Annotated in this window: 53 protein-coding genes (2 of these 53 cut by a window edge); 26 read left to right on the top strand and 27 right to left on the bottom strand. The window is 71.4% G+C overall.

Annotation, left to right across the window (positions count from 1 at the left end):
- The 5 genes from glgB to ACFQ6S_RS08830 all read right to left on the bottom strand — a co-directional run.
- On the bottom strand, positions 1-1,022 hold the 5' portion of the coding sequence (gene glgB, locus ACFQ6S_RS08850) for a 1,4-alpha-glucan branching enzyme (protein WP_383405253.1). 1,195 nt of this gene lie to the left of the window's left edge; only the first 1,022 of its 2,217 coding nucleotides appear in the window; the start codon lies at positions 1,020-1,022; the stop codon falls past the left edge of the window.
- A 4-nt stretch (positions 1,023-1,026) separates the two neighbouring features.
- Positions 1,027-2,388: a maltokinase gene (locus ACFQ6S_RS08845; RefSeq protein ID WP_383405251.1), complete on the bottom strand. Its 1,362-nt coding sequence runs from the start codon at positions 2,386-2,388 to the stop codon at positions 1,027-1,029.
- Between the two features lie 41 nt (positions 2,389-2,429).
- The gene (gene treS / locus ACFQ6S_RS08840) at positions 2,430-4,148 is read right to left on the bottom strand and encodes a maltose alpha-D-glucosyltransferase (RefSeq protein WP_383405249.1); all 1,719 of its coding nucleotides are present in this window, start codon (positions 4,146-4,148) and stop codon (positions 2,430-2,432) included.
- A 5-nt stretch (positions 4,149-4,153) separates the two neighbouring features.
- Complete coding sequence (locus ACFQ6S_RS08835) at positions 4,154-6,160, bottom strand: alpha-1,4-glucan--maltose-1-phosphate maltosyltransferase (protein ID WP_383405247.1); 2,007 nt, start codon at positions 6,158-6,160, stop codon at positions 4,154-4,156.
- A gap of 70 nt (positions 6,161-6,230) precedes the next feature.
- A complete protein-coding gene (locus ACFQ6S_RS08830) occupies positions 6,231-6,536 on the bottom strand; it encodes a DUF5133 domain-containing protein (RefSeq protein ID WP_383405245.1) in 306 nt (101 codons plus the stop codon).
- Between the two features lie 296 nt (positions 6,537-6,832).
- On the opposite strand from ACFQ6S_RS08830, the gene ACFQ6S_RS08825 reads away from it, so the two are divergent.
- Together ACFQ6S_RS08825 and glgX are read left to right on the top strand one after the other, a co-directional pair.
- On the top strand, positions 6,833-7,345 hold the full coding sequence (locus ACFQ6S_RS08825) for a pep a2 (protein WP_383405243.1): 513 nt from the start codon (positions 6,833-6,835) through the stop codon (positions 7,343-7,345).
- Positions 7,342-9,486, top strand: a complete 2,145-nt coding sequence (glgX, locus tag ACFQ6S_RS08820) for a glycogen debranching protein GlgX (RefSeq protein WP_383405241.1) — start codon at positions 7,342-7,344, stop codon at positions 9,484-9,486. The genes ACFQ6S_RS08825 and glgX overlap by 4 nt, the downstream gene beginning before the upstream one ends.
- A gap of 6 nt (positions 9,487-9,492) precedes the next feature.
- On the opposite strand, the gene ACFQ6S_RS08815 is transcribed toward glgX, so the two are convergent.
- Entirely contained in the window at positions 9,493-10,293 is an 801-nt protein-coding gene (locus ACFQ6S_RS08815; protein WP_383405239.1) for a VOC family protein, read from the bottom strand.
- A gap of 159 nt (positions 10,294-10,452) precedes the next feature.
- Here ACFQ6S_RS08815 and ACFQ6S_RS08810 point away from each other — a divergent pair, with 159 nt between their 5' ends.
- On the top strand, positions 10,453-10,794 hold the full coding sequence (locus tag ACFQ6S_RS08810; protein WP_383405237.1) for an ANTAR domain-containing protein: 342 nt from the start codon (positions 10,453-10,455) through the stop codon (positions 10,792-10,794).
- Between the two features lie 16 nt (positions 10,795-10,810).
- Here the strand turns inward: ACFQ6S_RS08810 and ACFQ6S_RS08805 are convergent, their stop codons facing one another.
- The gene (locus ACFQ6S_RS08805) at positions 10,811-11,602 is read right to left on the bottom strand and encodes a SigB/SigF/SigG family RNA polymerase sigma factor (protein WP_383405235.1); all 792 of its coding nucleotides are present in this window, start codon (positions 11,600-11,602) and stop codon (positions 10,811-10,813) included.
- 285 nt (positions 11,603-11,887) lie between these two features.
- On the opposite strand from ACFQ6S_RS08805, the gene ACFQ6S_RS08800 reads away from it, so the two are divergent.
- The 4 genes from ACFQ6S_RS08800 to ACFQ6S_RS08785 all read left to right on the top strand — a co-directional run bounded on the left by ACFQ6S_RS08800 (position 11,888) and on the right by ACFQ6S_RS08785 (position 14,718).
- On the top strand, positions 11,888-12,343 hold the full coding sequence (locus ACFQ6S_RS08800; protein ID WP_383405233.1) for a MarR family winged helix-turn-helix transcriptional regulator: 456 nt from the start codon (positions 11,888-11,890) through the stop codon (positions 12,341-12,343).
- Positions 12,340-13,188 (top strand): ABC transporter ATP-binding protein, encoded by an 849-nt coding sequence (locus ACFQ6S_RS08795; protein WP_383405231.1) that lies wholly within the window; start codon positions 12,340-12,342, stop codon positions 13,186-13,188. The genes ACFQ6S_RS08800 and ACFQ6S_RS08795 overlap by 4 nt, the downstream gene beginning before the upstream one ends.
- Positions 13,148-14,008 (top strand): ABC transporter permease, encoded by an 861-nt coding sequence (locus tag ACFQ6S_RS08790; RefSeq protein ID WP_383405229.1) that lies wholly within the window; start codon positions 13,148-13,150, stop codon positions 14,006-14,008. The genes ACFQ6S_RS08795 and ACFQ6S_RS08790 overlap by 41 nt, the downstream gene beginning before the upstream one ends.
- A gap of 188 nt (positions 14,009-14,196) precedes the next feature.
- Entirely contained in the window at positions 14,197-14,718 is a 522-nt protein-coding gene (locus tag ACFQ6S_RS08785) for a hypothetical protein (RefSeq protein WP_383405227.1), read from the top strand.
- A 22-nt stretch (positions 14,719-14,740) separates the two neighbouring features.
- On the opposite strand, the gene hemC is transcribed toward ACFQ6S_RS08785, so the two are convergent.
- The gene (gene hemC, locus ACFQ6S_RS08780) at positions 14,741-15,676 is read right to left on the bottom strand and encodes a hydroxymethylbilane synthase (RefSeq protein ID WP_383405225.1); all 936 of its coding nucleotides are present in this window, start codon (positions 15,674-15,676) and stop codon (positions 14,741-14,743) included.
- A 17-nt stretch (positions 15,677-15,693) separates the two neighbouring features.
- Positions 15,694-16,896, bottom strand: a complete 1,203-nt coding sequence (locus tag ACFQ6S_RS08775; protein WP_383405223.1) for an MFS transporter — start codon at positions 16,894-16,896, stop codon at positions 15,694-15,696.
- 107 nt (positions 16,897-17,003) lie between these two features.
- On the opposite strand from ACFQ6S_RS08775, the gene ACFQ6S_RS08770 reads away from it, so the two are divergent.
- The gene (locus tag ACFQ6S_RS08770) at positions 17,004-18,011 is read left to right on the top strand and encodes a DUF5937 family protein (RefSeq protein WP_383405221.1); all 1,008 of its coding nucleotides are present in this window, start codon (positions 17,004-17,006) and stop codon (positions 18,009-18,011) included.
- Positions 18,012-18,028: 17 nt separating this feature from the next.
- Here ACFQ6S_RS08770 and ACFQ6S_RS08765 read toward each other — a convergent pair whose 3' ends face one another.
- The 4 genes from ACFQ6S_RS08765 to ACFQ6S_RS08750 form a co-directional block, all read right to left on the bottom strand.
- A complete protein-coding gene (locus ACFQ6S_RS08765) occupies positions 18,029-18,805 on the bottom strand; it encodes an NPP1 family protein (RefSeq protein ID WP_383405219.1) in 777 nt (258 codons plus the stop codon).
- 142 nt (positions 18,806-18,947) lie between these two features.
- Positions 18,948-19,928 carry an ATP-dependent DNA ligase gene (locus ACFQ6S_RS08760; protein WP_383405217.1) on the bottom strand — a complete coding sequence of 327 codons (981 nt, stop codon included), beginning with the start codon at positions 19,926-19,928 and terminating at the stop codon, positions 18,948-18,950.
- Between the two features lie 74 nt (positions 19,929-20,002).
- Complete coding sequence (locus tag ACFQ6S_RS08755; RefSeq protein WP_383405215.1) at positions 20,003-20,689, bottom strand: response regulator; 687 nt, start codon at positions 20,687-20,689, stop codon at positions 20,003-20,005.
- 147 nt (positions 20,690-20,836) lie between these two features.
- A complete protein-coding gene (locus ACFQ6S_RS08750; protein WP_383405213.1) occupies positions 20,837-22,027 on the bottom strand; it encodes a histidine kinase in 1,191 nt (396 codons plus the stop codon).
- 186 nt (positions 22,028-22,213) lie between these two features.
- Between ACFQ6S_RS08750 and ACFQ6S_RS08745 the strand changes: the two genes are divergently transcribed.
- From ACFQ6S_RS08745 to ACFQ6S_RS08720, 6 genes are all read left to right on the top strand, one after another.
- Positions 22,214-22,864, top strand: coding sequence for a TetR/AcrR family transcriptional regulator (locus tag ACFQ6S_RS08745; protein ID WP_383405211.1), 651 nt, complete (start codon positions 22,214-22,216; stop codon positions 22,862-22,864).
- A 57-nt stretch (positions 22,865-22,921) separates the two neighbouring features.
- Positions 22,922-23,692: a response regulator transcription factor gene (locus ACFQ6S_RS08740; RefSeq protein WP_383405209.1), complete on the top strand. Its 771-nt coding sequence runs from the start codon at positions 22,922-22,924 to the stop codon at positions 23,690-23,692.
- Between the two features lie 116 nt (positions 23,693-23,808).
- On the top strand, positions 23,809-25,041 hold the full coding sequence (locus tag ACFQ6S_RS08735) for a cytochrome P450 (protein ID WP_383405207.1): 1,233 nt from the start codon (positions 23,809-23,811) through the stop codon (positions 25,039-25,041).
- 50 nt (positions 25,042-25,091) lie between these two features.
- The gene (locus ACFQ6S_RS08730; RefSeq protein ID WP_274248851.1) at positions 25,092-25,286 is read left to right on the top strand and encodes a ferredoxin; all 195 of its coding nucleotides are present in this window, start codon (positions 25,092-25,094) and stop codon (positions 25,284-25,286) included.
- Positions 25,283-26,461: an NAD(P)/FAD-dependent oxidoreductase gene (locus ACFQ6S_RS08725; RefSeq protein ID WP_383405205.1), complete on the top strand. Its 1,179-nt coding sequence runs from the start codon at positions 25,283-25,285 to the stop codon at positions 26,459-26,461. The genes ACFQ6S_RS08730 and ACFQ6S_RS08725 overlap by 4 nt, the downstream gene beginning before the upstream one ends.
- 33 nt (positions 26,462-26,494) lie before the next feature.
- On the top strand, positions 26,495-27,025 hold the full coding sequence (locus ACFQ6S_RS08720) for a MarR family winged helix-turn-helix transcriptional regulator (RefSeq protein WP_383405203.1): 531 nt from the start codon (positions 26,495-26,497) through the stop codon (positions 27,023-27,025).
- A gap of 9 nt (positions 27,026-27,034) precedes the next feature.
- On the opposite strand, the gene ACFQ6S_RS08715 is transcribed toward ACFQ6S_RS08720, so the two are convergent.
- A complete protein-coding gene (locus ACFQ6S_RS08715) occupies positions 27,035-28,201 on the bottom strand; it encodes an MFS transporter (RefSeq protein WP_383406506.1) in 1,167 nt (388 codons plus the stop codon).
- Positions 28,202-28,288: 87 nt separating this feature from the next.
- On the opposite strand from ACFQ6S_RS08715, the gene ACFQ6S_RS08710 reads away from it, so the two are divergent.
- The 4 genes from ACFQ6S_RS08710 (at position 28,289) to ACFQ6S_RS08695 (ending at position 32,442) form a co-directional block, all read left to right on the top strand.
- A complete protein-coding gene (locus ACFQ6S_RS08710; protein ID WP_383405201.1) occupies positions 28,289-29,086 on the top strand; it encodes a helix-turn-helix domain-containing protein in 798 nt (265 codons plus the stop codon).
- A 74-nt stretch (positions 29,087-29,160) separates the two neighbouring features.
- Complete coding sequence (locus tag ACFQ6S_RS08705) at positions 29,161-29,541, top strand: MauE/DoxX family redox-associated membrane protein (RefSeq protein ID WP_383405199.1); 381 nt, start codon at positions 29,161-29,163, stop codon at positions 29,539-29,541.
- Entirely contained in the window at positions 29,538-29,996 is a 459-nt protein-coding gene (locus ACFQ6S_RS08700; protein WP_383405197.1) for a peroxiredoxin, read from the top strand. Before ACFQ6S_RS08705 ends, ACFQ6S_RS08700 begins: the two co-directional genes overlap by 4 nt.
- A 109-nt stretch (positions 29,997-30,105) precedes the next feature.
- Positions 30,106-32,442: a SpoIIE family protein phosphatase gene (locus ACFQ6S_RS08695; RefSeq protein WP_383406503.1), complete on the top strand. Its 2,337-nt coding sequence runs from the start codon at positions 30,106-30,108 to the stop codon at positions 32,440-32,442.
- Here ACFQ6S_RS08695 and ACFQ6S_RS08690 read toward each other — a convergent pair whose 3' ends face one another.
- The 4 genes from ACFQ6S_RS08690 to ACFQ6S_RS08675 all read right to left on the bottom strand — a co-directional run bounded on the left by ACFQ6S_RS08690 (position 32,443) and on the right by ACFQ6S_RS08675 (position 35,516).
- Positions 32,443-32,877 carry a cupin domain-containing protein gene (locus ACFQ6S_RS08690; protein WP_383405195.1) on the bottom strand — a complete coding sequence of 145 codons (435 nt, stop codon included), beginning with the start codon at positions 32,875-32,877 and terminating at the stop codon, positions 32,443-32,445.
- A gap of 117 nt (positions 32,878-32,994) precedes the next feature.
- Positions 32,995-34,017 (bottom strand): non-homologous end-joining DNA ligase, encoded by a 1,023-nt coding sequence (ligD, locus tag ACFQ6S_RS08685; RefSeq protein ID WP_383405193.1) that lies wholly within the window; start codon positions 34,015-34,017, stop codon positions 32,995-32,997.
- Between the two features lie 3 nt (positions 34,018-34,020).
- Positions 34,021-34,629, bottom strand: a complete 609-nt coding sequence (locus tag ACFQ6S_RS08680) for a DNA polymerase ligase N-terminal domain-containing protein (protein ID WP_383405191.1) — start codon at positions 34,627-34,629, stop codon at positions 34,021-34,023.
- 56 nt (positions 34,630-34,685) lie between these two features.
- On the bottom strand, positions 34,686-35,516 hold the full coding sequence (locus tag ACFQ6S_RS08675; protein ID WP_383405189.1) for an aldo/keto reductase: 831 nt from the start codon (positions 35,514-35,516) through the stop codon (positions 34,686-34,688).
- A gap of 95 nt (positions 35,517-35,611) precedes the next feature.
- Between ACFQ6S_RS08675 and ACFQ6S_RS08670 the strand changes: the two genes are divergently transcribed.
- Positions 35,612-36,676 (top strand): LacI family DNA-binding transcriptional regulator, encoded by a 1,065-nt coding sequence (locus ACFQ6S_RS08670; protein ID WP_383406498.1) that lies wholly within the window; start codon positions 35,612-35,614, stop codon positions 36,674-36,676.
- On the opposite strand, the gene ACFQ6S_RS08665 is transcribed toward ACFQ6S_RS08670, so the two are convergent.
- Genes ACFQ6S_RS08665 through ACFQ6S_RS08650 form a run of 4 tightly spaced genes read right to left on the bottom strand, consistent with a single transcriptional unit; the run spans position 36,639 to position 41,265 of the window.
- Entirely contained in the window at positions 36,639-38,039 is a 1,401-nt protein-coding gene (locus tag ACFQ6S_RS08665; protein WP_383405188.1) for a glycoside hydrolase family 32 protein, read from the bottom strand. The two genes, ACFQ6S_RS08670 and ACFQ6S_RS08665, sit on opposite strands and share 38 nt — an antisense overlap.
- Positions 38,036-38,890, bottom strand: a complete 855-nt coding sequence (locus ACFQ6S_RS08660; protein ID WP_383405186.1) for a carbohydrate ABC transporter permease — start codon at positions 38,888-38,890, stop codon at positions 38,036-38,038. Before ACFQ6S_RS08660 ends, ACFQ6S_RS08665 begins: the two co-directional genes overlap by 4 nt.
- Positions 38,891-38,905: 15 nt before the next feature.
- On the bottom strand, positions 38,906-39,859 hold the full coding sequence (locus tag ACFQ6S_RS08655) for a carbohydrate ABC transporter permease (protein WP_383405184.1): 954 nt from the start codon (positions 39,857-39,859) through the stop codon (positions 38,906-38,908).
- Positions 39,856-41,265 (bottom strand): extracellular solute-binding protein, encoded by a 1,410-nt coding sequence (locus ACFQ6S_RS08650; RefSeq protein WP_383405182.1) that lies wholly within the window; start codon positions 41,263-41,265, stop codon positions 39,856-39,858. Before ACFQ6S_RS08650 ends, ACFQ6S_RS08655 begins: the two co-directional genes overlap by 4 nt.
- Positions 41,266-41,441: 176 nt before the next feature.
- Here ACFQ6S_RS08650 and ACFQ6S_RS08645 point away from each other — a divergent pair, with 176 nt between their 5' ends.
- Positions 41,442-42,992, top strand: a complete 1,551-nt coding sequence (locus ACFQ6S_RS08645) for a glycoside hydrolase family 32 protein (RefSeq protein ID WP_383405180.1) — start codon at positions 41,442-41,444, stop codon at positions 42,990-42,992.
- 129 nt (positions 42,993-43,121) lie between these two features.
- Complete coding sequence (locus ACFQ6S_RS08640; RefSeq protein ID WP_383405178.1) at positions 43,122-44,096, top strand: TauD/TfdA dioxygenase family protein; 975 nt, start codon at positions 43,122-43,124, stop codon at positions 44,094-44,096.
- Positions 44,097-44,128: 32 nt separating this feature from the next.
- Here the strand turns inward: ACFQ6S_RS08640 and ACFQ6S_RS08635 are convergent, their stop codons facing one another.
- The 3 genes from ACFQ6S_RS08635 to ACFQ6S_RS08625 form a co-directional block, all read right to left on the bottom strand.
- A complete protein-coding gene (locus ACFQ6S_RS08635; protein WP_383405176.1) occupies positions 44,129-45,007 on the bottom strand; it encodes an alpha/beta fold hydrolase in 879 nt (292 codons plus the stop codon).
- 132 nt (positions 45,008-45,139) lie between these two features.
- Complete coding sequence (locus tag ACFQ6S_RS08630; RefSeq protein ID WP_383405174.1) at positions 45,140-45,643, bottom strand: hypothetical protein; 504 nt, start codon at positions 45,641-45,643, stop codon at positions 45,140-45,142.
- Positions 45,643-46,938, bottom strand: coding sequence for a tyrosinase family protein (locus ACFQ6S_RS08625; RefSeq protein ID WP_383405172.1), 1,296 nt, complete (start codon positions 46,936-46,938; stop codon positions 45,643-45,645). Before ACFQ6S_RS08625 ends, ACFQ6S_RS08630 begins: the two co-directional genes overlap by 1 nt.
- A gap of 865 nt (positions 46,939-47,803) precedes the next feature.
- Between ACFQ6S_RS08625 and ACFQ6S_RS08620 the strand changes: the two genes are divergently transcribed.
- The 3 genes from ACFQ6S_RS08620 to ACFQ6S_RS08610 all read left to right on the top strand — a co-directional run bounded on the left by ACFQ6S_RS08620 (position 47,804) and on the right by ACFQ6S_RS08610 (position 50,772).
- Positions 47,804-48,235 (top strand): hypothetical protein, encoded by a 432-nt coding sequence (locus ACFQ6S_RS08620; protein ID WP_383405170.1) that lies wholly within the window; start codon positions 47,804-47,806, stop codon positions 48,233-48,235.
- Between the two features lie 138 nt (positions 48,236-48,373).
- Entirely contained in the window at positions 48,374-49,474 is a 1,101-nt protein-coding gene (locus ACFQ6S_RS08615) for a PLP-dependent cysteine synthase family protein (protein ID WP_383405168.1), read from the top strand.
- A complete protein-coding gene (locus ACFQ6S_RS08610) occupies positions 49,471-50,772 on the top strand; it encodes an MFS transporter (protein WP_383405166.1) in 1,302 nt (433 codons plus the stop codon). The genes ACFQ6S_RS08615 and ACFQ6S_RS08610 overlap by 4 nt, the downstream gene beginning before the upstream one ends.
- Positions 50,773-50,978: 206 nt before the next feature.
- Here ACFQ6S_RS08610 and ACFQ6S_RS08605 read toward each other — a convergent pair whose 3' ends face one another.
- Positions 50,979-51,185, bottom strand: coding sequence for a hypothetical protein (locus ACFQ6S_RS08605; RefSeq protein ID WP_383405164.1), 207 nt, complete (start codon positions 51,183-51,185; stop codon positions 50,979-50,981).
- A 179-nt stretch (positions 51,186-51,364) separates the two neighbouring features.
- The gene (locus ACFQ6S_RS08600; RefSeq protein ID WP_383405162.1) at positions 51,365-51,655 is read right to left on the bottom strand and encodes a hypothetical protein; all 291 of its coding nucleotides are present in this window, start codon (positions 51,653-51,655) and stop codon (positions 51,365-51,367) included.
- Positions 51,656-51,865: 210 nt separating this feature from the next.
- Here ACFQ6S_RS08600 and ACFQ6S_RS08595 point away from each other — a divergent pair, with 210 nt between their 5' ends.
- Both ACFQ6S_RS08595 and ACFQ6S_RS08590 read left to right on the top strand, forming a co-directional pair.
- Positions 51,866-53,860 carry a BTAD domain-containing putative transcriptional regulator gene (locus ACFQ6S_RS08595; RefSeq protein WP_383406495.1) on the top strand — a complete coding sequence of 665 codons (1,995 nt, stop codon included), beginning with the start codon at positions 51,866-51,868 and terminating at the stop codon, positions 53,858-53,860.
- A gap of 119 nt (positions 53,861-53,979) precedes the next feature.
- On the top strand, positions 53,980-56,374 hold the start of the coding sequence (locus ACFQ6S_RS08590) for an amino acid adenylation domain-containing protein (RefSeq protein ID WP_383405160.1). The gene runs 9,590 nt beyond the window's last position; only the first 2,395 of its 11,985 coding nucleotides appear in the window; its start codon is at positions 53,980-53,982; the stop codon falls past the right edge of the window.

Below are 56,374 nucleotides of genomic sequence, written 5' to 3'. Positions count from 1 at the left end.
GCCCGGTGCAGGGCGTCGATCAGATACTTGAGGTCGTCGGGTGTACCGAGCCGGGAGGCGGGCGCGTAGAAGCCGGTGACCTGGTAGCCCCAGGAACCGGCGAAGGGGTGGTGCGCGACCGGCATGAACTCGACATGGGTGAAGCCGAGCTCGTTGACGTACGCGGGCAGCTCGTCGGCGAGTTGGCGGTACGTCAGTCCCGGCCGCCAGGACGGGAGGTGAACCTCGTACACCGAGAAGGGGGCCTGGTGCACGGGCACGTCACCGCGGTGCGCCATCCACTGCTCGTCGCCCCACTCGTGGTGCGAGGCGTGCACGATCGACGCGGTGTCCGGCGGGATCTCGGCACGACGCGCCATCGGGTCGGCCTTGAGGAAGCGATGGCCGTACCGGGAGGTGATCTCGAACTTGTACCGGGTGCCCTCGCCGATGCCCGGCAGGAACAGCTCCCATACCCCGGACGCCCCGAGCGATCGCATCGGGAACGCCGTCCCGTCCCAGCAGGTGAAGTCCCCGGCGACCCGCACGCCCCGCGCGTTCGGCGCCCACACGGTGAACCGGGTGCCGGCCACGCCCTGATGGTTCATCGGCTCGGCGCCGAGCGCCTTCCACAGTTGCTCGTGCCGGCCCTCCCGGACCAGGTGCAGGTCGAACTCGCCGAGGGCGGGCAGAAAGCGGTACGGGTCATGTACCTCGCGCTCGTCGGACCCGTCCTCGGCGTACGACACCAGCAGCGTGTACGCGGGGATCGTGACCAGCGGCAGTACGGCGGAGAACAGGCCGTCGCCCTCCGAGACCAGCGCGGTGCGCTCGCCGTCGACCACCACGCTCACCGCACTCGCGAACGGGCGCAGCGCCCGCAAGGCGACCCCGCCCGGCACCGGATGGGCGCCGAGCAGCGCGTGCGGATCGTGGTGGGCGCCCGTCAGCAGGCGATCACGCTCGCCCGGATCGAGGGCGGGCGCGGCGGCCGACCCGGCGGGGCCGGCCGGCTCGGGGCGCGAGGTCTCGTGCAGGGCCATGGGGTCAGACTCCTCTCACGGCGAGGCGTTCGATCGCCGCCATAGGTACGGGCAACCAGTCGGGGCGGTGCCGGGCCTCGTACAGCACCTCGTACACGGCACGGTCGGTCTCGTAGGCACGGAGCAGCCCGTGCTTCTTGCGGGGGTCCCACCCGGCGCGGGCGGCATAGCCGGCGCAGTAGGCCTCCCGGCAGCGGCGCGCCCACTCCGGACGCCACGGGCGGCGCTGCCGGGCGGCGTAGTCGAAGGAGCGCAGCATGCCGGCGATGTCCCGAACGGGGGAGTGGACGCCGCGTCGCTCGGCGAGCGGGCGGGACGGCTCGCCCTCGAAGTCGATGACGAACCACTCCCGGCCGGCCCGCAGCACCTGACCCAGGTGCAGGTCGCCGTGGATGCGCTGGGCGGCCGGCCCGGGATCGCAGCCGGCGAGGGCGCCGAAGGCGGTGCGCAGGCCGGGGACATGGGGCTGGAGCGCGGGGACGAAGTGCGCGGCGAGTTCCAGGCGCTCGGTCATCGCCGCCGCGGTACGGGCGTTCTCGGCGTGCGCCCCGGAGGGAAACGCCGAGGCCAGGGCCAGGTGCACCTCCGCCGTGGCCTGTCCCAGCTGACGGGCCTCCGCGGTGAAGTCGTGACCCGAGGCCAGAGCGTCCAGCGCCAGCGTCCAGCCGTCCGAGGCGTCCCGAAGGAACGGTTGCAGCACCCCGAGCGTCGCCTCCCAGGGATGCGTCGTGCGGAACCACGCCACCGGAGCCGGTACGCGGCCGCAGCCCTGCTGGGCCAGCGCACCGGACAGCTCCAGGTCGGGATTGACGCCGGGCTGGATGCGCCGGAACAGCTTCAGGATGTACGAGTCGCCGTACACCAGCGAGGAGTTGGACTGCTCGGCGTCCAGGAGCCGGGGCACGAGCCCGGCCGGCAGCGACACGGACGGGTCCGCCTCGAAGCGCAGCGGTCCGGCCGTGCCGGGGTGCCGCAGCCGGTCCAGGAGCAGCTGGGCCGAGCGGGGGTCCTGAAGCGCGTCGAAGACCGTCAGACCGGCGAGCGGCCCTTCTTCCGCACGGCCGATGAGGGCCTTCCCCAGGCGTGGCGAGAGATGCTGCCGTACGCCGAGCAGCAGCTGGTAGCAGTCGCCGGCCGGGGGAGCGCCGCCGGGCGAGGGCACCGCCGAGTGACCGGCGTGCACCAGCAGATGCAGACAGCCCGGGAACAGCTCCGTCATCGACAGCAGCGCGAGGTCCGTGACGGGCCGGTCCTTGCCCGCGAACCAGCGCTGCCGTGGCAGCCACTCGCGCAGCAGCCCGGCCAGTGAGGCCATCGGGCTGGCGTCGACGGTACGGGTGAATCGGGGAGATGCGGTCTTCTGCATGGTGACGCGTCCTTTCCTCGGCACACGCTCGAAGCTCACGCTCAAAGTCGTCTGCCGATGCGGGATGCGACTCGGGTGAGCCGGAACCAGTAGAAGCCGTGGCCCCCGAGGGTCAGCAGATACGGCAGTTCGCCGATGGCCGGGAAACGCACGCCGCCGAACAGCTCGACCGGGTGGCGCCCGTTGAACTCGCGCAGGTCGAGCTCGGTGGGCTGCGCGAAGCGCGCGAAGTTGTGCACACACAGCACCAGGTCGTCCTCGTACTCGCGCAGGAAGGCGAGGACCGCCGGATTCGACGACTGCAGTTCGGTGTACGAGCCGAGTCCGAACGCCGGGTTCTGCTTGCGGATCTCGATCATTCGGCGGGTCCAGTGCAGGAGAGAGGACGGCGAGGCCATCGACGCCTCGACGTTCGTCACCTGGTAGCCGTAGACCGGGTCCATGATGGTCGGCAGACAGAGCCGCCCGGGGTCGCAGGTGGAGAATCCGGCGTTGCGGTCCGGGGTCCACTGCATCGGGGTGCGGACGGCGTCGCGGTCGCCGAGCCAGATGTTGTCGCCCATGCCGATCTCGTCGCCGTAATAGAGAATCGGCGAGCCGGGGAGCGACAGCAGCAGGGCGGTGAAGAGTTCGATCGAGTGGCGGTCGTTGTCGAGGAGCGGTGCGAGGCGCCTGCGGATACCGATGTTGGCGCGCATGCGGGGGTCCTTGGCGTATTCCGCCCACATGTAGTCGCGTTCCTCGTCGGTGACCATCTCCAGGGTCAGCTCGTCGTGGTTGCGCAGGAAGATGCCCCACTGGCAGCCGGAGGGAATGGCCGGGGTCTTCGCGAGGATTTCGGAGACGGGATAGCGGGATTCCCGCCGTACGGCCATGAAGATGCGCGGCATGACGGGGAAGTGGAACGCCATGTGGCACTCGTCGCCGCCATCGGAGTAGTCGCCGAAGTAGTCGACCACGTCTTCGGGCCATTGGTTCGCTTCGGCCAGCAGCACCGTGTCCGGATACATCGCGTCGATGTCGCGGCGGACCCGCCTCAGAAACTCGTGCGTCGCGGGGAGGTTCTCGCAGTTCGTGCCCTCCTCGGCATAGAGATAGGGCACGGCGTCGAGCCGGAAGCCGTCGATGCCGAGGTCGAGCCAGAAGCGGAGGGCGGCCAGGATCTCCTCCTGCACGGCCGGGTTCTCGTAGTTCAGATCCGGCTGGTGGGAGAAGAAGCGGTGGAAGAAGTACTGTCCGCGGACCGGGTCGTACGTCCAGTTGGAAGGCTCGGTGTCGACGAAGATGATGCGGGCGTCGGCGTAGGCCTTGTCGTCGTCGGCCCACATGTAGTAGTCGCCGTAGGGGCCGTCGGGGTCCTTTCTGGACTCCTGGAACCACGGGTGCTGGTCGCTGGTGTGGTTCATGACGAAGTCGATGATGACCCGCATGCCCCGCTGGTGGGCGGCGTCGACGAATTCGACGAAGTCGGCGAGGTCCCCGAATTCGGGCAGCACGGAGGTGTAGTCGGAGACGTCGTAGCCGCCGTCGCGGAGGGGCGATTTGAAGAAGGGCGGCAGCCACAGGCAGTCGACGCCGAGCCATTGCAGGTAGTCGAGTTTGGCGGTGAGGCCTTTGAGGTCGCCGACGCCGTCGCCGTTGCTGTCCTGGAAGGAGCGGACCAGGACCTCGTAGAAGACGGCGCGTTTGAACCAGTCGGGATCACGATCCTTGGCAGGAGTGTCCTCGAACGTGTCCTGAACGGGCTCGTTGACGGTCATGGCGCTCAAGACCCTCCGATCTGCGGTGGCGATGCCTGGACGTGGAACACGTGCGCGGGCGCGCTCCCGGGCTCGAGGCGTACGTAGTTGCTCCTGCCCCAGCGGTAGGCCTCACCCGTCAGTTCGTCGTGCACGGAAAGGGAGGCGTCCCAGTCCAGGCCGAGTTGCGGCATGTCCAACGAGACCGTGGCTTCCTGGGTGTGGTGCGGATCAAGGTTGGCGACCACCAGAACCGTGTCCGGGCCCGTGCGCTTGCTGTACGCGATGACGGCGTCGTTGTCGGTGTGGTGGAAGCGGAGGTTCCGCAGCCGGTGGAGGGCGGGGTGGCACCTTCGGATCGCGTTGAGGCGGGTGAGCAGGGGTGTGATGGTGCGTTTTTGGCGTTCGGCGGTTTCCCAGTCGCGGGGGCGGATCTGGTATTTCTCCGAGTCGAGGTATTCCTCGCTGCCGGGGCGCAGGGGGGTGTTCTCGCAGAGTTCGTAGCCGCTGTAGATGCCCCAGGTGGGGGAGAGGGTGGCGGCGAGTACGGCGCGGACCTCGAAGGCGGGGCGGCCGCCGGTCTGCAGGTAGGCGTGCAGGATGTCGGGGGTGTTGGCGAAGAAGTTGGGGCGCATGTAGGAGGCGGCCTCGCCGGAGAGTTCGGTGAGGTATTCGGTGAGTTCCTGTTTGGTGTTGCGCCAGGTGAAGTAGGTGTAGGACTGCTGGAAGCCGGTCTGGGCCAGGGTGTGCATCATCGCGGGGCGGGTGAAGGCCTCGGCGAGGAAGATCACGTCGGGGTCGGTGCGGTTGATGCCGTCGATGACGTGCTGCCAGAACAGGACGGGTTTGGTGTGCGGGTTGTCGACCCGGAAGATCCGCACGCCGTGGTCCATCCAGTGCCGCAGGACGCGGCTGGTTTCGGTGATCAGGCCGTCGAGGTCGGCGTCGAAGGCGATGGGGTAGATGTCCTGGTACTTCTTCGGCGGGTTCTCGGCGTGGGCGATGGTGCCGTCGGGGCGGTGGTGGAACCACTCGGGGTGTTTGTCGACCCAGGGGTGGTCGGGGGAGCACTGCAGGGCGAAGTCCAGGGCGATCTCCAGGCCGAGTTCGCCGGCCCTGGTCACGAAGCGGTCGAAGTCGTCGAGGGTGCCCAGGTCGGGGTGGACGGCGTCGTGGCCGCCCTCGGGGGAGCCGATGGCCCAGGGCACGCCGACGTCGTCGGGGCCGGCGGAGAGGGTGTTGTTGCGGCCCTTGCGGAAGGTGGTGCCGATGGGGTGGATCGGGGGGAGGTAGACGACGTCGAAGCCCATCGCGGCGATGGCGGGCAGCCGCCGGGCGGCCGTCTCGAAGGTTCCGTGCGGGCGGGCGGGGGTGCCCTCGGAACGGGGGAAGAACTCGTACCAGGAGCCGTACAGGGCGCGTTCACGCTCGACCAGCAGCGGCAGCGGATCCGACGCCGTGACCAGATCCCGCACCGGATAACGCCCCAGCACCGCGTCCACGTTCGCCGCGAACGCCGCCGCGAGCCGTGACACGGGCGGCAGCGAGTCGTCCCGCAACGCCTCCGAGGCGGCCAGCAGGGCCGCCCGCTCCGTCTTGTCGGGCACACCGGCGGCGGCGCGCTCGTACAGGTCGCCGCCCGCCTCCAGGACCAGCCCGACGTCGATCCCGGCGGGGACCTTGATCCGGGCGGCGTGGCGCCAGGTGGCCACCGGATCGCTCCAGGCCTCCACATGGAACGTCCAGCGGCCCACCGCGGACGGTGTGACCTTGGCGCCCCAGCGGTCGCTGCCGGGGGCCAGTTCGTGCATCGGCGTCCACGGGCCGGGACGGCCGGCGGGGTCGGTCAGCACGACATTGGCGGCCACGGCGTCATGGCCTTCGCGGAACACGGTGGCGGTGACCTCGAAGGTCTCACCCACGACCGACTTCGCCGGATGCCTGCCCCATTCCACGGCCGGTCGTACATCCCGTACCGGGATACGGCCGACGGTTCCGGTGCCGGCACCGGTCCTGCTCTTGGTCCTGCCCATGGTTCACCTCCACCGTGCTCGAGGCCGGGCACAAGGCCCGGCCGGTGATGCGATCTGTGCCGGAAGCCGGCTACCTGCCGGCAGGAAAACGCCGCCGCCGCGATCTCGGCGGTCCCCGCCGTGCGGAGACGCTGGCCGTGCGGGGCCGTTCGTCCTGCTCCCGGAGATAGGCGGCCGGAGTGATGCGCAGATAACGCTCGGCGGCGTCCGCGGCCTCACGGGCGCAGCGCTTTCCCATCAGCACACAGAGGGTGTAGCCGGTGTCCTCGAAGGTGGCGCGCACCGTGAGGTCGGCCGGGGCCGCGAGCATGGCTCGTTCCCAGGCCCGGTATCGCCGCAGCTGGCGTGCGACTTCGGCTTTGGCGGGCAGCAGCATGGCCCCGTCCACCTTCCGGGCTCGATGGCGCGTTTCCCGACCGTCGGGCGGAAACCCGTGCGCGCACACGCACGGGTTCCGTTACGGGCATCGAGGTCTTCACACATGGTGCACGCTTGACCACTCAACGTCCTGTTGGATCTTCAACCATCTTGTTCGTGTCTCGTGTTGCACGAATGGCGTACCGCCCTCACCCTGAAGTGACTCAGAAGCGATCAGCGCTCACGCTCCGTGTTCGGGGCCCGTCCCGCAGGGGCGAGGAGAGCGGGAGCTTTCGCGGTGAGGAGGTAACGACGGTGAAGACCGCAGTGCCCTGCTACTACCACCTCGACGTGGAAGTGAGCCCCGAACGGGTGGGTCAGGTCAGCCGAATTCTGGCCGCTCACCTCCGGTACTGGGACCTGGAGACACTTGTCGAGCCCGTCCGCCGAGGCGCGGAGATGCTGTTGCGGGCCATCGACGAGCACGCGACGGACAAGAACACCTCGATCGAGATGTGGTGGAACGGCCAGCACCTCATCACCGCCGTCGGCGACAACGACCGCGCCCTGCGCCCGGACCACGAGCTGCGTACCTGCCTTCAGCATCTCGCCGCGATGAGCGACGGCTGGGGCTGCTGCGCCACCGAGTCCGGCAGCAAGGTCATCTGGTTCTCGCAGCGTGTCCGCGCCGCCGAACGCGCCCCGCTCGTCCCTGCGGCGCCCGCGCCCAGCCTGCGCGAGGCGCGAGGGGTACCCCGCGAGATGCCGGTGACGGCCGTCGCCGACGCGGCGGGCATCCGGGACGGCGTCCTGGAGGAGGCCCGGTGACCGGCCGCCGCAGCCGCAAAGGGGTGTCCGCGTGGAGCGGGCACCCCTACCCGCTGGGAGCCGCGCACGACGGACAGGGCACCAACTTCGCCCTTTTCAGCGAGGTCGCCGAACGCGTCGAACTGGTTCTGGTCGACGACAAGGGCCGGCCCGGTGTCGTACCGCTGACCGAGGTCGACGGCTTCGTTTGGCACGGCTATCTGCCCGGAGTGGGCCCGGGACAGCGCTACGGCTACCGGGTGCACGGCCCCTGGGACCCCGGCCTCGGCCACCGGTGCAATCCGGCGAAGCTGCTGCTCGACCCGTACAGCCGGGCGGTGGACGGGCAGGTGGACAACCACGCCTCCCTGTTCGAGCGCACGCCGGGCGGCCCCTCGCCGGCGGACAGCGCCGGGCACACCATGCTCGGCGTGGTGACCGAGCCGTACTTCGACTGGGGTGACGACCGCCCGCCGAGGCGGCCGTACGCCGACACCGTCATCTACGAGGCTCACGTACGCGGCCTGACCCGCAATCACCCCGACATCCCGTCCGAACTGCGCGGCACCTACGCCGGACTGGCGCACCCCGCGATCGTCGAGCACCTCACCTCGCTCGGTGTGACCGCCGTCGAGCTGATGCCGGTGCACCAGTACGTCCAGGACGGCGTGCTGCTCGACCGGGGCCTGTCCAACCACTGGGGCTACAACACGATCGGCTTCTTCGCGCCGCACAACGCCTACGCCGCCCGCGGCACCCGCGGCCAGCAGGTCGACGAGTTCAAGTCGATGGTGAAGGCGCTGCACGCGGCCGGCCTCGAAGTGATCCTGGACGTGGTGTACAACCACACCGCCGAGGGCAACGAGCGCGGCCCGACCCTCTCCTTCCGGGGCATCGACAACGCCTCGTACTACCGCCTGGTGGACGGCGACTGGGCGCACTACTACGACACCACCGGCACGGGCAACAGCCTACTGATGCGCCACCCCTACGTGCTCCAGCTGATCATGGACTCGCTGCGGTACTGGGTCACCGAGATGCACGTCGACGGTTTCCGCTTCGACCTCGCGGCCACGCTGGCCCGCCAGTTCCACGAGGTGGACCGGCTCTCGGCGTTCTTCGACCTGATCCAGCAGGACCCGGTGATCAGCCGCGTCAAGCTCATCGCGGAGCCGTGGGACGTGGGGGAAGGCGGCTACCAGGTGGGCAACTTCCCGCCGCTGTGGTCGGAGTGGAACGGCAAGTACCGCGACGCCGTACGGGACTTCTGGCGGGCCGAGCCCGGTTCGCTCGGCGAGTTCGCCTCCCGGCTGACCGGCTCCGCGGACCTGTACGCACACAGCCGGCGGCGCCCGCGCGCCAGCGTCAACTTCGTCACCGCGCACGACGGCTTCACCCTGCGCGACCTCGTCTCGTACAACGACAAGCACAACGAGGCCAACGGCGAGGGCAACCGGGACGGCGAGAGCCACAACCGGTCCTGGAACTGCGGGGCCGAGGGCGACACCGGGGACCCCGCCGTGCTCGCACTGCGCGCCCGGCAGCAGCGCAACTTCCTCGTCACACTCCTGCTGTCGCAGGGCATCCCGATGCTCTGCCACGGCGACGAACTCGGCCGTACCCAGGGCGGCAACAACAACGCCTACTGCCAGGACAACGAGGTCTCCTGGATCGACTGGCGGCTCACCGACGACCAGCGCGCACTCAGCGACTTCACCCGCTATGTCATCGCCCTGCGCGCCGCCCACCCCGTCCTGCGCCGCCGCCGCTTCTTCCAGGGCGAGACACCGACCCATCCCGAGCAGCCGCTGCCCGACCTGGTGTGGTTCCTCCCCGACGGCCGTGAGATGACGGCCGACGACTGGGACCGCTCCGACGCCCACGCCGTCGCCGCCTTCCTCAACGGCGACGCCATCGCCGAACCCGACTGGTGCGGGCGGCCCGTCGTGGACGACTCCTTCCTCCTGCTGTTCAACGGCTACTGGGAACCGGTGGAGTTCCGGCTCCCGGACGTCACGTACGGCGTCCGCTGGACGACCCTGATCGACACCGCCGACCCACAGGGCCCCCCGGACGAGACGGAACACAAGGCGAACACCGGCGTCCTGGTGGAACGCCGCAGCCTGCTGCTCCTCTCGAGACCCTCCCGGACGACTCAGTAGCGCCCTCTACCGCTCCCGACGCGAAGTCACCGTGAACTGCGCCCCGTCCTGGTCCCGCAGCACCGCCTCGTCGCTCCCCTTGGACAGCACGCTCCCGCCGTGCAGCTCCGCGGTCCGCGCGCACTCCGCCACATCCGCGACCGCGAAGTGCACCTGCCAGTGCGGCCGGATCGTGGGATCGGGCGCGGCCTCGAGGGCCCCCGACTCGATACGCGCCACGATGTCACCGCCGCTGCGCAGCACGACCTCCCCGCCCTCGTAGCGGACCTCGCAGCAGCCCCCCTCGCCCGACGCCCAGTCGAAGACCTCGCCGTAGAACAGGGCGGCGTCGAAGGCGTCACGGGTGTGCAGGCGGATGAAGGTGGGAGCGGCGCGGCGCCAGGTCTCCCAGTTGGAGATGAGCTCGCCCTCCCAGATGCCGAACGTCGCACCGTCCCGGTCGGCGAGCAGTGCCGCCCGGCCGGGCGGCAGGGAGAGCGGTCCGACGGCCGCGGTGCCGCCGCGTTCCTGTACTCGGGCCACGGCGTCGTCCGCGCTGGGCACGGCGAAGTACGGCGTCCAGGCGACGGCCATCTGCCACATCGTGGCGACCGCGGCGATGCCGGCCACCGGCACGTTGTGCGCCAGCGCGACCCGGAAGCGATCTCCCAGCTTGGCCGGCCGCCAGCGCCACCCCAGTACGGCCGAGTAGAACGCCTGGGTGGCCTCGAGATCACGGCTGGTCAGGCTCACCCAGCAGGGTGCGCCGAACACGGAGTGTGTGGACACGACATCGGCCGTGCTCCCGGGGGTTCTCGCATTGTTCATGGCAGTCGCGTCCTGGTCTCGCCCGACCGGCGGCCACCGGTCTGCTCCCAGTGTCCGGCCCGACGGGCTCATAGGCCTGTCGAGTACCCCCGGCAGTGCACCGAAACGGTGGATGTCCGGCCCCGCACTCACTGGCACCCGACCCGTGAAGGGACGAGGATGGGTGCCGTGGCACCGGTACCGAGCGAGCCCGCCGACGAGACCGAACGCATCGTTGAGCTGGAGGCGGAAGTCGACCAGCTCAAGAGGGCGGTGTACTCGCACGCCGTGGTGGACCAGGCGATCGGAATGATCGTCGCCCTCGGCCGGGTCGCCCCGGACCAGGGGTGGGCGGTGCTGAAGGAGGTCTCCCAGCACACCAACATCAAGCTCCGCCATGTGGCGGAACTGATTCTCATCTGGGGCCGGGAGGGGGAGATGCCGGCCGAGATCCGCGTCGAACTCGAAGAGGCCCTCGAACGCTACGGCCCGACGCAGATTCCGGGATCGGCCAAGGAGTGACTCACCCTTCCGGGGGTCAGCGTGCTTCGGCGAGCAGTTCCTCGCGCAACTGGGCGAAACAGCCGCTCAGCAAGCGGGAGACATGCATCTGCGAGATGCCGAGCTGCCGCGCGATGCGGCTCTGGGTCATCCCGACGAAGAAGCGGAGGTAGAGGATCGTCCGCTCACGTTCCGGGAGCCGTTGCAGACACGGCGAGGCGGACACACGGTCGACGACCACCTCGTACCCCGGGTCCGGACCGCCGATCGCGTCCCCCAGCGCATAACCGTCGGTGCCGGGCATCTCCGCCTCCAGCGACAGCGCGGAGAAGCACTCCAGGGCCTCCATGCCGGTGCGCACCTCGTCCTCGGTCAGCTGCGCGTTTTCGGCGATCTCGGCAACGGTGGGGGCCCGCCCCGGAGTCTGCTGCGACAGCTCCTTGACCGAGTTCCGCACCCGGTTGCGCAGGTCCTGCACCCGGCGCGGCACGTGTAGCGTCCACATGTGGTCGCGGAAGTGCCGCTTGATCTCGCCGGTGATGGTGGGGACCCCGTACGCCTCGAAGGCGTATCCGCGCGCCGGGTCGTAGTGGTCGACGGCCTTCACCAGGCCCAGGGCGGCCACCTGGTACAGATCCTCCAGGGACTCGCCACGGCCCTTGAACCGTACGGCTATCCGCTCGGCCATGGGGAGCCAGGCCTCGACCACTTCGTCCCTCAGCGCCTTGCGGTCCGGCCCGTCGGGCAGATCCACGAGCCGGTCGAATGCCGCGGCGGTGTCAGGGGCGTCGTCGTGGGGATGCTGCTTCGTTCTGGTGGTGGCACTCATCCGAGCGCACCTCCTCAAGCAGGTGCTGACTGGACAGACACCATGGGAGGCGCGGACTCGGACCTCACGGAGGACACCCAGGGGGCGGGCCGGCTCCCACGGACGTGCCTCCTGTCCGAAGCACATAGGAATAAATTCCCACCCCTATGGTACATGAAACGCATTTCGTGAATGCGACTACGTGTTGTCGAGGAATGACTGTCGGTCCGTGTCCGTGCCGCCGGGCGTGTGACCTTGACCTTTCCTTTGGTTCATTACCTCTGCTACAGAGGTAATGTCGTCGGTGTGGAAGAGGAGACCTTTCCCGAAGAGCTGGCAGACGCACTCGTCGGCGTCCAGCGGCTGATCCGGCGCAGACTGCGGCGGGAGATGCCCGCGCCGCCGCTGCGCAGCGCCGAGGTGGAGCTGTTGCGGCTGGTCGCTGAGCGGCCCGGCATCCGGATCTCGGAGGCCGCCAAGGAGCTGTACCTGGCGGGCAATTCGGTGTCCACGCTGGTCAACCAGCTGGCCCGGCAGGGCTATCTGGTCCGCGAGACGGACCCGGCCGACCGGCGCGCCGCCCGGCTGCTGCCCACCCCTGCGGCCGATGCCCGGCTCGGTGAGTGGCGCAAACGGCGCGCGGATCTCGTACGGCGTCAGATGTCCCGCCTGGACGAGGCGGACCGCGAGACGCTGCTCGCGGCGGTTCCGGCGCTGCGCAGACTGGCCGGCACCCTGCGCGAGGAGACGGAGCGACCATGACACGACACACCGCCGAGGCCGTGGCCTGCACCGGGCTCGCCTACGCCTTCGGCGAGACCAACGCGGTGGACGGACTCGATCTGACGGTGCGGGAGGGCGAGGTCTTCGGGCTGCTCGGTCCCAACGGCGCCGGAAAGACCACCGCGATCCGCTGCATCACCACCCTCCTGCCGGTGCCCGCCGGCATGGTCCGCGTCTTCGGGCGCGACGCCGCCGACGACCGGATGGCCGTACGCCGCCTGCTCGGCTACGTCCCGCAGCAGCTGTCCGCCGACGCGAGCCTCACCGGACGCGAGAACGTCGCCCTGTTCGCCCGCGTCTTCGACGTGCCCCGCCGCGAACGCGCCGCACGGGTCGGCCAGGCCCTCGGCGCGGTCGGCCTCACCGGCGCCGCCGACCGGCTCGCCGGCACCTACTCCGGCGGCATGGTCCGCCGCCTCGAACTCGCCCAGGCCCTGGTCAGCGCGCCCCGGCTGCTGATCCTCGACGAACCGACCATCGGCCTCGACCCGATCGCCCGCACCGGCGTGTGGGAGCACATCGGCGCCGTGCGCGCCGCCACCGGCATGACCGTCCTGGTCACCACCCACTACATGGACGAGGCCGACCAGTACTGCGACCGGGTCGGCCTCATGCACCACGGCCGCATCCGCGCCCTCGGCACCCCGGCCGAGCTCAGGGAGGGGCTCGGTGCCCGCAGGCGCGCCGAGGGGGCCGACGCCACCGACCCGCTGCCCACACTGGAGGACGTCTTCCGGGACATCGCCGGCAGCGGACTCGACGAGAGCTCAGGAGACTTCCGCGATGTCCGAAGCACCCGCCGCACCGCCCGCCGTGTCGGCTGACGGGGCCCACCCCGAAGGCATCGACCTGCTGCTGCGGCCACCCGAGCCGCGCGCCGGCTGGCGACTGCTGCCCGCCCGCGTCGTGGCCATGTGCGCCGTCGAACTCCAGAAGCTGCGCCACGACCGCACCGAGCTCTACACCCGCGCGGTCCAACCCGCGCTCTGGCTGCTGATCTTCGGCCAGACCTTCACCCGCATCAAGGCGATCCCCACAGACGGCATCCCCTACATCGACTATCTGGCGCCCGGCATCATCGCCCAGTCCGCGATGTTCATCGCCATCTTCTACGGCATCCAGATCATCTGGGAGCGCGACGCCGGCATCCTCAACAAGCTGCTCGTCACACCCACCCCGCGCTCGGCGCTCATCACCGGCAAGGCGTTCGCGGCCGGGGTGAAGTCCCTGATCCAGGCGGTCGTCGTGATCCTCATCGCCGCGGTGCTCGGCGTCGCGCTGACCTGGAACCCGCTGAAGCTGCTCGGGGTGGCCGCCGTCGTCGTGCTCGGCTCCGCGTTCTTCGCCTGTCTGTCGATGACCATCGCCGGCATCGTCCTCAGCCGCGACCGGCTGATGGGATTCGGGCAGGCCATCACGATGCCGCTGTTCTTCGGCTCCAACGCCCTCTACCCGTTGTCCGTGATGCCGGGCTGGCTCCAGGCGGTCAGCAAGGCCAACCCGCTCAGCTACCAGGTCGACGCCCTGCGCGGGCTCCTCCTCGGCACCCCCGCCCACCTCGCGCTCGACTTCGCCGTCCTGCTCGTGGCCGCCGCGCTCGGTATCACCGCGGCCTCCTCGCTGCTCGGCCGGCTGGCCCGCTGATCTTGGCGCGGAACGTGATGTGCGGCACGTGGGTGAACGCCCCCGGGCGGCCCGGAAGCGGATTCTTCCTGCCCACGGCTTGATCGGTGATCAAGGGGGCGAATGGGCAGGCCACAGCGCATTCTGCTCATTTGACAGTGCACTGAGCACAAAGATAGGAAGCAGCTCTCTGGGTCGAGAGGTGGATTGTGTACGAGCCGAACGTGGTCGGGGACTGGCACGAGTACGACGAGCATGCCGGTCTGCGTGTCCGCGTCCACCGCCTGGAAGCCGCCGAGCCGCCGCGTGGACGGGACGACGCCGCCGAGGGTCTGACCTACTTCAGGGTCCGCGTCACCGTCGAGAACCGCGGTGAGCGGCATCTCGGCATCCACCTCGAGGACGGCCAGATGGACGTGCGGATCGGCCGCGAAGGCGAGGCGGCGTTCATCGACTGGCGCAACTCGCAGTTCATCGAGGGCTTCGACGTCTACCCGCTGCGCCGGGCCACGGCCGTGCTCTACGCCGCCGGTCCGGAGGCGAGCCTGAGCCAGGTCGACATCCAGATCCAGCTGCGGGTCGAGGAGGAGTGGTCCGACCGCCGGCTGTGGAGCGGCGGTCTCGGTCTCCAGGAGAACTGCGTGGGCACCCACTCGGCGACCCTGCGCGACGGCCTCGCGCACCAGGTCAGCAACTTCCTGCGGGAGCAGGCCGAAGAGGGCACCGCCTGACGGGTGAGCGCCCTCGGGCGGCTCAGTGCGGGATGCCGTCGATGATCTCGCGGGCGCCCTGGCGCAGCAGCGCGACCGCTACCGACGTACCCAGGGTCGCGGGGTCGAGCCGGCCCGCCCACTCGTGGGCGTTCAGGCGCGTCTTGCCGTCCGGGGTGAACACACACGCCCGCAGCGACAGTTCGCCGCTGCGGTCGACGCGTCCGTAGCCGGCGATGGGGCTGTTGCAGTGCCCTTGCAGGACGTGCAGGAACATGCGCTCGGCGGTGGCCTCCCGATGGGTGTCCGGGTCCCCGAGGCCGCTGACGCCGTCGATCAGCTCGGTGTCGCCCTCCCGGCACTGGAGCGCGAGGATGCCCGCGCCGATCGGCGGCATCATCACCTCGGGGGAGAGAACCTCGCTGATCACGTCAGTGCGGTCGATGCGCTCCAGACCGGCCACCGCCAGCAGCAGCGCGTCCGCCTCACCGGCCGCGAGCTTCTGCAGCCGCCGGTTGGCGTTGCCGCGGAACGGCACGCACTCCAGCTGCGGGTGTGTGGCGGCCAGCTGGGCCACCCGGCGTACCGAGGAGGTGCCGATGCGCGTCCCGGCGGGCAGCTGGTCCAGCGTGAGCCCGTCCGGGTGCACCAGCGCGTCCCTGATGTCGTCCCGCTTCAGGAACGCGGCGAACGTCGTCCCCGCGGGCAGCGGCCGGTCGGCGGGGATGTCCTTGACGCAGTGCACGGCGAGATCGGCCTCGCCCGCCAGCAGGGCGGCGTCGACCTCCTTGGTGAACGCGCCCTTGCCCTCGACCTGGGAGAGATCGCCCATCCATTTGTCACCGGTCGTCTTCACCGGCACGACCTCGGTGCGCACACCGGGGTGCAGGACCGCCAACTCGGCGCGGACGCGCTCCACTTGGGCGAGTGCCATCGGCGAGTCGCGGGAGACGATACGGATCAGTTCAGGCGCGGACATGCGGACACGATAGACCGTCACAACCCCGCGTTCGCACGCCACCGCCCGATTCCCGTACTGCCCCGCACCCGTGGCGGCGAGGTGAGTACCATCAGCGCGGCCACCGTGAACAGCCCTCCGGCCAGCAAGGTGCCGCGCACACCGACGGCGGGCAGCAACGCGCCCCCGAGCAGCGCACCTGCGGCGATGCCCAGGTTGTAGGCGGCCGAGTTGGCCGCGAGGGCGGTCTCGGTGCGGCCCGGCGCCACCTGGAGCACCCGGCTCTGCGTCGCCATGAACGCGGTCGCGACCGAGGCGCCCAGCACCATGATCAGCGCAATCGTCGCCGCCGGGACATGGCCCGTCGCCCACAGCCCGATCAGCGCCACCGCCTGGGCCGCCACCGGCACGGTCAGCGTGGCACGCGGATGGCGGTCGAGGAGCGGTCCGGTCACGGTGACCGCGGCCAGCGCCGCCCCGCCGAACGCGAGCAGCACCGCACCGACGGCGTCGCCGCCGAATCCGCCCACCTCGGTGAGGAAGGCGACGATGTACGTGAACCCGGCGAAGGCACCGGTCACCGACAGGACGGTGACGGCCAGCACGACGCGAAACCCGCGCCGGTCGGGGGCGGCGCCGTACGCGGAGTGGCCGTCCTGCGGGCGGGACGACGGCAGCAGGATGCCGACGGTCACGAGCGAGAGCAGCGCGAGCACCCCGAGCAGCGCGAAGGGCGTCCGCCAGTCCGTGTGCCCGCCCAGCCACGTCCCGGCCGGAACCCCGGCCACCGTGGCCAGGGAACCCCCGACGGACAGCAGCCCGATGACCCGCCCCCGGCGCTCGGGCGGGAAGAGGCCGACCGCGACGGGCCCCATCACCGACCAGAACACCGCCTGCCCCAGCGCGGTCGCCACGCGCGCCGCCAGCAGCACCCCGTACGACACCCCGCCCAGCGCCGACACCCAACTCGCCAGGGCGAGCAGCCCCAGAATCGCCGTGAGCAGATACCGGCGCGGCACCGAGCGGGTGAGGTGGGCCAGGGGCAGCGACGCCACGGCCACGGTCAGGCCGTAGCCGGTGACCAGAGCGCCCACCGCGGTGAGCGACACCCGCAGATCGTCCGCCATGAACGCGAGCAGCCCGACGGGCAGGTTCTCGGTGGTGTTGAAGGTGAACGCCGCCAGCATCAGCGCCGCGACGACGGCGGCACGCCGCCAGGGTGCCGGACGTACGCTGACCATCCAACCGCCTTTCCGCCAGGGGGAGTCGGGGCCAGCGTGCCGGGCCACCGCCGGCGGTCTCCACTCTTTCGGTCCAGGACGAATCGACGCTTACGACGGGGGTCGCCATGCCGCTCGCCCTGCACCTCGGCACCGACGACCTCACCCGCTGCCGGTTCGCGATCTCGCCGCTGTGCCAGACCCACGAGGCGCTGCGGATGCTCCGTAGGCCCCGACGGCACGGCTACCACCGAAGCTGGCTGCGCCGGGTCCGCCGTACGGTCGACGGCCTCGACCTGGCACTCCTGTGGCTGTTCGTCGCGCCCCCGGGCGGCTACACGCCGGACTTCCTCGGCGCACCCCCCGAGGTGCCGTATCCGGCCTTCGACGACGAACTGGCCCGTATGCGCGCCACCGACCCCGCCCTGGCGCACGCGGAGATGACCCGTTCCCTGGCCTGCACCCCCGGTCTCATCGATTCACCCCGGGGGCGCGCCGCGCTCGACGACCCGGCCGCCACCGTCCGGCGCCTGGCCGACCTCACCGAACGGGCCTGGCACGCCCTGCTCGCCCCGGACTGGCCGCGCCACCGGGCCGTACTCGAGGCGGACATCGCACAGCGCTCGCGCAGAGCGGCAGACGGCGGCCTCGACGCGCTGCTGACCGGTCTGCACCCGACGGTCGACTGGGCCGACCGCACCCTCACCCTGCGCCGGTACGCCGATGTGGCGGACGCGCAACGTCCGGACGGCAGAGGCGTGCTGCTCATGCCGAGTGTGTTCGTGTGGCCGGACGTGGTGAGCGGATTCGCCCGGCCCTGGCAGCCAACGGTCATCTATCCGGCCCGGGGCATGGGCCGCCTCCACACGGCGCCGGAGCCGCGCCCGCCGCAGGCACTCGGCCGGCTGCTCGGACACCAGCGCGCCGCCGTCCTCGCAGGACTCACCGCGCCCTCCTCGACGACGGAGCTGGCCCGACGGCACGGACTGGCCCTGTCGAGTGTGTCGGCACACCTCTCGGTGCTGCGGGAGACCGGCCTGCTGGAGTCCCGGCGGCAGGGCCACTACGTCCTGTACGCGCGAACGGCCCTGGGCGACGCCCTCGTCGAGGGGGACGCCGGCCCAGGGACCGCTTGAGTCGACCGCCCGCGGTGTCAGGCGTTCGGGTCGAACGAGATGCCCGACGGCTTCGCCGACGACAGGTGGGACGCGAAGTTGCCGTCCTTCAGGCCGAAGTTGGCGCTGCCCCAGTTGGCCGCGACCAGCTTGTCCCGGATACCCGACGGGTAGCCGTTCCAGCCGACCAGCGGCGGGTACTGCCAGGTGCCCTCGTGGTTCTCCGGCGGCTCGTCATTGGAGTTGGCCAGCCGGAAACAGTGCGTGCTGATGCCGTCCTTGTGGTAGACGATCTTCGGGTGCGTGCCGTCGAAGCGCACCGAGGAAGCGGCGTGGACCGTGAACGAACCGTGGTTGGACGTCGAGACGTACTGCACCGCGTTGTTCTGCACCCACACCACGACGTGCTCCCAGTCGTGCCGGTGCCCGCCGATGCTGCTGCCCGCGACCGCCTGGTCCTTCTCGAAGTACAGGGCGTACAGGTAGGCGCACCAGCCGTTGTTGCACTTGTAGCGCGAGTACCCGTTGGTGTTGTTCAGGTCCGAGGCGTCACGGCAGCTGCCGTTGAGAGCGCCGGTCGGGTTGAGGCCGCCGTTGAGGGTGCCGTCCGGGCCGATGGCGGGCGTGGAGTAGCAGCCGTCGGTGTCGTAGTCGTAGGCGGGCTGGTAGGTGTTCTCGCCCGCCTCGGCGTTGGCCGGCAGCGCCCCGGGCGGAGCGGCGAGGGCGATGCTGGGGAAGGCGATGACGAGCGCGGCGGCACCGGCCAGACCGGTGAGCCATCTGTTGCGGTGCCTGCGGAACGTCTGTGACGACACAGCGTCTCCTCGGGGTCCTGATGCAGCCCAACGGCTGTGGGGGGAAGGGGAGTTCAGGATCCCGGGATTTCACTTACGCGCCAAGGGCCACGGGCGTACCAGTGGTGAAGGGCAGCGCAATAATTGCCGCCGAACCTGTGAGTCAGGCGTCGTCCGGCAGGTGGGCCGCCGAGTCCTCCGGCATCAGGTCCGGGCGCAGCCGCTGCCACGACGGCTGACGCAGCAGCCCGGACCGGGTACGGACGCTGTAGCGCACCTCGCCCACCAGCCGGGGCTGCACCCAGTGGGCGCCCGCCACATGGGGCACGGGATCGAAGGGACATCCGTCCGTCGCGCCGGCCCGCAGCAGTCCGGCGAGCTCGGTGCGCTCGGCCTCGCTCCAGCCGGTGCCCACGCCGCCGATGTACCGCAGCCGTCCGTCGGGCGAGAACTGCCCGACCAGCAGCGAGCCCGGCAGGCCCGCGATCCGTCCCTTGCCGGGCAGCCAGCCGCCGACGATCACGTCCTCGCTGTGCATGTGGCGGATCTTGATCCAGGCACGGGAGCGCACCCCGGGCTCGTACAGCGAGTCCAGCCGCTTGCACACCAGGCCCTCGAGCCCGTACTCGCGGGTGGCCTCCAGGGCCTGTGCGCCACGTCCCACCAGGGCGCCCGGCGTCGACCAGTGCGGCCCGTCGAGGTCCAGCTCCTCCAGCCGGCCGCGGCGCCGGGAATAGGGGACCTTGAGCAGCGAGTGGCCCGCGAGGTGCATCACGTCGAACAGCACCAGATGGACAGGAGTGCGCGCGGCCATCCTGGCGGCGCGCGCGGGGGCGTGCACCAGTCCCATGCGGGACTGCAGCAACTGGAAGTTCGCGCGCCCCTGTTCGTCCAGCGCCAGGATCTCCCCGTCCAGTACGGCGGACGTGGCGCCGAGCGCCTCTCCGAGCGGCCGCAGTTCGGGATAGGCGGCGGTGATGTCCTCGCCGGAACGGGCCCGCAGCAGCAGCGTGCCGTCCCCTGCCAGATAGGCCACCGCGCGCTGGCCGTCCTGTTTGGTCTCGTACGCCCAGCGCGCGTCCTGCGCGGCGGGCGGCAGGGTGCCGGGCGTGGCGAGCATCGGAGGGATCAGTGGCAGGGTCACGGGTCAGTTCTCGACGGCCCCGCCCTCCCTCACGCACCCCGGCCGCCGATTTCCCCTGATCGGCGGCCCGTACGTCACTGGTCCGCGTTCGGCGGCACGGCTCGCACCAGGCCCGACTGATAGGCCATCACCACGAGTTGGGCACGGTCGCGGGCGCCCAGCTTCGTCATGGCGCGGTGCACATGGGTGCGCACGGTCAGCGGGCTGACGAAGAGCTTCTCGGCGATCTCCTCGTTGGAGTGCCCCTCGGCCGCCCAGGCCATGACCTCCCGCTCGCGCGCGGTCAGGGCGGCGAGGCCGTCGGGAGCGGCGGACTGGGAGCTCTCGGCGGGGGAGGCCAGGAACCGGGTGATCAGCGTGCGGGTCGCGGTGGGGGAGAGCAGGGACTCGCCGGCGGCCACGGTCCGGATGCCGTCGAGCAGCACGTCCGCGGTGACGTCCTTGCCGAGGAAGCCGCTCGCCCCGGCCCGCAGTGCCTGTGCCACGTACTCGTCGATCTCGAACGTGGTCAGGATGAGCACCCGTACCGTCGCCAGGCCCGGGTCCGCGCAGATCGCGGAGGTGGCGGCCAGTCCGTCGGTGCCGGGCATGCGGATGTCCATCAGGACCAGGTCGGGGCGGTGGGTCCGGGCGAGGTCGACCGCCTCGGTGCCGTCGGTGGCCTCGGCGACCACCTCCATGTCCGCACAGGAGTCGATCAGGATCCGGAAGGTGGCCCGCAGCAGGGCCTGGTCGTCGGCGAGCAGTACGCGGATGGTCATGTGCGGGTTCTTCCGGTTCCGGGGCGGTCGGCTACAGCTTCCAGGGAACGGCTCGGCCTGTCGTCGTGCATCCGCCGACAAGCAGGTACTCGCACCGCAGTACGCCGCCGTGCGCAAGGTCATCCCCCAGGGGGAGCGGGCCCGTCCTCACCACACACACGGCAGCTCCACCTCGATCATGGTCGGTCCCCCGGCCGGACTCGACACCCGGACGGTCCCGTCGAGCGCCGCGACCCGTCGCCGCACCCCGAGCAGGCCCGATCCGGCGGACTCGTCCACCCCGCCCCGGCCCTCGTCGCCCACGACGACCCGCAGCCCGCGCATGGTCCGTACGAGGCGGACCGCGGCCGTGGGCGAGCCGCTGTGCTTGGCCACGTTGGTGAGTGCCTCGGCCACCACGAAGTAGCCGGCCGCCTCCACCGCGGCGGGCGCCCGCGGACCCTCGTCCGCCAGGCCGTCCACGTCCACGGTCACCCGCAGTCCTCCGCCCCGCTCGGGTTCGCCCGAGCGGGGCGACCCCCACCCGGCGGCCAGCGCCCGCACCGCACCCGTCAGCCCCCGGTCGCTCAGGATCGGCGGGTGGATGCCGCGCACCACGTCGCGCAGCTCGGCCAGTGCCTCCTCGGCCTGCTCCTGGGCGTCGTCCAGCAGCTTGCGCGCGGCGTCCGGATCACGGTCGTAGGCGCGCTTGGCCAGCCCGATCCGCATGGACAGTGACACCAGCCGGGCCTGAGCGCCGTCGTGCAGGTCCCGCTCGATTCGGCGCAGCTCGGCGCCGTGCGCGGCGACGGCATCGGCCCGGGTCGCGGTCAGCTGCTCGACCCGCGCGGCAAGCAGCGCCCGCGGGGACGGCCTGAGCAGCGCTGTCGACCAACGGGCCTCCAGATCCGCCAGGCGCTCGATCCAGGGCAGCACGACGGCCCGCCGGTGCAGCAGCCCGCACCCCACGCCGTCCACGACGAGCCCGAGCGGCCACAGCGGAAGTGCGAGCACGATCAGCGCGCCGTAGCCGTAGTAGGCGAGCATCCAGCGCAGATCGGTGCGGGTGCCGGGGTCGCGCACGGCCGTGCGCAGCCGTTCGGTGAGCGGTCCGTCGATGCTCCGGTACGCCTCGGGGATCTCCCGCCCCGTCCAGGCGGTGGTCAGCCTCCGCTTGGCCCCGGCGATGCGCCGGACGAGCAGCACCGTCTCGGGGAGCAGCCAGGCGCCGATCACGGCGAGCGTGCCGACGGCGGTGATCAGCAGCACGGTGATGAACAGGTACATCCCGAAGGCCATCGCGGCGGCCACCAGGAGATGGGCCGTTGCGCGCCCGGCCTGCCGCACCGTCGTCCGCATGTCCTTCACGCTAGGCGTCCCGGGACCCGCGCGCGGGGGGTGCGGGCACCAGGGGCGCGGGTGTAGCCCGCTCCACCATGCTCACATCCGTTCAATCAAGTGACTTAGATTGTAGGGAGGTGAAGCCGCGGCGGTTCGAGGGACTGGCCGTCGACGGCCGGTGCGAAGTCCCGTGCGGTGGTGATCATGGCAGGCAGGACGCTGCGGGAGGAACAGGCGGGCGCGACGCGGGAGCTGCTGCTGACCGCGGCCGAGCGGCTGTTCGCCGAGCACGGCGTGTACGCGGTGTCCAACCGCCAGGTCAGCGAGGCCGCGGGACAGGGCAACAACACCGCCGTCGGCTACCACTTCGGCACCAAGACCGACCTGGTCCGCGCCATCGTCCGCCGCCACGCCGTCCGCATCGAGGAGATCCGCGCCCGCCTGGTCGCAGAGGTGGCCGACCCGGACGAGGTGCGCGGCTGGGTGGACTGCCTGGTCCGCCCCTCCCTCGAACACCTCGCCGCGCTCGGCAGCCCCACCTGGTACGCGCGGTTCTGCGCCCAGGTCGTCGCCGATCCCGCGCTGCACCGGATCATGGTCGAGGAGGCCCTCACCGCCCCGTCCCTCCAGACGATCATCGAGGGACTGAACCACTGTCTGCCCGACCTCCCGGCCGAGGTCCGCGCGGAACGCGGCGAGATGGTCCGCCACCTGATCGTGCACGTGGCCGCCGAACGCGAGCGTGCCCTCGCCGAGCACACCACCACCCCGCGCTCCACCTGGGACGACGCCGCCACCGGCCTGACCGACGCCGTCGTGGGAATGTGGCTGGCACCTGTCACGCCCACCCGCTGACGCCACCGCACGAGGAGCCATGACCGTGACAGCGACGCTCGGTGGACGGGGCGGGTCATGAGCCCCCGGCGGACGACCCCGCTCGCGGACGACGTCAGCCCGGACAGACCCGCCCTCGCCCGCGGCGCCGGCCAGCATGTCCTGGTCGTCGCCGGCGACCCAGGCCTCGCCGAACTCCTGTCGACCATTCTGGAGTTGGCCGGCTACCGGATCAGCCTCACCGGCACCGCCGCCGAGGCGCTCGCGCGGGTCGCCAAGCGCAGCTTCGACCTGGTCGTCTTCGACACCGACGTGCCCGACCGGGCAAGCCTCGGCGGGGAGCACCGTCCCCGGCTTCCGCACCGCCCGCCCGTCCTCCTGCTCACCGAGTGCGACTCCCTGCCGCGGCTCGTGCCCGAACTCGGCCCGGGGGAGCGGGACTACGTCACCAAGCCGTTCCGGGTGGCCGAGGTCCTCGCCCGCATCCAGGTCCTGCTGCGCGACGCCCGCACCGGCCCGCCCAGGAGCACTCCGCTGCACTACGGCGACCTCGTGCTGGACGACACCGTCTGCCGCGCACACCGTGGCACGCGGGCGCTCGATCTCACGCCCGCGGAGTACCGGCTGCTGCGCCATCTCCTGGTCAACGCGCACCGGGTGCTGTCCAAGGAGCAGATCGGCCGCTACGTCTGGGGCGACCATCGCGGCGACAACGCCATCGAGCAGCTCGTCTCCCGGCTGCGCCGCAAGGTCGACCGGGAAGCGCCGGCGCTGATCCACACCCGGCGGGGCTTCGGGTACTGGCTGGGCCGGGCCGACCCGAATTCGCCTGGCGGAGACGGCAGTTGAGAGCGGCCCTGTGATCTGAGCCACGTCAGTCTTCTGTCAGGAAACTGACCGGAAGGCGTCAGACCCCTCTGTTTGCATGTGCTCATCGACACCGCCCCCCACATCCGAGGTGAGCCATGGCCGAGATCCTGACCGACGCCACGCCCCAACCACGGGACGACGTCCCCGAGTTCCCCATGCCCAGGGAGTCCCGCTGCCCCTTCGACCCGCCGCCCGCGCTGAAGGACCTCCAGGAAGAGGGCCCGCTGACCAAGGTGCGGCTGTGGGACGGCAGTGAGTCCTGGCTCGTGACCCGGTACGCCGAGCAGCGGGCCCTGCTGGGCGACCCGCGCGTCAGCGCCGACACCGACCGGCCCGGCTACCCCACCAAGGCCAGCCCCGAGGGCGGTGAGGGCAAGCTCAGCTTCATCATGATGGACGACCCCGAACACGCCCGGCTGCGCCGGATGGTGACGGCGCCGTTCGCCGTCAAGAAGGTCGAGGCCCTGCGGCCGGCCGTGCAGCGCATCGTGGACGGTTTGATCGACGACATGCTGGCCGGACCCGCCCCGGTGGACCTGGTGGACGTGTTCGCCCTGCCGATCCCCTCGCTGGTCATCTGCGAGCTGCTGGGCGTGCCGTACGAGGAGCACGAGTTCTTCCAGGAGAACACCAGGACCATGGTCCGAACGACCGCCACGCCCGAGGAGCGGGGCGCGGCGAGCCGTGAGGTCGCGGGCTATCTCGCCGGCCTCCTGGGCAGGCGTCTCGCCGATCCCAAGGACGACCTGCTCTCCGGCATCGCCGCGCGCATCACCGCCGGCGAACTGACCCATCAGCAGGCGACCGAGATGGCCCTGCTCCTGCTGATCGCCGGGCACGAGACCACCGCGAACATGATCGCGCTGGGCACCCTGGCCCTGCTCCGGAACCCCGGCCAACTGGCCCTGCTGCGCGAGACCGACGACCCGAGGTTCGTAGCCGGGGCCGTCGAAGAACTCCTGCGCTATCTGCACATCACGCACCTCGGCCGACGGCGGGCCGTGACCGAGGACATCGAGATCGCGGGCCGCGTGATCAAGGCCGGCGAAGGCGTGATCATGGTCAATGAGATCGGCAACCGCGACCCCGAGGTCTTCACCGACCCCGACCGCCTCGACCTCACCCGCGACGCCCGCCGCCACGTCGCCTTCGGCTTCGGCGTCCACCAGTGCCTGGGCCAGCCGCTGGCCCGGATGGAGCTGCAGGTCGTCTACGGCACCCTCTACCGGCGCATCCCGACGCTGAAACTCGCCTGTGCGCTGGAGGACGTCCGGTTCAAGACCGACGCGTTCATCTACGGCGTCCACGCACTGCCCGTGTCCTGGTGACCGCTCCCCACCACCCCGCAACACCCAAGTCTTAGGAGGGGAACCCGATCATGAAGGTGGAGCTGGAGGCCGACAAGTGCGTCGCGTCCGGGCAGTGCGTGCTCGCCGCGATGGACGTCTTCGACCAGGACGACGACGGCATCGCGATCCTGCTCGACGAGCAGCCCGCCGCCGAACATCTCGACGGCGTGCGGGAAGCCGTGGCGATCTGCCCGGCCGCCGCGATCCGGCTGGTCGACCGGTGAGGCGAGTCGTCGTCGTGGGTGCCTCGGCCGCCGGACTCGCGGCGGCCGAGACGCTCCGCCGCGAGGGCTACGACGGCGCCCTCACCCTCGTCGGAGACGAACCGCTCGTCCCGTACGACCGCCCGCCCCTGTCCAAGCAACTGCTGTCCGGCGCATGGGAACCCGAACGCCTGGCCCTGCGCACCCCGGACGACCTGTCCGGGCTCGGCCTCGACCTACGACTCGGCGTGCCCGCCACGGGCCTGCGACTCGCCGACGGCACGGTCGAGTCGGCCGACGGCTCGACGGTGCCGTACGACGCTCTGATCGTGGCCACCGGGGTACGGCCGCGCAGACTGCCCGGCGTGGGCGGGCATGTGCTGCGCACCCTGGACGACGCGGTGCGGCTGCGGGACCGGCTGACGCCGGGCACGCGGCTGGCGGTGGTCGGCGCCGGGTTCCTCGGGGCCGAGGCCGCCGCCGTCGCCTGGCGGCTGGGCTGCGAGGTGACCCTTCTCGAACCCGCCCCGGTGCCGCTGGCCCACGCCGTCGGGACCGAGGTCGGCGAGGTGCTGACACGCGCTCACCTGGAGCGGGGGATCGACCTGCGCTGCGGGGCCACCGTCACCGAGGCGGTCGAGGGCGGGGTGCGGCTCGCCGACGGTGAACTCGTCGAGGCCGACGAGGTGTTGGTCGCGGTCGGCTCGCTGCCCAACACCGACTGGCTCGCCGGCAGCGGGCTCACCGTCGGCGACGGCGTGGTGTGCGACGAGTACTGTGAGGCGGCGCGGAACGTGTACGCCGCAGGGGACGTCGCCCGGTGGTACAACCCGCTGTTCGGGCGGTCCATGCGGATCGAGCACCGCACCAACGCCGCCGAACAGGGCATGGCGGCCGCCCGCAACCTCCTTCGCCCCGACGCCCGCAAGCCATTCGCGCAGGTGCCGTACTTCTGGTCCGACCAGTACGACATGAAGGTCCAGGCGTACGGATATCTGCGCGGCCACGACGAAGTCTCCGTGGTGGAGGGCGACTTGACCGATGGCCGGTTCGTGGCCGCCTACCGTGCCGGAGACCGCGTGACCGGCGCCCTCGCGGTGGGCATGCCGCCCAAGGCGATCCGGCGGTGGCGGCAGGCCATCGCGTCCGGCGTGAGCTGGCGGGAGGTGGTGGGGGTCGATGCCATCGCAAATTAATTGAGTTACGCAATGAGATGTTAAAGTGGCGGCATGTCCACACCACCACTCCCCGAACTCCCCGACACGCCCGCGTCCCCGGAAGTGGTCGAGATCGAGCGTGCGCTCACCCGCATCACCTATCTGAGTACGCGGGCCCGGCAGCACGACCGGCTGATGACGCTGGCCGGCGTGCCGCTGGACCGGGCCGCAGTGGCGCTGCTGCGTCAGGTCGCCGACTCGGAGCCGCTGCGCCCCGGGGAGCTGGCCGGGCGGCTCGGTGTGGAGGCCTCGCACGTCACGCGCACGGTGCAGCAGTTGCAGAAGTCCGGCTACGTCACCCGCGTCCCGGACCCCCAGGACCGCCGGGCCCAGCGCATCGAGCTCACCGAGGCCGGCGGTCAGGCCATCGCCCGGGTCCGGGACGCCGGCGCCCGGGGCATGCAGCTCGCCCTGGCCGACTGGACACCCGAGGAACTGCGTCAGCTGGCCACCCTCTTCCACCGCATGGTCGACGACTTCCTCAGCCACGCCGTCGACGAGGACGGCGAACGGCAGCCGACGGCACCGTCCGGAACCGCCTGAACCGGACGCTCACGCGGAGGCCGTGCGAGAGCGCCGATCGGACGGGCCGGGAGCGGGCGCGGCCCGTCCGGGCGAGGCCGGCTCCCGCAGCCCGCACAGCAGCAGCCGCCCCAGTGCGGGCAGGACGATGAGCGGGACCAGCGCCGTCCGCAGCGAGGTGGCGTCGGCCAGCGCGCCGACGGCCGGCGCGGCCAGCCCGCCCACACTCACGGCCAGCCCCAGCGTCACTCCGCTCGCGGTGCCCACCCGCCGGGGCAGGTAGTCCTGGCCGAGCGTGACGTGCAGCGAGAACGGGACATACAGACCGGCCGACGTCAGCGCGACGAACAGATACACCGACGGCCCCGGTACGAGCACCACTCCGGCCACCGCGAGCACCGACAGCGTGTACGCCTGACGTACGACCGCGAGCCGCCCGTACCGCTCGGCGAGCCGGCCTCCGGTCACGGTGCCCACCGCGCCGCCCGCGTAGAGCACGCCCAGCGCGGCCGTGCCGGCCATCTCCCCGCCGCCGGTCCGCTGACGCACGTACAGCGAGACGAAGGCGCTCAGGCCTACGAACACGACCGACCGGCACATGATCGCGCCGGAAAGGCGCAGGAACGACGGCCAGTCGTCGGTGCCGACGCCCTCGCCCTCACGTTCGGCCGCGCCACGGCCCGCGGCCGAACGCACCGCCGCCGCACACAGGGCCGCTCCCACGACGGCCGGCACGAACAGCAGGGGAGAGGCGCCGAGTCCGCCGGTGGCGACCACCGCCGCCACCAGCAGCGGCGCGAGGGCGAAACCGACGTTGCCGCCGAGGGAGAACCAGCCCATCGCCGTATGACTGCCCCGCGAGGCGGCTCGGGCCGCGCGGGCCGCCTCCGGGTGGTAGGCGGCGACCCCGATACCGGACACGGCCACCACCGCCAGCGTGAGCGCGTAGGACCCGGTGACACCACTGAGCGCCACCCCCGCGCCGCCGGTCAGCGCGCTCAGCGGCAGCAGCCAGGGCATCGCCCACCGGTCGGTGAGCGCCCCGAACAGCGGCTGCACCACCGACGACAGCAAGGACGCGGCGAGGACGACACCGGAGGCCGCGGCATAGCTGTAGGCGCGCTCGGCGACGAAGTAGGGGACGAGGGCCGCGACGGCACCTTGGTACACGTCGACACAGGCATGGCCCAGGGACATCAGGGTGATCGCTCGGCTGTGTTTCTCGGTCACCCTGCGATCGTCGCCATCCGCAACCCTGTCCCGCTTCCGATAACCTGCCGAAGTGTGTCGAACATCCGCCACACCCTGACTGCACCGACCCGCGCCAAGGTCCTGGCCGCCGGGGAACGCATCGACGCCCACCGGCACGACGACCACCAGATCGTCTACGCGGGCTCCGGCGTCCTCGCCGTCACCACCGACGCCGGCACCTGGTTCGCGCCCGGCAACCGCGCCATCTGGGTCCCCGCGGGCACCGCGCACGCGCATCGCGCCCACGGCCAGCTCGATCTGTACCTGGTCGGCCTGCCCGCCGACGACGACCCTCCCCCGGACTCCGTCCGGGGGTACCCCCATCTCGCTTCGCTCGGCCTGGACGCCCCCACCGTGCTCGCCGTAGGCCCGCTCCTGCGTGAGCTGATCCTCGCCTACACCCGCGACCCCGACGACGACGGCCCCGAGCGCCGCCGCCTGCTCGCCGTGCTGCGCGACCAGTTGCGCGCCTCGCCCCAGGAGCCCCTGCGGCTGCCCACGGCCACGGATCCACGCCTCGCCGCGGTCTGCGCGCTCGTCCACGCCGACCCGGCCGACCCGCGCACCCTCGCCGCGCTCGGCGCCGCGACCGGGGTCGGCGAGCGCACCCTCAGCCGGCTCTTCCGCGGCGAGTTCGGCATGACCTTCCCGCAGTGGCGGACCCAGTCGCGCCTCTACCACGCGCTGCGTCTGCTCGCCGAGGACACCCCCGTCACCACGGTCGCCCACCGCTGCGGCTGGTCCTCCGCGAGCGCCTTCATCGACGTCTTCCGCCGCTCCTTCGGATACACCCCGGGAACCCACAACCGCCGTACGCACCAGGGCGGATGAACGGGCGGGGGCGGATGGCGGACCGGGATCTACCCTCCGGTAGCATCCGGCGGCAGGCCATCCAAGGAGGATCCGTGCCCCGGTCCGAACGCTCGCCCCTGCTGCTCGCCGGCCTGCTGGCCGCGGCCGGGGTCACTCACCTCGCCGCCCCACGCCAGTACGACGCGATCGTGCCGAGCGCCCTGCCCGGGAAGCCCCGGACCTGGACGTATGCCAGTGGCGTCGTCGAGCTCGCCCTGGCCGCCGGAGTCGCGCTGCCGCGCACCCGCAAGGCCGCCGCGCTGGCCTCGGCCGCCTTCTTCGTCGGTGTGCTCCCCGCGAACGTGAAGATGGCCGTCGACTGGCGGCACCGCCCGGCCCCCCAGAAGGCAGCCGCCATCGGCCGGCTGCCGTTGCAGATCCCCCTCGTGCTGTGGGCCCGAAGCGTCGCGAAGAACACGGAGGGCCGGGCATGAGCGCACAGCTGAAGGCCGGCGACAAGGTCGAGGACTTCGAGCTGCCGGACGAGACCGGCACCGTCCGCGCTCTCACCGAGCTGCTCGCCGAGGGACCGGTGGTGCTCTTCTTCTACCCCGCCGCCCTGAGCCCCGGCTGCACCGCGGAGGCCTGCCACTTCCGTGATCTCGCCGCCGAGTTCGCCGCCGTCGGCGCACGGCCCGTCGGCATCAGCGGGGACGCGGTCGAACGCCAGCAGCAGTTCGCCGACCGTCACACCCTCGGCATGCCGCTGCTGTCCGACGCGGACGGCAAGATCCGCGAGCTGTTCGGGGTGACGCGCGGCTTCTCGCTGGCCCCCACCAAACGGGCCACCTTCGTGATCGGGCAGGACCGCACCGTCCTTGAGGTCGTCCGCAGCGAACTGCGGATGAACACCCACGCCGACCGGGCCCTCGCCGCGCTGCGCAAGTGAGCGGACGGTCACCCCGGGCCGCGGCGGGCGCGAGCGCCGTGACGGCACCGGGGTGACCGCCCGGGCGGCGCGGTTGATGCGGTGCGGCCGAGGACTCATGCTGGACGACATGGAGCGCGTCTCCGCCGCGGTGATCCTCGATGCCCAGGGTGTGGTGAAGGGGTGGAGTGAGGGTGCCCGGCGGCTGACCGGCCGCACCGCCGAGGAGGTCGTCGGACGGCCCGCGCGGGACCTTCTCGCCGAGGAACCGCCGCCCGCGGCCGTGGCCGCCCTGACCGGCACCGCCGTCCTGCGCCACCGCGACGGCTCACGGGTGCCCCTGACCCTGCGGGCGCACGCCGTGCTGGGCGAGGACGGCGCATCCGACGGCTACATGGTCACCGGCGAACCCGCGGGCGGACCGGATTCGGATCTGGGCGAGCGGGCCTTCCAGCAGGCGTCGATGTCGATGTCGGTGTTCGACACCGAGCAGCGCTATCTGCGGCTCAACGACGTCGCCTGCCACGTGATGGGCGTACCCGAGGACGTCCTGATCGGCCGGCACTTCCCGGACACCGTGGAGGACGCCGAGCACAGCCGCGGCTTCCACTGGCATGTGCGCCAGGTCGCCGAGACGGGCCGGCCGATCCGCTACGAGAGCTTCACCGGAGCCCCGGCCCTGAACCGGGAGCACGCCTGGAGCATCGAGATGTGGCCGGTCCGGGACACCGCCGGCGCTGTCGTGGGCACGGCCCTCGCGGCGTTCGACAGCTCCGACCAGTACTGGGCGCGGCAGCGGCTGGCCCTGCTGAACGAGGCCGCCGCGGCCATCGGCACCACCCTGGACGTGGTGCGCACCGCCGAGGAGCTGATCGGGGTCGTGGTACCCCGGTTCGCCGACTTCGCCAGCGTGGACCTGTTCGACTGGGTCCTGGACTCGGAGGAACCCCCCGCGCTGTCCGGCACCGACATCGCCATGCGCCGGATCGCCCACGGCTCCGGCAGCGAGGGCACCCCGGAGGCGGCCGTGCACCTGGGCGAGGTGGACTACTACCCGCCCTTCTCGCCGCCGGCGCGGGCGATCCTGGAAAGCCGGGTCATCCAGAGCCAGGCGGGCGAGCCGGCGTTCATGCGGTGGATCGCGGAACGCAACGCCCGGGCCCCGCAGGGCCGCCGCCACCGCGTGGGTGCCCACTCGATGATGGCGGTGCCGTTGCGGGCCCGTGGCACCACGCTCGGCGTCGCGGTCGTCGTCCGTATCAGACAGTCCGACGACTACGTCGATGACGACGCCGTCTTCGCCGAGGAACTCGCCAGCCGGGCCGCCGTCTGCATCGACAACTCCCGCCGCTTCGCCCGGGAACGCACCACCGCGCTGGCCCTCCAGCACAATCTGCTGCCCCGGGGACTGTCCGGACAGGCGGCCGTCGAAGTGGCCCACCGCTACCGGCCCTCCGGATCGCAGGCCGGCATCGGCGGCGACTGGTTCGACGTGATTCCGCTGTCCGGCAGCCGGGTCGCCCTCGTCGTCGGCGACGTCGTCGGACACGGCATCCCGTCGTCGGCCACCATGGGCCGCCTCTGCACGGCCGTGCGCACCCTCGCCGACGTGGACCTGCCGCCCGATGAACTCCTCACCCACCTCGACGACCTCGTCACCCATCTGGCCGGGGACGACTCCGACGAGGTCGCCGAACTGGGCGCCACCTGCCTCTACTCCGTCTACGACCCCGTCAGCCGATGCCTCAGCCTCGCCGCCGCCGGCCATCCGCCGCCGGCCGTCGTCCTGCCCGACGGCACCGCCCGGGTCGTCGAGATGAACGCCGGGCCGCCCCTCGGGGTCGGGGGACTGCCCTTCGAGGCCATGGAGGTGCAGCTGCCGGAGGGCGCCCTGGTCGCCCTGTACACGGACGGTCTGATCGAGGACCGCGACCGCGACATCGACCACTCCACCGCCGAACTGTGCCGCGCGCTGACCGCGCCCGCCGAGACCCTCGACGCGCTGTGCGACGGAGTGCTCAAGGCCGTCCTGCCGGAGGACCCCAGCGACGACGTGGCTCTGCTGCTGGCCCGCACCAGGGCCCTGGGCGCCGACCGCATCGCCACCTGGGACGTGGCGCCCGACCCCGAACATGTGGCGGTCAGCCGGCAGGCGGCCACGGAGCAGCTGACCGCGTGGGGGCTGGACGAGGCGGCCTTCGTCACCGAACTCGTCGTCAGTGAACTCGTCACCAACGCCATCCGCTACGGCGCACCGCCCATCCAGCTCCGGCTGATCCGCGACCGCACCCTCATCTGCGAGGTGTCCGACGGCAGTTCGACCTCCCCGCATCTGCGCCGGGCCCACGCCTACGACGAAGGCGGGCGCGGGCTGCTGCTGGTCGCCCAGCTCACCCGGCGCTGGGGCAGCCGGCAGACCGGCAGCGGCAAGACGATCTGGGCCGAACAGCCGCTGCCGCCGGTGTGATCACTCGAACGAACAGCCCGGGTTCGGCGCGTCCTCTGAGAACGGCGCGCCGTGCGGCAGGACATAGAGCACGTCGAGGACGACCGGCGTGGCGCCTTCGTTGCGGCCTATGTGCACATTCCCGGGCCCGGCCGGCTCCTGGATGAAGCTCCCCTTCGGGTAGACGCCGTCGGAGGCGCAGGTGGAGTCGTAGTGGCTCAGCGTGCCCTGCTGGGCGAAGGCGTACAGCGGGCCGTCGTGGTAGTGCCAGCCGGTGGCCTGACCCGGCGGAATGGTGATCTCGCGAAGGATGTAGTCGGTGTCGCCCACCGTCTTCTGACTGATCGTCCGGGCGCTGACACCCGGCCCGGGCGGAGTCGCCTGGGCGGGCGCGGCGACGAGGACGGTGGCGGCGGCCACGGCGCCGGTGACGGCGGTGCGGAGCGCGGAGCGCATTCGAGGAGCCTCCTGGGGCGAGAGCGGCTGTCGCCGTGAACATAGAGGCGGGGAACGGCAGTTGGGGGCGGAACCACAAGATCCGCTGAAATCACCGGACGCCGGACGCGTCCGGGCTCAGGCCCTCCCCGCAGGCCGTTCCCGTACGACCTCCTCGGCCGCCTTGTCGTCCCGCAGCCCCAGGTAGCGCGGATGCCGCAGCAGGCCGTCACGCGTCCACTCGGTGAAGTCGATCTGCGCGACCAGCTCCGGCCTCGCCCATCGCGCGCCCGCCTGACGCACCGGCCCGTCGAACGGCGACCGCGCCACCCGCATCCCGTCCAGGCGCTCCCGCAGTTCCAGCAGCGTGCCCCGGTCGAAGCCGGTGCCGACCTTGCCCGCGTACCGCAGCCCCCCGGCCTCGTGGTAGCCGAGCAGCAGCGCACCGAGCCCCACCCGGCTCCCGGCCGGCTCGGTGAACCCGCCGACGACGAACTCCTGCCCCTGAGCGCACTTGAGTTTGAGCCAGTCCCGGGACCGGCGCGGCTGGTAGTCCCCGTCGGCCCGCTTGGCGATCAGGCCCTCCCAGCCCCGGGCGCAGGCGTCGGCCAGGAGGTCGGCCCCGCCCTCGTTGCGGTGGGCCGACATCCGCAGCGGTGTGCGGTAGGCCAGCGCCCGCCGCAGCAGGGACTTGCGGACCCTCAGCGGCAGTCGCGTGATGTCCTGCCCGTCCAGCCTGAGCAGGTCGAAGACGTAGTACGTCACCGCGACACCGCTCGCCTCCACGTCCTGCCGCCTGGTCAGTCCCATCCGCTGCTGGAGCCAGGAGAAGTCGGTGCGGCCCCGCGAGAACGCGACCATCTCCCCGTCGACGGTGAAGTCCTGACACGACTGCTCGCCGAGCGCGTCCACGACCTCCGGGTACGTGGCGTCGATCCGCCGGCCGGAGCGGGACAGCAGCGAGGTACGGGCGCCCGCACGCACCGCCAGAACCCGCACCCCGTCCAGCTTCCGTTCGAAGATCCAGTCCTCGCCCGAGAAGTCACGCCGGTCGCTCAGCGTGGCCAGCATCGGCTGCGCGGCCGGATCCGCCCCGGGGCGGGCCGTCCGCAGCAGCCGCCGCTGCTCGTCGGGGAGCGTGGCCAGCAGTCCGGTCGCCACCGTTCAGCCCTCGTCGCCGTCCGCGGCGACCTGGGCGAGGGTGCGGCCGGTCCGGACCGAACGGGCCCGGTACGGATCGGGGGTGCCGTGCGCGCGGGCCCGCCCCTTGCCGGTCTTCACGAGCAGCCACGCCTCCCGGTCGTCCTGCCCGCCGCGGATCCGGGTGAGGGCGTACTCGCCGTGCAGCTTCGACCCGCTCAGCCGGAACGTGGCATGACCGCCCTCCAGCGACTCGCCGAAGTCGACCGGCCTGCCCTTGCGGTCATGACTGAGCGGCTCGTACGTGCCGTTGTCCCAGACGATCACCGTGCCGCCGCCGTACTCGCCCTTCGGGATCACACCCTCGAAGTCCTCGTACTCCAGCGGATGATCCTCGGTGGGCATCGCGAGCCGCTTGTCGTGGGGATCGTCGGAGGGTCCTTTCGGCACCGACCAGGACTTCAGTACGTCGTCCACCTGGAGCCGGAAGTCGAAGTGCAGGGTCCTTGCGTCATGGATCTGCACCACGAACCGGGGCTCCTCACCGGCGGCGGCCGAGCGCCCCTCCGGCTCACGCGTCCGACCGAAGTCACGCTTGCCGTGATACTCCCGCAGCTGGTCCTTCTCACCCACGAGCGCCTCCTTCCCGAGCGCCCCGGGTACCCCGCGAGGGCACCCGCGACTCCCGCTCAGAACTCCTCGTGCACCTCGGGGTCCCCGCCCAGCCGGCGATGGGTCCGGTCGGCCACGGCGGCCATCTGGGTGGCGTCCAGGGTGAAGCCGTGGACGTCGAGGTTCTCGCGCTGCCGCTGCGGGTTCCCGGACTTCGGGATGGGCAGGGCGCCCAGCTGGGTGTGCCAGCGCAGGACGATCTGGCCGGGAGTCACCCCGAGGGCGTCGGCGATGCCCTTGACGACCGGGTCCTCCAGGAGGCTGGAGCCGCGTCCCAGCGGGCTCCAGCTCTCGGTGACGATGTCCTTGCCGGTGTGGAAGGCGCGCAGCTCGTCCTGAGGGAACAGCGGATGCAGCTCGATCTGGTTGACGGAGGGCAGGACGCCGGTCTCCTTCTCCAGCCGCTCGATGTGCTGGGGCGTGAAGTTGGAGACGCCGATCGACCTGACCAGCCCGTCCTCGCGGAGCTTGATCATGGCCCGCCAGGAGTCGACGTATTTGTCGACACGGGGGAGCGGCCAGTGGATCAGATACAGGTCGACGTATTCGAGGCCCAGACGGCTCCGGGACTCCTCGAAGGAGGCGAGGGTCTCCTCGTAGCCGTGGTGCCGGCCCGGGAGCTTCGTCGTGACGACGACCTCCTCGCGCGGAACGCCGCCGCGGGCGACGCCCCGGCCCACCCCCGTCTCGTTGCGGTAGTTGGTCGCCGTGTCGACCAGGCGGTAGCCCAGCTCCAGGTCGTCCGCCACCGCCTGTTCCGCCTGGGCGTCGTCCATCGGCCAGGTACCCAGACCGATGCCGGGGATCGTCGTACCGTCGTTGAGCGTGTGCAGCGGAATGCCGATCACTGTGGGACCTTCCCTCGACTGTGCCGTACCACCAGCGTCACGGATAGGGTGAGGATTGATCAACCGGGCGGGTGGGGATGAGGGCGGCGGACGGCATGGGCGGCACCGAGGAGAAGCGGCCGGCGGGACCCGGACGTCCCACGTCGCGCGACGTCGCCCGGCTGGCCGGGGTGTCGCACACGGCCGTCTCCTTCGTCTTCAACGGCCGCGCCGAAGGCAACCTCTCGCCCGCCACCCAGGAGCGCATCCGCCGCGCCGCCACCGAGCTGGGCTATCGCCCGGACCCCGTCGCCCGCGGTCTGCGCCGCCGCCGTACGGCCGTGATCGGCCTGGTCACCGACGAGATCGCCACCTCGCCCTTCGCGGGCCGGCTGCTGCGCGGCGCCATGGAGACCGCCTGGGCCAGCGAGCACCTCGTGCTCACCATCGACTCCGGCGGCGACCCGGCCAAGGAGGACGCGGCCGTCGCCGAACTCCTCGACCGGCGGGTGGACGGCATCATCTACGCCGCCATGTCGCTGCGCCGGGTCCGAGTCCCGGAGGGCCTGCACCGCACCCACTCCGTGCTCGCCAACTGCCTGCCCGAGGACGACTCCCTGCCCGCCGTCATCCCCGCCGAGCGCGCGGGCGGTCGCACGGCCGCCCGGCTGCTGCTGGACCAGGGGCACCACAGGGTCGCGATGGTCGGCGGCCAGGAAGACATCGCCTCCGTCGACCGGCTGCGGGGCTTCCGGGACGCGCTTCGGGCTGAGGGCATCACCGTCCCCAAAGAGTGGGTCGTGCGGACCGGGGGCGAGATCAGCGGGGGCTACGAGGGCGCGATGCGCGTCCTCGACGGCGTCCCCGCCGACCGGCGCCCCACCGGGATCTTCTGCTACAACGACCGCGTCGCTTCGGGTGCCCTGCACGCAGCGACCCGGCTCGGCATCGCCGTTCCCGCCGAGCTGTCGGTGGTCGGCTACGACGACCAGGAGCACATGGCGGAGTTCCTCAACCCGCCGCTCACCAGCGTCGCGCTGCCGCACCGGGAGATGGGTGACGCCGCCGCGCGCCTGCTCCTGGACGCCATCGACACGGGCCGGACGCCGCCCGCGACGGTACGGCGCCTGGCCTGCCCGGTGATCAGCCGGGCGTCGGTGGGACCAGCTCCCAGCCGGTGACCGTGGCCGCGGCGCCGGTCACGACGAGTTCGGCGACATCGTCCGGCCGCCGGTAGATCCGCTCGGTGAGCATCGCCCGGTCGCCGACGAACAGCTCGAACAGCGATCCGTCGACGAGGATCCGCACCTCACCGGCCGGCGCCCGCACCACGATCGGCGCCGGCCTCTCGGGCCGTGTCCGGCGCCAGTCACCGCGGTCGAGCGTCACGGTGCCCTCGTCCGGGTCCAGCAGCACGGTCAGCTCAGCACCCGAGGCGGACCGCAGCAGACTCACGGTGGTGCGGCCGGCTGTGGTCACGGTCAGGTCGTACGCCTCCGGCAGTGCGGCACGACGTGCCCTCCCCGTGGCGAACGGCTCGGCGGCACGCAGCAGTTCGAGCTCCCGCGCCGGTACGACACGCAGGGAACCGTCGGGGTGGACGTCCACGACACGCGGGGCGGTCAGCACTCCGGCCCATCCCGCGCGATCGACCTCCTCCTGCTCACGGGCCTCCCACGACCAACCCCACAGCAAAGTCCGGTCGGGCTCCTGGAGTACGGCGGGCGCGTAGAAGTCACGGCCGTGGTCCAGCCGTCCGCCGGTACGTGGCTCGAAGCGCAACTCGCTTTCACCCTCGGGTCGCAGATGACCCGTCAGATATCCGGTGGCACAGGGGTTTCCGTCCCAGAGCGACAGCACCAGCACCCATTCCCCGCCCGCCGTCTCGAAGAGCTGAGGGCACTCCCAGCCCACCGCCTTGTCGCCGAGGACCTCCGCGGCCACCGGGTCGTCACCGTCGAGGAGCACCCCGGCGAACCGCCAGTCGGCCAGGTCGTCGCAGTCGTACAGCAGTACCGACGGTGTGCCGTCCGCGTGCCCGGCGCCGACCAGGGCCCAGCGCCGGCCGCCGCTTCTGAAGACGTACGGGTCGCGGAACATCACCACATCGAGTCCGGCCGGCGGGCCGGTCACGACCGGTGTGGGCAGGGGCCGCCAGTCGGTGAGCGTCTCGTCCCGCGGCATCAAAGCCCGCGCCAGACAGATCGAGCCGAGCCCGGTGTGGTGCCGGTCGACGCCCGTGTAGACGGCCGTCGGCACGCCGTCGTCGTCGACCACGCAGCCCGACCAGCAGCCCGCCTCGTCGGGGCCGCCGGGGGTCGGGGTGAGCGCGATCGGATGGTGTTCCCAGTGGACGAGGTCGGGGCTGGAGACATGACCCCAGTGGACGTTCTCGTGCACGGGGGCGTCGGGGTTGTGCTGGTAGAAGAGGTGATGGCGGCCCCGCCAACGGAAGGGCCCGTTCGGGTCGTTGATCCAGTTGGCGGGGGGACGGACCCGGAAGTGCGGGGCGCCGGGGTCCGTGGACCGAGCTGCGAGGCTCAACGGTTGACTCCTGCGGACGTGATGCCCTCGCGGAGAGGGCGCTGACCGACGACGAACACGGCGACGGCGGGGATCATGGAGAGGACGACACCGGCGAGCACCACCGAGATGGAGCCGGTGCCCAGGTTGCCCTGAAGGGAGACCAGCCCCAGCGGAAGGGTGTAGTTCTGGCCGGAGGTCTCCAGGATGAGCGGGCGGAAGAACTCGTTCCAGTGGTAGTTGAAGGCCAGTACCCCCACGATCGCGAGGCCGGGCGCGGCCAGCGGGGCGTACACGGACCGGAAGATCCGCCAGGGCCCGCAGCCGTCCAGCATCGCCGCCTCGCCCAGGTCCTTGGGCATGCCCAGGAAGTACTGGCGCATCAGGAAGGTCCCGAACGCGGTCGGGAAGGCCGGGATGATCAGACCGAGCAGGGTGTCGGTCAGGCCCATCGACTTCAGCACCAGGAACACCGGCACGATCGTGACCTGCAACGGCACCATCATGGTCGCCAGGACCAGCCCGAACAGCGGCTTCTTGAACCGGAATTCGAGGCGGGCGAAGGCATATCCGGCCAGGCCGGCCGTGATCATCTGGCCCACCGCGATCAACGCGGTCACCAGCGTCGAGTTCAGGGCGAGCAGCCAGACGTCGATCTGGTCGAAGACCCCGCGGTACGCCTCGGCCGAAGGGCTCGTCGGGATGATGCTCGGCGGCAGGTCGAATGCCTCGGCCGGGGTGCGCAGCGATGTGGAGACGGTCCAGATGACCGGGCCCAGGGTCAGCAGCGCGCACACGGCCAGCCCGGCGATCCGGGCCCACGGCGCGAGGGAGTGCCGGGTGCGGCTCGGGGAGAGGGTTGCTTGGCTCATGGGAGGCTCACCGGCTCACTGGTAGTGGACGAAACGCCGGCTGAGCCGGAACTGGAGGGCGGTGACCGCCATGATCAGCACGAACAGCAGCACGCCCACCGCCGAGGCCGCGCCGAAGCGGAGCTGCTCGAACGCGCTCTCGTAGATGACCATCACCACGGTGCGGGTGGCGTCCCCCGGCCCGCCGTTGGTGAGGACGTACGGCTGTTCGAAGACCTGGAGCGCGTTGATGATGCCGACCACCGACGCGACCAGCAGCGTGGGTGACAGCAGCGGCAGCGTGATGCTCAGATGCTTGCGCGGCCCGGTCGCGCCGTCGATCGAGGCGGCCTCGTGGATCTCCTTGGGGATGTTGTTCAGCCCGCCCACGAACAGCAGGAACGAGAACCCGAACTGCTGCCAGACGTAGACCAGGATCACCGTGGCCATCGCCGCGTTCTCGGACGTCAGCCAGGGCACCGGAGCGATCCCGACCAGTCCGAGCAGCCAGTTCACGACGCCGAAGTCCTGGTTGAACAGGTACTTCATCACCACCGAGATCGACGCCGCCGACAGCACCAGCGGGAAGAAGAACGCCGACCGGAACACCGAGCGCAGCCAGACCGGCATACGCCCGTTCACCGCCAGGGCCAGCACCAGAGCGATCATCAGCTGCAGCGCCACCGCGAACACCATGAACACCAGCGTGTTGCCGAAGGACACCAGCACGGTCGAATCGGTGAAGACCTCACGGTAGTTGGCGGCACCGGCGAAGCTCGGGTCGTCGATGACGTTCCAGTGGAAGAGGCTGAGGATCACCGATCCGATGATCGGGACGACCGTGAAGACGACGATGCCGACGATCGTGGGCGCCAGGAACAGCGTGGCCAGCAGCCGGGTGCCGCGGTCGCGGGCGGAGCGCCGGGGTGCGGGGGCCGGTGGAGCGGCCGGCGGCTGCGGCCGTACGGCCGGTATCTGGGTGTTCGTCATACGTCACGCTCCATGGCCTTCTCCAGATCGCCCTGCATCCGGCGCAGCGCGGGACCCACCGAGCGCCGGGAGGCCAGTGCGGTACCGGTGTGCTTGAGCAGCACCTGCTCGACCTCGGCGACCTGCGGCGGCGCCGGGATCGGCCCGGTGTCGGGGAACTTGTCGAGGGTGTCGTAGAAGACCGGCCAGTGGTCCGGGCCGGTCTCGCGGTACCGGTCGGCCGTGAGCATCGAGCGGCGCGCCGGGGTGGTCTGATTGGTGGAGAACAGCCGCATCAGGGTGTCCCGGCGGGCGGCGTACTTGATGAACTCCCAGGCCTCCTCCTGCCGCTTCGAGGTGCGCAGCAGCGCGTAGCCGGCGGCGCCGAACTGCATGCGCTGGGTGCGCCAACGCGGGAAGTACTGCACGTCGAAGGCGTCTCCCTTCATTCCGGCCAGGTGCAGACCGCCGGCCCAGAAGCCGCCCGCGGGCGTGACGCCGACCCGGCCGGTGGAGAACACGCCGATCAGGTTCTGGCCGTTGCCGCCCTCGGGCCGGGTGCACAGGCCCTCCTGGACGAGGGAGGCGAGATAGTCGTACGCCTCCTCCACGCGCGCGTCGGTGGCCTGCGGGGTCGTCCACCGGAAGCCGCCTCCGCGCCCGGCCCGGTCGGCGGCCGGATAGAAGGAGTCCCACAGCCAGGCGCCGCCGGGCGCCTTGGACTCGGCGAGCAGGTTGGTGTCGTTGGCGAACAGCCAGGGCACCACACCGCCCCACAGCCGGTTGGTCCAGAAGTACGGCGTGAACTGGGAGCCGCTGGCCTGCTTCATGTCCCGCAGCAGCGCGGTGAAGTCGTCGCGGGTCCAGTCGGCGGCGGGGAAGCCCGCACCCGCGCGCTTCAGCACCTGGTTGTTGACGTACATGTCGGCCGCGTTGAACTCGACCGGCAGCTGGTACAGGGACCCCTCGTACATCATCGACTCCACCAGCGAGGGGTGAACGTCGGCGAAGTACTCGCGCAGCTCCTCGGCGTCCCGCTTCACCCAGTCGTCCAGCGGGACGCCGAGGCGCTGCGCGAACAGCTGGACGCCCTCGGTGGCGACGTACACCAGATCGGGTGCCGTGCCCGCCGCGATCTGGGTGAGGATCTTCGCGAAGAAGTCGGACCAGTCGACGGCCTGAACGGCGTTGATCCGCAGCTTGATGTCGGGGTGGACCTGCTTGAAGCCCTCGGTGAGGGTGCGGACGGCCTCCGGTCCGTAGGCGGGGCCGAGCGTGGCGACGACGAGCGAGCCGTCGTCGCGGCCGGGGATGTCGGCTCCGGTGAGCCGGTCCCAGCTCGCGGCGGTACCGGCGAGCGCGGCGGCTCCCGCGCCGTAGGCGCCGTACCGCAACAGTGTGCGGCGGGTGGGATGCGAGTCGGTCATGCAGCGGGCCTAACTCGTGTTAGTCGAGTAGTGATGCCCCAGATGATGGGAAGCCCGTCACGGCCCTGTCAATAGTCGTGAACCACTTGACCTTTAACGAGTTAGGTCGCAAAGTCCTGGTCCACATGAGCCGCCCTCCCGACGCCTGTCGCGTCCGACGAGAGGAACGATGTGTGATGCCCGCGATGACCAGGAGAGCCCTGCTCGCCGGCTCGGCCGCGGGGGCCTCGGCCGCGCTGCTGCCGACCGCGTCCCCGGCCGCCGCGAAACCCCGGAAGACAGCCGCCACCTGCGCGAGCTACCGCGCCGAGTACCACTTCACGGTCCCCGACCAGTGGAAGAACGACCCGCAGCGCCCGGTCTGGATCGACGGCGAATACCACTACTACTACCTGTACAACCCGGACTATTTCACCGGGGGAACCACCGCCGGTACGGCCTGGCGCCTGGCCACCACGGCCGACCTGGTCACCTTCAGGGACCGCGGGATCGCCGTCCCGAAGGACACGACCCCCAACGGTGACGTCTGGTCCGGCTCGGCGGTGATCGACACGGACGACACGGCGGGCTTCGGCGCGGGCGCGGTGATCGTCGTCGTCACCATGGCGCCGGACGAGGTGACGCAGGCGCAGTACCTGTACTACTCGACCGACGGGGGCCGTACGTTCCACAACCACGGCACCGAGCCCGTGCTGCCGAACCCGGGCGTGCGGGACTTCCGCGACCCGAAGGTGATCCGCGACGAGGAGCGCGGCCGTTGGGTGATGACGCTCGCCGAGAACGACAAAGTGGGCTTCTACGACTCCACCGACCTGAAGTCCTGGACGTACGTCAGCGGCTTCGTCAAGGGCGGTATCGGCGTCCTGGAGTGCCCGGATCTGTTCCGCATCACCGCCGACGACGGCACCGTGAAGTGGGTGCTCGGTGTCAGCGCGAACGGCAAGGGAGCCGGGCTGCCGAACACCTACGCGTACTGGACGGGCTCCTTCGACGGCACGGCCTTCATCGCCGACGCCGACGCCCCGCAGTGGCTCGACCACGGCTGGGACTGGTACGCCGCCGTCACCTTCGAAAGGCACCGCGGCGACGGCTCCGTCGACCCGTCGGTCCGCTACGCCATGGGCTGGCTGAACAACTGGGACTACGCGAACACCACGCCCACCATCGACTGCGACGGCTTCAACGGCACCGACTCGATCGTCCGGCAGATCACGCTGAAGCGCTCCACCTCCGGCGCGTACTACCTGGCCTCACAGCCGGTCGCCGCGCTGGACGACCACGTCTCCCGCACGGTGAGCCTCGGCGATCTGGAGGTCTCCGGCACCCGAGTGCTCGACCACCAGGGCATCGCCTACGAATTGACCTGCGAGATCACCTGGGACCAACTCACCGGCGCCGGCCTGCAACTACGCCGGTCGCCGGACGGCAGCCGCCACGTCGACGCCGGGATCTACGGCGACTTCGCCTTCCTCAACCGCCGTCCCACCATGAACCCGGATGCGTCCGGCCGGTGGCAGGAGAGCCACAGCCCGTTCGACCCGGCCGCCCGCAGTGTGCGGCTGCGCATCCTGGTCGACCGCACTTCGGTCGAGATGTTCGTGGACGACGGCCGGTACACACACTCCTCGGAGGTCTTCCCGTATCTGATCGACACCGGGCTCGCCCTGTTCACGATCGACGGCACGGCGGTCTTCCGGGACGTGGTGATACGGGAGTTCTCGCTGTGAAGGGGTGCTGACGGCCCACCAGGGTGCCCGTCCGCCGAGGCCCTGTCGCCACGTCGGCCCAACGCTGTCACGATCTTCCTGGAACCGGCTCGGACCGGAGCCGGTCCGGGCGACCGACGGAGCGTGCGGATGACGAGGGACAGGGCCACTGCGGACGGGACGGAGCAGGTCGCGGGGATCGAGGTGAAGCCGGTCGCCGGGCACATCGGCGCGGAGATCACGGGCGTCGACCTGTCCGGTGAACCGCACGACTCCGTGGTCGCCACGATCCGGGCGGCGGTGCTGCGCTGGAAGGTCGTGTTCTTCCGGGGGCAACGGCTGGACCACGCCGGGCATGTGGGCTTCGCGCGCCGGTTCGGGGAGCCGGTCGTCCTGCGCAGGCGCGGCAGCGCGTCCCCGGCGGACTTCCCCGAGATCGAGACGACCGCCGACCGGCTGGAACTGGGCGGGAAGTTCGGCATGGAGCACGACGAGTGGCTGCGGCGGCGCCGGCACACGCTGCTGCGGGGCTGGCACTGCGACCACGGCGCCCGGATCGACCCGCCCGCCGCGACGATCCTGCGCGCCGAGACCGTACCGCCGTACGGCGGCGACACGACCTGGTCCAACCTCGCCGCCGCGTACGCCGGACTCTCCGGGCCGGTGCGGGAGTTCGTGGACGGGCTGCGGGCCGAGCACCGCCTCGGGGTCGGCTACCAGCCCCGGCCCGGCGAGGACGCGTACGTCCGTCATCTGCTGGACCATCAGGTCGCCTCGCTGCACCCCCTGGTACGCGTCCATCCGGAGACGGGGGAGCGGGTGCTCTACGTCAACGGCTACTACGTCGAGCAGATCGCCGGGCTCTCACGTACCGAGAGCCGGGCGATCCTCGACATGCTGCTGGAGCAGGCGGTGCGCCCCGAGTACACGGTCCGCTTCCGCTGGGAGCCCGGCAGCGTGGCCTTCTGGGACAACCGGGCCACCATCCACCTCGCCCCCAGTGACAACGCCCACCTCGACTTCCCCCGGGTCATGCACCGGGTGATGCTCGCCGGTGACGTACCGGTGGGGGTGGACGGCAAGCCCTCGGAGCCGGTCACCGGAACCGAACCGGGGCGCTGGTAGCAGAAGGCGACGGGGCGCTCCGGTTCGCGCTCTCAGCGGGCGAACAGCTCCCGCAGCTCCTTCGCGAGGTCGTCCGGCGCCTCCTCGGCCATGAAGTGGCCGCAGGTGACGGTCGTGTGCCGCAGATCCGGTGCCCAGGCACGCCACAGCTCGGCCGCGTCGAAGCCGAGCGCCGCGCCCCAGTCCTGCTGCAGCACGCTCACCGGCATCCACAGCGTGTTTCCCGCCTCCCGGTCGGCCCGGTCGTGCTCGATGTCGACGCCGGCGGAGGCCCGGTAGTCGGCGACGATCGAGGGCACCGCCTCGCGGCAGGCCGTCAGGTAGGCGACACGCACCTCGTCCGGGATCGCCCGCCGGTCGGCCGTCCAGATGTCGAGGAAGTGTCCGAAGAAGGCGTCCGGGTCGGCACTGATCATGCGTTCGGGCAGGCCCGGCGGCTGGGCCATCAGATAGAGGTGGAAGCCGACGGCGGCCGTGACGCCGTGCATCACGTCCCACATGTCCAGGGTCGGCAGCACGTCGAGAGACGCCAGATGGGTCGCCGTCTCCGGGTGGTCGAGTCCGGCGCGAAACGCCACCAGGGCCCCGCGATCGTGCCCGGCCAGGGCGAAGCGCTCGTGTCCGAGTGCGCGGGCCAGGGCCACTATGTCCGCGGCCATGGTCCGCTTCGCGTAGCCGGACCCGTCGGTCTCCGCAGGCTTGTCGCTGGCGCCGTAGCCGCGCAGGTCCGGGCAGATGACCGTGTGGTCCGCGGCGAGATCGGCGGCCACATGGCGCCACATCAGATGGGTCTGCGGGAAGCCGTGCAGCAGGACGACGGGCGGGCCGGAGCCGCCGACGGCCGTGTACAGGGACACGCCGTCGGCGACGGGGACGCGGTGATGATCGAAGCCGGCGATGACCGGGGTCATGGCTTCGCTCCTTTCGCTGCTCATCGGGGAGTGGGGATTCCTCGATCCTGCCGGGGGCGGATGAGCAGTGAATGAGCGGCGGGCCGGCCCAAGGGCGGGTCGAAGGGCGGTCCCTTCGCGGGAGCAGGGTGATCAGTGCTCCTGGACGCCGGCGCTGTCGTGGACGAACAAGGTCCGGGTGTCCGAGGAGCTGTAGCGCTCCTTGAGCTCGAACTCGTCGGCGGTACCGGCCACCGGGGCGTCCGGCGGCTCGAAGTACAGGACGTAGGTCTTGGCCGTGTCGGATTCGCTCTCGAGCTGAATCCACCCCAGATAGCCCGGTGCGGGAAACGTACCGGTGGCCTTGACCGTGACCGCGCTGGGCGAGCGGGTGACCGTGATCTGGGCCGTACCGAGCTCGAGGCGCTTGAAACCGCCCTCCTTCCAGCGCCTGAAGAGGTCGATCCACTCCTGCGGCCACGGCCCGCCGAGAGCGGTGGGCGGCATGGTCCCGCCCTCCACGCGGTCGAGGATGTGTTCGGCGTGCTCGACGACGTCGTCGTACTCCCAGAGGTTCATCGAGTGAGGGATCATGTGATCGCGGTCGGTCGCACTGAACATCGGCCGGATGTGCAGCTCGTACACAGGGGTGCGCATCAGGAATAGACCTCCATACGAACCTCTTTGAGCTCGACCTCGTCGAGCGGGGGTAGGGGGTGCGGGGGAAGGCCGGTCGGGCTGGGCGCGGGGATGAACTGCAGGGTGAACGCCAGGTCGGCGCCGTCCGCGCCCAACGAGTCCAGCGTGGACGTCACGTCGAAGCGCGCCGTGCGCGAGACGGGGTGGTGGGAGACGGGCGGACCGCCGTGGTCGTGGTCGTGGTGCATGTGCGGGTGGGCGCGCCACAGGGTCACGTAACCCGCCCCGAACCGACGGGTGAACTCACTGTCGTCGGGCTGGAACGGCAGGCCGGCGGGGTGCAGGAAACCGCGCAGCATGTAGCTCCCGGTGTTCGGCACCTTGAGCTCGTCGAGTCGCACGAGCAGTCGCTTCCCCCGGGTCTCGGGCACCGAGAACCCGAGTCGTACGACCTCCTTGTCGCGCAGCTCCGTGACGAGGTCGGCGTTCGCGTCGAGTGGTGTGAGCGGTTCGGTCGCCAGGAGCCTGAGCGGGAGCGAGGGTGGCACGGGAACGGCGAATGCCGCTTTGAGCTGTTCGGTGTACTCGTACTCGTAGTCGAGTTCCGTGGTCCTGATGAAGTGGGAGACCTTGTTCCGGGGCTGCGAGGTGAAACCTCGCAGTACGTGGTCCGGTGACGTCAGGGGCGGTGTTCCGTTGCGGTGCTGCCATTCCGCCCACATCAGGTCGATGAATGCGTGGAAGCTGAAGTAGATCGCGTCCTCGGCCGCCGTCTCGGGATTCGCCATCGCGCCGCCGATGTAAAAACTGTGCATAGTGTCGTGCGGACCGCTTTCGAGGCGTCCGGAGTCGCCGAGGAGATCGCCGCTCGGATATCCGGCGAACTCCTTCTGGTCCGTCTCCGTCGTGACGATCTGAAGCGTGTTCGGCGGCAGCGACGCGGCCGCTGAACTGCGCGGGGCCTTCAGTCCGGGCTTCTTGAAGGCGAGCGGGAACTTTTCGGGGGTCTGCACGCTGATCCAGTCCCAGTACGGAATGGTGACGTTCTGCGTGCGCGGCGGGTCGGCCGCCTGGAGCAGCTTCTCGAAGTAGTGCAGATGCGCCCGGTGCCAGGGCAGGAAGAGGTCGCTGCCGTGCTCGCAGGGTCCCGCGGAACCGTTGTGCAAAGACGCCTGGAACGCGTATCCGGCCGGATCGTCCTCGTTCACCTCCGAACGCTGCCGCAGAATGTTGAGCGCGTGAATGTAGTCGTTCAATTCCGCGTCGGTGAGCGAGTTGATGTCTTTGCGGACCTTGGGCACTTTGCCTCCCATGGGGCGCAGCTGCGGCGGCCGGCCGCCGGCCCGCCTCAGCATTCAGCATCAGGCGGGTGGGAACCTGTCGCAAACCGGCAGCGCGGCCCTCACCTCTCAGCCGGCCGCCACTCCTGGAAGGTGCGAGGGTGCGCGCGCCGCAGCAAACCGGCCATTCACCTGACCGGTTCAACCGATGTCGCAGGGCGGCCCGTCGGGCACCGCCGACGAGCCGCTACGATCACGGCATGGTTACGGCTTGGCCGCCTCGGCGCATCGACAGGACCCGCCCCGGAGCGGGTCCGTTGCTGCGCGTACTGGCCCTGGCCGTCCTTCTGTTCGGCGTCCTCATGACGCACGGCGGGCACGCGGAGAGCGCCGATGGACACCTCTCCGCCAGTGCGATGGCCCCTGCGGCACCGCCGGCCGGCGGGGTTCTTCACGCGGCCGCCGGATCCGCACCGGTCATCGCCGCCGGAACCGACGACCACCGTGGTGGACAAGCGCCGTCACATCCTGGCGAGCAGTGCCTGTCCGGGCAGCCTCAGCAGGGTTCCGGACTGGTGGCGCCCTGCTCGGCGGCGTGGGTTCGCGAATCGACCAGTGCCGATGCGTCCCCGGCGGTGCGTATGCCTGCCACAAGCCGGCCCGTCGAAGGGGCTTCACCAGCGGCCCTGATAGCAGCCTCCGTGGTGCAGCAGGTCTAGGAGCACGCGGTCCTTCATCCGGTCCGCCGGTCGTCACCGGTTCGGCCGGTACCACCCGACGAGTGCCGTAGCCCATGCTCATGATGGGTCGTCACGTTTCGTCGACCGTCCTGCCCCCACCCATGCCCGGCCTCGCTCCGTCCTGAAATTCGGGGGCGAGCCGGCCGCGCGGAGGACTTGTGCCGACTCATTCCTGCACGCCCGCACACGCCACCCGGGCCCCGTGCGGCTCATTCCGGTGGCGCCGGTTCGTCTCGGCGGCCCGCGCCACCCTGCTGATGGCGCTCATGCTGTGCGCCGTCGTTCACGGAGCGACCGAGCAGACACACAAGGCGGTGTCCTTGCCGGCCGTCTCGTCGGCGTTGACCGCCGCCGGGGACCGGCATGGACCCCACGGTCCCCTCGAGTCCGAGGACTGCGCGGCGGACGCGATCGTCCGCAACGCCTCCTCGTCGGCCGAGGACCTTCCCCTCGGCGCGATGGCCCTGGCCGTGCTCATCGTCCTCTCCGTGGTGGTGGGAAGCCCCCTCGTCCGGCTCGCGTCCCGCAGACGTCGAAGCGCACGAACCGGCCGCGTGACACTCGTCCGCACGTCTCGCTGGCGGATCTAGACCACTCGCTCGCAGCCGACCGACTCGTCGGCTGCCGCGCCCCCACGGCAGGAACGGACCCCGCGGTCCCCCTTTCCCGCCATGGGCGCGAGATGAACCCGCACCGTGCATTCATCGAGCGAGAGTGAAAACACAGACATGCAGTCATTGACCAAGGTCGCGGTCACCTCTGGCCAGGCCGCTTTGACCCGGCTGGTCGGCAGCACCCCGCTGTTGCGGGTGTCGGAGCCGCTCGCCCCGGCCGGGCGGGGCTTCTGGGCGAAGCTTGAGGGCTTCAATCCCGGCGGTATCAAGGACCGTCCGGGGCTGTACATGGTGGAGCGGGCCCGGGCCCGCGGCGAACTGCGGCCCGGCGGACGGATCATCGAGTCCACCAGCGGGACCCTGGGCCTGGGCCTGGCGCTGGCCGGGATGGTGTACGGCCACCCGGTCACCCTGGTCACCGATCCGGGCATGGAGTCGTCCATGACCCGGCTGCTGACCGCGTACGGCGCCCACGTCAACGTCGTCTCCGAGCCGCACCCCACGGGCGGCTGGCAGCAGGCCCGCCGGGCGCGCGTGCAGCGATTGCTGGAGCAGCACCCCGACTCCTGGTGCCCGGACCAGTACAACAACCCGGACAACGTCGCCGCCTACACCCCGCTGGCCCTTGAACTCGCCTCCGAGATGGGCCACATCGACGTGCTGGTGTGCAGTGTCGGCACCGGAGGCCACTCGGCCGGCGTCTCCCGAGTCCTGCGCCAGCTCTACCCGGAGGTGACCGTCGTGGGCGTGGACACGACCGGTTCCACGATCTTCGGCCAGCCGGCCCGGCCCCGCCTGATGCGCGGCCTCGGCTCCAGCATCTACCCCCGCAACGTCGCCTACGACAACTTCTCCGAGGTGCACTGGGTCGCCCCGGCAGAGTCGGTGTGGACCTGCCGTCAACTGGCCGCCTCCCACTACGCCACCGGCGGCTGGAGCGTCGGCGCGGTCGCGCTGGTGGCCGGCTGGCTGGCCCGCACGATGCCCGCCGACGCACGGATCGTCGCGATCTTCCCCGATGGCCCGCAGCGTTACCTGGGGACGGTCTACGACGACGACTACTGCGCCGCACACGGCCTCCTCGACGCCCCGCCGGCACCCGAACCCGAGCTGATCGGCCGCCTGGACGAGAAGGAGGTCACCTGCTGGACCCGGTGCACCACCGTGATCGACCCCCTCACCCTGCGCTCCGATCTCCCGGAGGAGGGCCGGTGAAGGGGCTGCTCACCCAGGTGCGTTCGTACGAACGCAGCGTCCAGCTGTTGATGGTGAACCAGTTCACCATCAACCTCGGCTTCTACATGCTGATGCCCTACCTGGCCGCCCACCTCTCCGGCACCCTCGGCCTGTCCGGCTGGATCGTCGGACTCGTCCTCGGCGTACGGAACTTCAGCCAGCAGGGCATGTTCCTGGTCGGCGGCACGCTCGCCGACCGGCTCGGCTACAAGCCGATGATCGTCGCCGGGTGCGTGCTGCGCACCCTCGGCTTCGCGACCCTCGGCCTGGTGGACTCACTGCCCGCGCTGCTCGCCGCCTCCGCGGCCACCGGGCTGGCCGGAGCGCTGTTCAACCCGGCCGTGCGGGCCTACCTCGCGGCCGACGCGGGGGAGCGCAGGGTCGAGGCGTTCGCCCTGTTCAACGTGTTCTACCAGGCCGGCATCCTGCTCGGCCCGCTGGTGGGCATGGTGCTGACCGGGGTGGACTTCCGCATCACCTGCCTGGTGGCGGCAGGGATCTTCGCCCTGCTGAGCGTCGTACAGATCCGTGCCCTGCCCGCTCGCCGGGCCGCGGACACCGACCGGCAACCGACCGACGGCGGTCCGGGTGTGCTCGCTCAGTGGCGCGGCATCCTCGCCAACCGGCCGTTCCTGCTCTTCTCGCTCGCCATGATCGGTTCGTACGTCCTGTCGTTCCAGGTCTACCTGGCGCTGCCGCTGGAGGTGCGCCGGCTCGGCGGCGACGGGGAGTTCGGGACGGCGGCGGTCGCGGTGCTGTTCGCGGTCTCCGGGCTCAGCACCATCCTCGGGCAGACACGGGTGACGGCATGGTGCAAGGCGCGGTACGCATCCGGGCAGGCGCTCGTGCGGGGGCTGGCGGTGATGGGCTCGGCTTTCGTTCCGCTGCTGTTTTCCACGGCCGTGCCCGTACCGGAGTCCCGGTTCGGCCTGTGGCTGCTCGCGGCGGTTCCGCCGACTCTCGCCGCGCTGCTCCTGGCGGTGGGCACGATGATCGCCTACCCGTTCGAGATGGACACCATCGTCCGTCTCTCGGATGACCGGCTCGTCGCCACGCACTACGGGCTCTACAACACCATCTGCGGCATAGGTATCACCGTCGGGAACCTGGCCACGGGCGCCGCGCTCGACGCGGCCCGCGCGGCCGGGATGCCCGAGCTGCCATGGATCACGCTGTGCGCACTCGGTCTGGCGTGCTCGGCCGCCCTGTACGGTCTGCACCGCACCGGCCGGCTGGCGGCGCCGCCCGCTGCCGAGCCGCTGCACGCCACCGTCTAGCTCACCGGCCTTCCGGCTCAGGGGGGCGGGGCAGTGCATGACGCCCCGCCCCCTGCTGGACGCCGCTATCTGCCGCGCCGGCCGCAGTGGCCCAGGAACATGTCGACACCGCTGGTGACAAGACGGTCCGTCAGGTCCTCGTCGATGTCAGCGCGATCGCCACCTGAAGGTCGGGGATCTCCAGGCGCCCTGCTCGGCGAGCGCGGTCAGGGCGCCGGTGACCGCGGGATGGTGGCTCTCCGTGCCCCGATTCCGCCAGGCCTCGCCAGCCCGGGGAAGCGGTGGACCTCGGCGGCGACGAGGTTGTGCAGGGCGGTGACCTCGTCGTTGATGCGCACGGCGTGAACCCGGGCGCGCGCCGCGTCGACGAGGGCGGAACGCAGCTCTTCGATCGGCGTCGCCGTCGCCTCCACCGTCGCGGCCGCCGGCTCGAGCGAGGATCGGCAGCCGGCTTCGATGACGCCTTCACGGTGTGTGCCGTGGCAGCCGGTGCCGGTGCCGGTGCCGGCGTGGCGCTGGCCTCGTACCGCGCGGCAAGCCGCAGGCGACCGGCGGACCGCACGTGCACTGAACAGGGCCGGCGGCCCGGCGCTCAGTCCCGCACCTGCTCCTTGCCCTCACGCCGGCGGTTCAGGAGAGCGCTCACCAGGATGACCACGCCGATGGCGACGACGGTGCCGGCCTGGTACAGGGCGGTCGCCACGTTGTCCGGGATGAAGGGCAGTGAGCCGAGCCCCAGGGAGGGCGCGGCGACGGCCCAGGCCGCCACCAGACCCCCGAGGACGATGAGTACGACAGCTCCTCGCGGCCCGAGGTCCGCCCACCAGGGCGCGTCGGCGCCGTACTCCTGCTTGTCGCTGGTCTCGACATCCTTGTCGGTCATGGCCTCTTCTTCCGTGCGGGGCGTGATCACCCGTACAGACGCAGGATGTGGCTCAAACGTTTCACTTCACAGCTGCGTCGTCCGTTCACAGCCGTCGCCGTCGGCCGGCGGATCCGAGCCGCACTAATCTGGGAAAACGCCACGGAAATCCTGGAAACGGACCACCCCGTCGGCAGCCGGTGACCCACGATGTGGAGGGCGGTGGCAGACGTGGGCCCTGGCTTCGGTGTGCTCGGGCCGGTGACGGCCTGGGACGCGGACGGGAACGCGATCGCCCTGAAGGGGCCAAGACACCGCTCGGTACTGGCCCGGCTCATCGTCGCGCGGGGACGCGTCGTGCCCGTCGCCCGCCTGGTCGACGACCTCTGGATGGACCCGCCCGCCGACGCCGTGGGCGCCGTGCGCACCTTCGTCGCCGCCCTGCGCCGCGCCCTCGAACCCGGCCGCCCGCCACGCACCCCGGCCCGGCTGCTGGTCACCGACGGACCGGGCTACGCCCTGCGCGCCGCCACGGACACGGTCGACGCCTGGCGGTTCGAGCGGACGGTCGCCGACGCCCCGACGCTGCCGCCCAAGGAGGCGGTCGTACGGCTGGACGAGGCGCTCGGCCGGTGGCGGGGCCCCGCCTACGCGGAGTTCGCCGAGCAGCCATGGGCCCGCGCCGAGAGCCGCCGCCTGGCCGAGCTGCGACAGCACGCCGTGGAGCTGCGCGCCGAGTCACTGCTGGCCCTCGGTCAGGCCGACCGGGCGGCCGCGGACCTCCGGGCGCACACCGCCGAACACCCCTGGCGGGAGAACGCCTGGCGCCTGCTGGCCCTCGCCCTCTACCGCACGGGCCGTCAGGCCGACGCGCTGGACGTCCTGCGCAGGGCGCGCGTGCTGCTGGCCGAGCAACTGGGCATCGATCCCGGCCCCGGCCTGCGCGCGTTGGAGGCGGACATCCTCCATCAGGCCGACCATCTGGGGCGCGCGGACAACCCCGTCGGCCGGGTCTGGGAGCGGGTCGCCGCCGCTTACGACCGCACCGTCGCCCCCGGCGCCCGCGCCCGCCTGGAGTCCACGGCCGGTCTGCTGCGCAACCTCGCCCTGACCGGCGGCAGCGGACTGCCGGCCGCCCGCGAGCACCGCGTCGCCGCGGTCGAGGCCGCCGAGGAACTGGGGGACGCCGCACTGACCGCCCGGGTCATCGGCGCCTACGACGTCCCCGCGATCTGGACCAGGCTCGACGACCCTGAACAGGCGGCGCACATCGTGGCCGCCGCCGAGCGCACCCTCACCGCCCTCCCCGCCCAAGGCCACGACGCCGACAAGGCCCGGCTGCTCGCCACCATCGCCCTGGAGTCGCGCGGCACCCGGCTCTCCCGGGGCCCTCGGGCCGCCCGCCGGGCGGAGGAGATCGCCCGCCGGCTGGACGATCCGGCGCTGCTCGCGTTCGCCCTCAACGCGTCCTTCATGCAGTGCTTCGACCGCACCGGGCTGGCGCCGCGCCGTGACGCGATCGGCGCGGAACTGGTCGCGCTCTCCGCCCGGCACGGCCTGTCCACCTTCGAGATCCTCGGCCACCTCGTGCGCCTCCAGGCCCGCAGCGCACTCGGCGACTTCACCGCGGCCGACCACCACGCGGCCGCCGCCGACGCCCTGGCCGCACGGCACGAGCACCCACTCGTGGGCGTGTTCACCGGGTGGTACGCGGCGCTGCGGCTGGACGTCACGGGCCAGGCACCCGTGCCCGAGGTGGAGGCGGCCTACCGGGACGCGGCCGCCCTGCTCGACGGGGCGGGCATGCCGGGCCTGTCCCGGGGCCTGCAGCCGCTCGCGCTGCTGTGCCTGCGTGTACGGCACGCCCTGCCGCTCGACTTCGACGAGGACACGGACTGGGGCCCGTACGCCCCCTGGGCGCACCCCCTGCTCCTCCTCGACCAAGGCCGCCGTACCGAAGCCGCCGACGCCCTGCGCGCGACACCCGAACCGCCCCGCGACCTCCTCCAGGAGGCCCTGTGGTGCCTCACCGCCCGCGCGGCCGCGGCCCTCGGCGACCGGCGGACCATGGCCCGTGCCCACGCCGCGCTCACCCCGGCGGCGGACGAACTGGCGGGAGCGGGCAGCGGGTTGCTGACCCTGGGGCCGGTCCCGGCATACCTGCACGAGCACGCTCACCGTATTACGGACCACGAACAGACGGCCGACCGGTCGGCTCACCGATGAACCGATGAACGAGACTCGTCGTCGTACAGGTGAATGATCGACAACGCTCGTGCCGGGTACCCGCCGTCGGCAGAGCGCGCCCGCGTGCCCCTCGCCGCGTGCGACGAGGAAGGAAGCACATGCCGACTCCGGGGCCCCGTACCGCCGTCACGCTCGTCGACGTACTGCTGCACGCCGCCGAGGAGACCCCCGGTCAGGTCGTCGTCCACGTCCGCGGAGACGGCGCCGAACACGCGGTGACCTTCGCCGAGCTCCGCGACGACGCACTGCGGGTGGCCGGCGGTCTGCGCGCGGCGGGACTCGAACCCGGCACCCCCGTCCCTCTCCTCGCGGCTCTCGGCGAGGACTTCCAGCCGATGTTCTGGGGAGCGCTGACGGCCGGACTCGTACCCGTGCCGCTCGCCGCGGAGGCGCGACGGGTGGGACCGGTCTGGGAGTTCCTCGGCAGGCCCCCCGTCCTGGTGGACGACACCACCGAGGAACTGCTCGCCGAGCTCCCCGGCCCGGTGCGCGCCCTGCGACTGGACACGCTGCGCGAGGGCCGCCCGCCCGGCACGCTGCCCCGCCGAAGCCCACAGGACCTCGCGTTCCTGCAGTTCTCCTCGGGCAGCACGGGCGCACCCAAGGGCGTGGAACTCACCCACGAGGCCGTCCTCGCCAACCTCCGCCAGATCCGCACCGCCATGGCGATCACCCCCGACGACGTCGTGGCCGGCTGGATGCCGTACTTCCACGACATGGGTCTGATAGGCACCCACCTCGTCCCCATGGCGGCGGGGCTGAAGCAGATACGGCTCGAACCCCTGACCTTCGCCAAGCGCCCCGCGCTGTGGCTGGAATCGGTGGCACGGCACCGGGCGACCCTGCTGTCGGCGGCGAACTTCGCGCTGGCGCTCGCGGTGCGGCGGGTGCCGGAGAGCACCTGGGCCGCACTGGACCTGAGCTCCGTGCGCCTGATGCTGGTGGGTGCCGAGCCGATCGCACCGCGCGTGTGGCGGGAGTTCACCGCCAAGGCGGAGCCGGCCGGGCTGGATGCCACGGCCATGCTCCCCGTGTACGGGCTGGCCGAGGCCACGCTCGCCGTGACGGTGCCCCCGCTCGGGGAGGTCGCCGCGCCCCTGCGGCTGGACCGGAAGGCGCTCGGCCGAGGTCGGGCGGTCCCCGCGGACCCCGGCCCGGACGCCGTCGAGTTCATGGACGTGGGCCGACCCGTGCCGGACTGCGAGATCCGGGTCGTCGACGACTCCGGCAGGCCGCTCGGCGACCGGAGGGTCGGCCACATCGAGGTCCGCGGCCCCCAGCTGGCCCGCGGCTACCACCGCACTCCCGAGGTCACCGCGTCCGCGTTCGCCGAAGGCCGGCTGCGCACCGGCGACCTGGGCTTCCTGAGCGAAGGCCGGCTCTGTGTCACCGGTCGGCACAAGGACGTCGTGTTCGTCGGCGGACGTACCTTCCATGCCCCCGATCTGGAGGAGACCGCGGCCGCCACGCCGGGTCTGCCCCAGGGGACGGTGGCGGCGATCGGGTCCCCCGACCCGGACACCGGGGGCGACCGGGTGGTGGTCTTCGTGCAGTGGGCAAGGCCCGCCCTGGCCACGGCACTTCCGGTGCTGGACGCGGCGGCGGCCCGGGTCCGCGAGGCGCTGGGCCACGACGACGTACGGGTGCTGCCCCTGCCGCCGGGGGCGTTTCCCCGGACGACCAGCGGCAAGCTGCGGCGCGCGCTGATGCGGGACCGGTTCGAGGCGGGCGCCTATGCGGCGGTCGAGGAACGGGTCGCGACCGCGCGGGCCGAGAGCTCGACCGCCCGGCAGGAGCAGCCCGGTCCCCACAGGGCCGGGCCACCGCGTTCGCGGCGTGACGTCGAGGAAGCGGTGCGGGCGATCTGGGCCCAGGTGCTGGAGCTCTCGACCGCCGACATCGACAGGGACGACCGCTTCTTCGCCCTAGGGGGCTCCTCGCTCAAGGCGATGGCCGTGCTCGCCGAGATCGAGGACACCTTCTCCGTCACGGTGGAACCCCGTGTCCTGCGCGACCATGACACCGTGGCCGCACTGGCCGGGCATGTGCTGGCCCTGCTCGGAGATGTTGACGGTGCGTCAGGCGCTGCCGAGGTGCGCGCCTCCGCACCGCCCCACCCAGACGTGGCGAACCGACCGCTGGCCGTACTCGGCATGGCCTGCCGTTTCCCGGGCGCGCCGACGCCCGAGGCCTTCTGGGACCTGCTCGTCTCCGGCCGCGACACGCTGACGTCCGTCCCCGACGGCCGTTGGGAGGACGCCCCCGGCTTCCACGGCTCCTTCCTCCCCGATCCCGCGGACTTCGACGCCGCCCGCTTCGGCATGGACGACGAGGAGGCCCGCGCCACCGACCCCCAGGCGCGGATCTTCCTGGAGCTGGCCCACGAGGCGCTGGAACGTGCCGGGTACGCGGGAGCGCGCCGCCACGGCCGCCGGGTGGGCGTGTTCGCCGCCGTCGGCGACAGCGGCTACCGCGAGATCCTGGCCTCCGCCG

This window comes from Streptomyces sp. NPDC056479, from assembly GCF_042795335.1.
Classification (GTDB): domain Bacteria; phylum Actinomycetota; class Actinomycetes; order Streptomycetales; family Streptomycetaceae; genus Streptomyces.
This window is presented reverse-complemented; position numbering and strand designations above follow the sequence as displayed.

Bases quoted from the DNA above. Each gene is read 5' to 3' on its own strand.
- ACFQ6S_RS08845 (WP_383405251.1), bottom strand. From the start codon at position 2,388: ATGCAGAAGACCGCATCTCCCCGATTCACCCGTACCGTCGACGCCAGC.
- treS (WP_383405249.1), bottom strand. From the start codon at position 4,148: ATGACCGTCAACGAGCCCGTTCAGGACACGTTCGAGGACACTCCTGCC.
- ACFQ6S_RS08835 (WP_383405247.1), bottom strand. From the start codon at position 6,160: ATGGGCAGGACCAAGAGCAGGACCGGTGCCGGCACCGGAACCGTCGGC.
- ACFQ6S_RS08830 (WP_383405245.1), bottom strand. From the start codon at position 6,536: ATGCTGCTGCCCGCCAAAGCCGAAGTCGCACGCCAGCTGCGGCGATAC.
- ACFQ6S_RS08815 (WP_383405239.1), bottom strand. From the start codon at position 10,293: ATGAACAATGCGAGAACCCCCGGGAGCACGGCCGATGTCGTGTCCACA.
- ACFQ6S_RS08810 (WP_383405237.1), top strand. From the start codon at position 10,453: ATGGGTGCCGTGGCACCGGTACCGAGCGAGCCCGCCGACGAGACCGAA.
- ACFQ6S_RS08805 (WP_383405235.1), bottom strand. From the start codon at position 11,602: ATGAGTGCCACCACCAGAACGAAGCAGCATCCCCACGACGACGCCCCT.
- ACFQ6S_RS08795 (WP_383405231.1), top strand. From the start codon at position 12,340: ATGACACGACACACCGCCGAGGCCGTGGCCTGCACCGGGCTCGCCTAC.
- ACFQ6S_RS08790 (WP_383405229.1), top strand. From the start codon at position 13,148: ATGTCCGAAGCACCCGCCGCACCGCCCGCCGTGTCGGCTGACGGGGCC.
- hemC (WP_383405225.1), bottom strand. From the start codon at position 15,676: ATGTCCGCGCCTGAACTGATCCGTATCGTCTCCCGCGACTCGCCGATG.
- ACFQ6S_RS08775 (WP_383405223.1), bottom strand. From the start codon at position 16,896: ATGGTCAGCGTACGTCCGGCACCCTGGCGGCGTGCCGCCGTCGTCGCG.
- ACFQ6S_RS08770 (WP_383405221.1), top strand. From the start codon at position 17,004: ATGCCGCTCGCCCTGCACCTCGGCACCGACGACCTCACCCGCTGCCGG.
- ACFQ6S_RS08755 (WP_383405215.1), bottom strand. From the start codon at position 20,689: ATGACCATCCGCGTACTGCTCGCCGACGACCAGGCCCTGCTGCGGGCC.
- ACFQ6S_RS08750 (WP_383405213.1), bottom strand. From the start codon at position 22,027: ATGCGGACGACGGTGCGGCAGGCCGGGCGCGCAACGGCCCATCTCCTG.
- ACFQ6S_RS08745 (WP_383405211.1), top strand. From the start codon at position 22,214: ATGGCAGGCAGGACGCTGCGGGAGGAACAGGCGGGCGCGACGCGGGAG.
- ACFQ6S_RS08740 (WP_383405209.1), top strand. From the start codon at position 22,922: ATGAGCCCCCGGCGGACGACCCCGCTCGCGGACGACGTCAGCCCGGAC.
- ACFQ6S_RS08735 (WP_383405207.1), top strand. From the start codon at position 23,809: ATGGCCGAGATCCTGACCGACGCCACGCCCCAACCACGGGACGACGTC.
- ACFQ6S_RS08730 (WP_274248851.1), top strand. From the start codon at position 25,092: ATGAAGGTGGAGCTGGAGGCCGACAAGTGCGTCGCGTCCGGGCAGTGC.
- ACFQ6S_RS08720 (WP_383405203.1), top strand. From the start codon at position 26,495: ATGTCCACACCACCACTCCCCGAACTCCCCGACACGCCCGCGTCCCCG.
- ACFQ6S_RS08715 (WP_383406506.1), bottom strand. From the start codon at position 28,201: ATGTCCCTGGGCCATGCCTGTGTCGACGTGTACCAAGGTGCCGTCGCG.
- ACFQ6S_RS08700 (WP_383405197.1), top strand. From the start codon at position 29,538: ATGAGCGCACAGCTGAAGGCCGGCGACAAGGTCGAGGACTTCGAGCTG.
- ACFQ6S_RS08695 (WP_383406503.1), top strand. From the start codon at position 30,106: ATGGAGCGCGTCTCCGCCGCGGTGATCCTCGATGCCCAGGGTGTGGTG.
- ACFQ6S_RS08690 (WP_383405195.1), bottom strand. From the start codon at position 32,877: ATGCGCTCCGCGCTCCGCACCGCCGTCACCGGCGCCGTGGCCGCCGCC.
- ACFQ6S_RS08670 (WP_383406498.1), top strand. From the start codon at position 35,612: ATGGGCGGCACCGAGGAGAAGCGGCCGGCGGGACCCGGACGTCCCACG.
- ACFQ6S_RS08660 (WP_383405186.1), bottom strand. From the start codon at position 38,890: ATGAGCCAAGCAACCCTCTCCCCGAGCCGCACCCGGCACTCCCTCGCG.
- ACFQ6S_RS08655 (WP_383405184.1), bottom strand. From the start codon at position 39,859: ATGACGAACACCCAGATACCGGCCGTACGGCCGCAGCCGCCGGCCGCT.
- ACFQ6S_RS08650 (WP_383405182.1), bottom strand. From the start codon at position 41,265: ATGACCGACTCGCATCCCACCCGCCGCACACTGTTGCGGTACGGCGCC.
- ACFQ6S_RS08645 (WP_383405180.1), top strand. From the start codon at position 41,442: ATGCCCGCGATGACCAGGAGAGCCCTGCTCGCCGGCTCGGCCGCGGGG.
- ACFQ6S_RS08640 (WP_383405178.1), top strand. From the start codon at position 43,122: ATGACGAGGGACAGGGCCACTGCGGACGGGACGGAGCAGGTCGCGGGG.
- ACFQ6S_RS08635 (WP_383405176.1), bottom strand. From the start codon at position 45,007: ATGACCCCGGTCATCGCCGGCTTCGATCATCACCGCGTCCCCGTCGCC.
- ACFQ6S_RS08630 (WP_383405174.1), bottom strand. From the start codon at position 45,643: ATGCGCACCCCTGTGTACGAGCTGCACATCCGGCCGATGTTCAGTGCG.
- ACFQ6S_RS08625 (WP_383405172.1), bottom strand. From the start codon at position 46,938: ATGGGAGGCAAAGTGCCCAAGGTCCGCAAAGACATCAACTCGCTCACC.
- ACFQ6S_RS08615 (WP_383405168.1), top strand. From the start codon at position 48,374: ATGCAGTCATTGACCAAGGTCGCGGTCACCTCTGGCCAGGCCGCTTTG.
- ACFQ6S_RS08600 (WP_383405162.1), bottom strand. From the start codon at position 51,655: ATGACCGACAAGGATGTCGAGACCAGCGACAAGCAGGAGTACGGCGCC.